This is a genomic window from Rahnella sp. RcJ3 (genome assembly GCF_009498575.1).
Taxonomy (GTDB): Bacteria; Pseudomonadota; Gammaproteobacteria; order Enterobacterales; family Enterobacteriaceae; genus Rahnella; species Rahnella aceris.
This window is the reverse complement of the sequence record NZ_QSNX01000012.1, coordinates 115,179-172,849: the sequence shown is the minus strand read 5'-3', so window position 1 is coordinate 172,849 and position 57,671 is coordinate 115,179. Positions and strand designations below refer to the sequence as shown.

Annotated in this window: 52 protein-coding genes, 2 tRNA genes and 1 other RNA gene (1 of these 55 only partly in view); 30 read left to right on the top strand and 25 right to left on the bottom strand. The window is 50.4% G+C overall.

Annotated elements, in window-relative coordinates:
* The first annotated feature begins 39 nt into the window (after positions 1-39).
* Positions 40-1,551, top strand: a complete 1,512-nt coding sequence (dtpA, locus tag DXU84_RS17010; protein ID WP_013576060.1) for a dipeptide/tripeptide permease DtpA — start codon at positions 40-42, stop codon at positions 1,549-1,551.
* A gap of 130 nt (positions 1,552-1,681) precedes the next feature.
* Positions 1,682-2,236, top strand: a complete 555-nt coding sequence (locus DXU84_RS17005; RefSeq protein ID WP_037035265.1) for a serine acetyltransferase — start codon at positions 1,682-1,684, stop codon at positions 2,234-2,236.
* A gap of 93 nt (positions 2,237-2,329) precedes the next feature.
* Here the strand turns inward: DXU84_RS17005 and DXU84_RS17000 are convergent, their stop codons facing one another.
* Complete coding sequence (locus DXU84_RS17000) at positions 2,330-4,225, bottom strand: diguanylate cyclase domain-containing protein (protein WP_013576062.1); 1,896 nt, start codon at positions 4,223-4,225, stop codon at positions 2,330-2,332.
* A 164-nt stretch (positions 4,226-4,389) separates the two neighbouring features.
* A complete protein-coding gene (locus tag DXU84_RS16995; protein WP_013576063.1) occupies positions 4,390-5,421 on the bottom strand; it encodes a helix-turn-helix domain-containing protein in 1,032 nt (343 codons plus the stop codon).
* A gap of 308 nt (positions 5,422-5,729) precedes the next feature.
* On the opposite strand from DXU84_RS16995, the gene DXU84_RS16990 reads away from it, so the two are divergent.
* The 4 genes from DXU84_RS16990 to gstA all read left to right on the top strand — a co-directional run bounded on the left by DXU84_RS16990 (position 5,730) and on the right by gstA (position 10,001).
* A complete protein-coding gene (locus DXU84_RS16990) occupies positions 5,730-5,999 on the top strand; it encodes a hypothetical protein (RefSeq protein WP_153376269.1) in 270 nt (89 codons plus the stop codon).
* A 558-nt stretch (positions 6,000-6,557) separates the two neighbouring features.
* Entirely contained in the window at positions 6,558-8,231 is a 1,674-nt protein-coding gene (locus DXU84_RS16985; RefSeq protein WP_013576065.1) for a bifunctional diguanylate cyclase/phosphodiesterase, read from the top strand.
* Between the two features lie 124 nt (positions 8,232-8,355).
* The gene (gene dapA / locus DXU84_RS16980) at positions 8,356-9,222 is read left to right on the top strand and encodes a 4-hydroxy-tetrahydrodipicolinate synthase (protein ID WP_013576066.1); all 867 of its coding nucleotides are present in this window, start codon (positions 8,356-8,358) and stop codon (positions 9,220-9,222) included.
* Positions 9,223-9,395: 173 nt separating this feature from the next.
* A complete protein-coding gene (gene gstA, locus DXU84_RS16975; protein WP_013576067.1) occupies positions 9,396-10,001 on the top strand; it encodes a glutathione transferase GstA in 606 nt (201 codons plus the stop codon).
* A 92-nt stretch (positions 10,002-10,093) separates the two neighbouring features.
* Here the strand turns inward: gstA and pdxY are convergent, their stop codons facing one another.
* The 5 genes from pdxY to anmK form a co-directional block, all read right to left on the bottom strand.
* A complete protein-coding gene (pdxY, locus tag DXU84_RS16970; protein ID WP_013576068.1) occupies positions 10,094-10,954 on the bottom strand; it encodes a pyridoxal kinase PdxY in 861 nt (286 codons plus the stop codon).
* Positions 10,955-11,057: 103 nt separating this feature from the next.
* The gene (tyrS, locus tag DXU84_RS16965; protein WP_013576069.1) at positions 11,058-12,332 is read right to left on the bottom strand and encodes a tyrosine--tRNA ligase; all 1,275 of its coding nucleotides are present in this window, start codon (positions 12,330-12,332) and stop codon (positions 11,058-11,060) included.
* 162 nt (positions 12,333-12,494) lie between these two features.
* Entirely contained in the window at positions 12,495-13,160 is a 666-nt protein-coding gene (gene pdxH, locus DXU84_RS16960) for a pyridoxamine 5'-phosphate oxidase (RefSeq protein ID WP_013576070.1), read from the bottom strand.
* A gap of 127 nt (positions 13,161-13,287) precedes the next feature.
* On the bottom strand, positions 13,288-13,599 hold the full coding sequence (locus tag DXU84_RS16955; RefSeq protein ID WP_013576071.1) for an MliC family protein: 312 nt from the start codon (positions 13,597-13,599) through the stop codon (positions 13,288-13,290).
* Positions 13,600-13,683: 84 nt separating this feature from the next.
* Positions 13,684-14,802 (bottom strand): anhydro-N-acetylmuramic acid kinase, encoded by a 1,119-nt coding sequence (anmK, locus tag DXU84_RS16950; RefSeq protein ID WP_015690121.1) that lies wholly within the window; start codon positions 14,800-14,802, stop codon positions 13,684-13,686.
* A gap of 397 nt (positions 14,803-15,199) precedes the next feature.
* On the opposite strand from anmK, the gene DXU84_RS16945 reads away from it, so the two are divergent.
* On the top strand, positions 15,200-15,670 hold the full coding sequence (locus DXU84_RS16945; RefSeq protein WP_013576073.1) for a glycine zipper 2TM domain-containing protein: 471 nt from the start codon (positions 15,200-15,202) through the stop codon (positions 15,668-15,670).
* Positions 15,671-15,783: 113 nt separating this feature from the next.
* Here the strand turns inward: DXU84_RS16945 and slyA are convergent, their stop codons facing one another.
* Positions 15,784-16,218 carry a transcriptional regulator SlyA gene (gene slyA, locus DXU84_RS16940; RefSeq protein WP_013576074.1) on the bottom strand — a complete coding sequence of 145 codons (435 nt, stop codon included), beginning with the start codon at positions 16,216-16,218 and terminating at the stop codon, positions 15,784-15,786.
* Positions 16,219-16,412: 194 nt separating this feature from the next.
* Here slyA and DXU84_RS16935 point away from each other — a divergent pair, with 194 nt between their 5' ends.
* From DXU84_RS16935 to DXU84_RS16925, 3 genes are read left to right on the top strand one after another with little or no spacing between them, the layout of a single operon-like run.
* Positions 16,413-16,637, top strand: coding sequence for a DUF1656 domain-containing protein (locus DXU84_RS16935; protein WP_015690122.1), 225 nt, complete (start codon positions 16,413-16,415; stop codon positions 16,635-16,637).
* 1 nt (position 16,638) lies between these two features.
* Positions 16,639-17,496, top strand: a complete 858-nt coding sequence (locus DXU84_RS16930; protein WP_013576076.1) for an HlyD family secretion protein — start codon at positions 16,639-16,641, stop codon at positions 17,494-17,496.
* A 9-nt stretch (positions 17,497-17,505) separates the two neighbouring features.
* A complete protein-coding gene (locus DXU84_RS16925; protein WP_370461796.1) occupies positions 17,506-19,557 on the top strand; it encodes an FUSC family protein in 2,052 nt (683 codons plus the stop codon).
* A 5-nt stretch (positions 19,558-19,562) separates the two neighbouring features.
* Here the strand turns inward: DXU84_RS16925 and DXU84_RS16920 are convergent, their stop codons facing one another.
* On the bottom strand, positions 19,563-20,459 hold the full coding sequence (locus DXU84_RS16920) for an aldo/keto reductase family oxidoreductase (protein WP_153376267.1): 897 nt from the start codon (positions 20,457-20,459) through the stop codon (positions 19,563-19,565).
* A gap of 129 nt (positions 20,460-20,588) precedes the next feature.
* On the bottom strand, positions 20,589-20,828 hold the full coding sequence (locus tag DXU84_RS16915) for a DUF1289 domain-containing protein (protein ID WP_013576079.1): 240 nt from the start codon (positions 20,826-20,828) through the stop codon (positions 20,589-20,591).
* Positions 20,829-21,234: 406 nt separating this feature from the next.
* Between DXU84_RS16915 and DXU84_RS16910 the strand changes: the two genes are divergently transcribed.
* From DXU84_RS16910 to rnt, 3 genes are all read left to right on the top strand, one after another.
* Complete coding sequence (locus DXU84_RS16910; protein WP_370461799.1) at positions 21,235-22,332, top strand: alkene reductase; 1,098 nt, start codon at positions 21,235-21,237, stop codon at positions 22,330-22,332.
* A 161-nt stretch (positions 22,333-22,493) separates the two neighbouring features.
* Entirely contained in the window at positions 22,494-22,901 is a 408-nt protein-coding gene (gene gloA, locus DXU84_RS16905; protein WP_013576081.1) for a lactoylglutathione lyase, read from the top strand.
* Between the two features lie 92 nt (positions 22,902-22,993).
* Complete coding sequence (gene rnt / locus DXU84_RS16900) at positions 22,994-23,710, top strand: ribonuclease T (RefSeq protein WP_013576082.1); 717 nt, start codon at positions 22,994-22,996, stop codon at positions 23,708-23,710.
* A gap of 75 nt (positions 23,711-23,785) precedes the next feature.
* Here rnt and DXU84_RS16895 read toward each other — a convergent pair whose 3' ends face one another.
* Together DXU84_RS16895 and DXU84_RS25335 are read right to left on the bottom strand one after the other, a co-directional pair.
* Positions 23,786-24,145, bottom strand: coding sequence for a Grx4 family monothiol glutaredoxin (locus DXU84_RS16895; protein WP_013576083.1), 360 nt, complete (start codon positions 24,143-24,145; stop codon positions 23,786-23,788).
* Positions 24,126-24,254, bottom strand: coding sequence for a hypothetical protein (locus DXU84_RS25335; protein WP_255347866.1), 129 nt, complete (start codon positions 24,252-24,254; stop codon positions 24,126-24,128). Before DXU84_RS25335 ends, DXU84_RS16895 begins: the two co-directional genes overlap by 20 nt.
* Before the next feature lie 353 nt (positions 24,255-24,607).
* Between DXU84_RS25335 and DXU84_RS16890 the strand changes: the two genes are divergently transcribed.
* Positions 24,608-25,507, top strand: coding sequence for a C40 family peptidase (locus DXU84_RS16890; RefSeq protein ID WP_112152179.1), 900 nt, complete (start codon positions 24,608-24,610; stop codon positions 25,505-25,507).
* A gap of 165 nt (positions 25,508-25,672) precedes the next feature.
* On the opposite strand, the gene DXU84_RS25330 is transcribed toward DXU84_RS16890, so the two are convergent.
* Positions 25,673-25,762, bottom strand: coding sequence for a YnhF family membrane protein (locus DXU84_RS25330; RefSeq protein WP_122095584.1), 90 nt, complete (start codon positions 25,760-25,762; stop codon positions 25,673-25,675).
* Between the two features lie 334 nt (positions 25,763-26,096).
* Here DXU84_RS25330 and purR point away from each other — a divergent pair, with 334 nt between their 5' ends.
* Positions 26,097-27,122 (top strand): HTH-type transcriptional repressor PurR, encoded by a 1,026-nt coding sequence (gene purR / locus DXU84_RS16880; protein ID WP_013576086.1) that lies wholly within the window; start codon positions 26,097-26,099, stop codon positions 27,120-27,122.
* A 36-nt stretch (positions 27,123-27,158) separates the two neighbouring features.
* Here purR and punR read toward each other — a convergent pair whose 3' ends face one another.
* Complete coding sequence (gene punR, locus DXU84_RS16875) at positions 27,159-28,064, bottom strand: DNA-binding transcriptional activator PunR (RefSeq protein ID WP_013576087.1); 906 nt, start codon at positions 28,062-28,064, stop codon at positions 27,159-27,161.
* A 136-nt stretch (positions 28,065-28,200) separates the two neighbouring features.
* On the opposite strand from punR, the gene punC reads away from it, so the two are divergent.
* Together punC and cfa are read left to right on the top strand one after the other, a co-directional pair.
* Positions 28,201-29,412 carry a purine nucleoside transporter PunC gene (gene punC, locus DXU84_RS16870; protein ID WP_153376263.1) on the top strand — a complete coding sequence of 404 codons (1,212 nt, stop codon included), beginning with the start codon at positions 28,201-28,203 and terminating at the stop codon, positions 29,410-29,412.
* Positions 29,413-29,772: 360 nt separating this feature from the next.
* Positions 29,773-30,924 (top strand): cyclopropane fatty acyl phospholipid synthase, encoded by a 1,152-nt coding sequence (gene cfa / locus DXU84_RS16865; RefSeq protein ID WP_013576089.1) that lies wholly within the window; start codon positions 29,773-29,775, stop codon positions 30,922-30,924.
* Positions 30,925-31,002: 78 nt separating this feature from the next.
* Here the strand turns inward: cfa and DXU84_RS16860 are convergent, their stop codons facing one another.
* Positions 31,003-31,656, bottom strand: a complete 654-nt coding sequence (locus DXU84_RS16860; RefSeq protein ID WP_013576090.1) for a riboflavin synthase — start codon at positions 31,654-31,656, stop codon at positions 31,003-31,005.
* A gap of 254 nt (positions 31,657-31,910) precedes the next feature.
* Here DXU84_RS16860 and DXU84_RS16855 point away from each other — a divergent pair, with 254 nt between their 5' ends.
* The 5 genes from DXU84_RS16855 (at position 31,911) to DXU84_RS16835 (ending at position 36,178) form a co-directional block, all read left to right on the top strand.
* Positions 31,911-33,284: an MATE family efflux transporter gene (locus DXU84_RS16855; RefSeq protein ID WP_013576091.1), complete on the top strand. Its 1,374-nt coding sequence runs from the start codon at positions 31,911-31,913 to the stop codon at positions 33,282-33,284.
* A gap of 221 nt (positions 33,285-33,505) precedes the next feature.
* Positions 33,506-33,582 (top strand) — tRNA-Val (locus DXU84_RS16850).
* Between the two features lie 29 nt (positions 33,583-33,611).
* Positions 33,612-33,688 (top strand) — tRNA-Val (locus DXU84_RS16845).
* Positions 33,689-34,235: 547 nt separating this feature from the next.
* A complete protein-coding gene (gene pykF, locus DXU84_RS16840) occupies positions 34,236-35,648 on the top strand; it encodes a pyruvate kinase PykF (protein WP_037035301.1) in 1,413 nt (470 codons plus the stop codon).
* A gap of 293 nt (positions 35,649-35,941) precedes the next feature.
* Entirely contained in the window at positions 35,942-36,178 is a 237-nt protein-coding gene (locus DXU84_RS16835; protein WP_013576093.1) for a major outer membrane lipoprotein, read from the top strand.
* Positions 36,179-36,392: 214 nt separating this feature from the next.
* On the opposite strand, the gene DXU84_RS16830 is transcribed toward DXU84_RS16835, so the two are convergent.
* From DXU84_RS16830 to sufA, 7 genes are all read right to left on the bottom strand, one after another.
* The gene (locus tag DXU84_RS16830; RefSeq protein WP_013576095.1) at positions 36,393-37,406 is read right to left on the bottom strand and encodes a L,D-transpeptidase family protein; all 1,014 of its coding nucleotides are present in this window, start codon (positions 37,404-37,406) and stop codon (positions 36,393-36,395) included.
* A 261-nt stretch (positions 37,407-37,667) separates the two neighbouring features.
* Complete coding sequence (sufE, locus tag DXU84_RS16825; RefSeq protein ID WP_112152177.1) at positions 37,668-38,081, bottom strand: cysteine desulfuration protein SufE; 414 nt, start codon at positions 38,079-38,081, stop codon at positions 37,668-37,670.
* Positions 38,082-38,109: 28 nt separating this feature from the next.
* On the bottom strand, positions 38,110-39,330 hold the full coding sequence (gene sufS, locus DXU84_RS16820) for a cysteine desulfurase SufS (RefSeq protein WP_112197126.1): 1,221 nt from the start codon (positions 39,328-39,330) through the stop codon (positions 38,110-38,112).
* Positions 39,330-40,631: a Fe-S cluster assembly protein SufD gene (gene sufD / locus DXU84_RS16815; protein WP_013576098.1), complete on the bottom strand. Its 1,302-nt coding sequence runs from the start codon at positions 40,629-40,631 to the stop codon at positions 39,330-39,332. Before sufD ends, sufS begins: the two co-directional genes overlap by 1 nt.
* Positions 40,606-41,352: a Fe-S cluster assembly ATPase SufC gene (gene sufC, locus DXU84_RS16810; protein ID WP_013576099.1), complete on the bottom strand. Its 747-nt coding sequence runs from the start codon at positions 41,350-41,352 to the stop codon at positions 40,606-40,608. Before sufC ends, sufD begins: the two co-directional genes overlap by 26 nt.
* A gap of 123 nt (positions 41,353-41,475) precedes the next feature.
* A complete protein-coding gene (gene sufB / locus DXU84_RS16805) occupies positions 41,476-42,999 on the bottom strand; it encodes a Fe-S cluster assembly protein SufB (protein ID WP_112152176.1) in 1,524 nt (507 codons plus the stop codon).
* 46 nt (positions 43,000-43,045) lie between these two features.
* On the bottom strand, positions 43,046-43,417 hold the full coding sequence (sufA, locus tag DXU84_RS16800; RefSeq protein ID WP_013576101.1) for a Fe-S cluster assembly scaffold SufA: 372 nt from the start codon (positions 43,415-43,417) through the stop codon (positions 43,046-43,048).
* Between the two features lie 456 nt (positions 43,418-43,873).
* Here sufA and DXU84_RS16795 point away from each other — a divergent pair, with 456 nt between their 5' ends.
* The gene (locus tag DXU84_RS16795; protein WP_013576102.1) at positions 43,874-44,278 is read left to right on the top strand and encodes a hypothetical protein; all 405 of its coding nucleotides are present in this window, start codon (positions 43,874-43,876) and stop codon (positions 44,276-44,278) included.
* Between the two features lie 116 nt (positions 44,279-44,394).
* Here DXU84_RS16795 and DXU84_RS16790 read toward each other — a convergent pair whose 3' ends face one another.
* Together DXU84_RS16790 and DXU84_RS16785 are read right to left on the bottom strand one after the other, a co-directional pair.
* Positions 44,395-44,814, bottom strand: coding sequence for a hotdog fold thioesterase (locus tag DXU84_RS16790; protein ID WP_013576103.1), 420 nt, complete (start codon positions 44,812-44,814; stop codon positions 44,395-44,397).
* Positions 44,815-44,829: 15 nt separating this feature from the next.
* A complete protein-coding gene (locus DXU84_RS16785) occupies positions 44,830-47,886 on the bottom strand; it encodes an FAD-binding and (Fe-S)-binding domain-containing protein (protein WP_013576104.1) in 3,057 nt (1,018 codons plus the stop codon).
* Between the two features lie 327 nt (positions 47,887-48,213).
* Between DXU84_RS16785 and ydiK the strand changes: the two genes are divergently transcribed.
* Together ydiK and rprA are read left to right on the top strand one after the other, a co-directional pair.
* Positions 48,214-49,311, top strand: a complete 1,098-nt coding sequence (gene ydiK / locus DXU84_RS16780) for an AI-2E family transporter YdiK (RefSeq protein ID WP_013576106.1) — start codon at positions 48,214-48,216, stop codon at positions 49,309-49,311.
* A gap of 187 nt (positions 49,312-49,498) precedes the next feature.
* Positions 49,499-49,609: antisense sRNA RprA (gene rprA, locus DXU84_RS16775), an RNA gene on the top strand.
* Between the two features lie 137 nt (positions 49,610-49,746).
* On the opposite strand, the gene ppsA is transcribed toward rprA, so the two are convergent.
* Positions 49,747-52,122: a phosphoenolpyruvate synthase gene (ppsA, locus tag DXU84_RS16770; protein ID WP_153376259.1), complete on the bottom strand. Its 2,376-nt coding sequence runs from the start codon at positions 52,120-52,122 to the stop codon at positions 49,747-49,749.
* Between the two features lie 508 nt (positions 52,123-52,630).
* Between ppsA and DXU84_RS16765 the strand changes: the two genes are divergently transcribed.
* The 5 genes from DXU84_RS16765 to DXU84_RS16745 form a co-directional block, all read left to right on the top strand.
* Positions 52,631-53,452 carry a pyruvate, water dikinase regulatory protein gene (locus DXU84_RS16765; protein WP_013576108.1) on the top strand — a complete coding sequence of 274 codons (822 nt, stop codon included), beginning with the start codon at positions 52,631-52,633 and terminating at the stop codon, positions 53,450-53,452.
* Between the two features lie 129 nt (positions 53,453-53,581).
* On the top strand, positions 53,582-54,628 hold the full coding sequence (locus DXU84_RS16760) for a 3-deoxy-7-phosphoheptulonate synthase (RefSeq protein WP_013576109.1): 1,047 nt from the start codon (positions 53,582-53,584) through the stop codon (positions 54,626-54,628).
* 349 nt (positions 54,629-54,977) lie between these two features.
* Positions 54,978-56,015, top strand: a complete 1,038-nt coding sequence (locus tag DXU84_RS16755) for a hemin-degrading factor (RefSeq protein ID WP_013576110.1) — start codon at positions 54,978-54,980, stop codon at positions 56,013-56,015.
* Positions 56,012-56,842, top strand: a complete 831-nt coding sequence (locus DXU84_RS16750) for a hemin ABC transporter substrate-binding protein (RefSeq protein ID WP_013576111.1) — start codon at positions 56,012-56,014, stop codon at positions 56,840-56,842. Before DXU84_RS16755 ends, DXU84_RS16750 begins: the two co-directional genes overlap by 4 nt.
* Positions 56,839-57,671, top strand: partial view of an iron ABC transporter permease gene (locus tag DXU84_RS16745; RefSeq protein ID WP_013576112.1) — the 5' portion only. Its footprint extends 196 nt past the window's final position; only the first 833 of its 1,029 coding nucleotides appear in the window; the start codon lies at positions 56,839-56,841; its stop codon lies beyond the right edge, outside the window. The genes DXU84_RS16750 and DXU84_RS16745 overlap by 4 nt, the downstream gene beginning before the upstream one ends.

Sequence of the window (57,671 nt, the reverse complement as noted above, 5' to 3'; positions counted from 1 at the left end):
TCCGCCACATACGGCCGGAAGGAATAAACAGAGGTACGAGTGTCAACTGCAAACAAAACACCAAACAATGAAAGCGTGAGTCTTAACGCCTTCAAACAGCCAAAAGCGTTTTACCTGATCTTCTCCATCGAATTGTGGGAACGTTTCGGTTACTACGGCCTGCAAGGGATCATGGCGGTTTACCTGGTCAAAATGCTTGGCCTGAGTGAAGCCGACTCCATCACCCTGTTCTCATCATTCAGTGCGCTGGTCTATGGCTTCGTCGCTATCGGCGGCTGGCTGGGCGATAAAGTGCTGGGTTCAAAACGCGTGATCGTGCTTGGCGCGATTGTGCTGGCGCTGGGTTACTCATTCGTTGCCTATTCCGGCCATGAAATTTTCTGGGTTTATCTGGGTATGGCGACTATCGCCGTCGGTAGCGGCTTGTTTAAAGCAAATCCATCCTCACTGCTTTCTACCTGCTACGAAAAAGATGACCCGCGTCTTGATGGCGCATTCACCATGTATTACATGTCGGTGAACATCGGTTCGTTCTTCTCCATGCTGGCAACACCATGGCTGGCCGCGAAGTACGGCTGGAGTGTCGCGTTCTCCCTGAGCGTTGTGGGTATGCTGATCACCATCGTGAACTTCCTGTTCTGCCGCAAATGGGTCAAACGTCAGGGGTCAAAACCAGACTTCGCGCCGCTGCAGTTCAAAAAACTGCTGATGGTGCTGGTCGGTGTTGTCGCGCTGGTGTTCCTGTCAAGCTGGTTACTGCATAACCAAACCATCGCACGTATGGTTCTGGGTGTGGTTTCCGTCGGTATCATTATTGTGTTTGCGAAAGAAACGTTCTCAATGAAAGGCATCGCCCGCCGGAAGATGATTGTGGCGTTCCTGCTGATGATGGAAGCGGTGGTGTTCTTCGTGCTGTACAGCCAGATGCCAACGTCGCTGAACTTCTTCGCTATCCACAACGTAGGCCACGATTTGCTGGGTATCAGCTTCCAGCCTGAGCAGTTCCAGGCGCTGAATCCATTCTGGATCATGGTTGCCAGCCCGGTTCTGGCGGCAGTCTACACCAAGGTCGGTGACCGTATGCCAATGCCGCACAAGTTTGCGATGGGTATGGTGCTGTGTTCCGGTGCGTTCCTGGTGCTGCCGTGGGGCGCGAGTCTGGCGAATGAGCAAGGCATTGTGTCAGTAAACTGGCTGGTACTGAGCTACGCGCTGCAGAGTATCGGCGAACTGATGATTTCCGGTCTGGGTCTGGCGATGGTTGCTCAACTGGTTCCGCAGCGTCTGATGGGCTTCATCATGGGTGCCTGGTTCCTGACCACCGCAGCCGCTGCAATTATCGCGGGTTACGTGGCCAATCTGACTGCCGTGCCTGCTGACATTGATGACGCGCATGCTTCACTGGCAATTTATAGCCACGTGTTCCTGCAGATTGGTATTGCAACCGCTGTGATTGCTGTGCTGATGCTGGTCACTGCATCTAAACTGCACCGCATGACGCTGGATCGTGAAACTGATGAGAAACAACCTGAACTGGCTTCTGCTCAGTAAACGCGCAAGCGTCTGATGAGGTCTGACGAACGCCTCCTCCGGGAGGCGTTTTTTTATGGCTGAAATTTGGGATAAGTATTCATTGTGTTAGGATTACGTAAGCGAGACTTACGAAAACGGAACCATCCTGATGCACGAAAATCACAGTCAATATAAGCAATTAACCCGCTATTTATCCGCCGATATTCTTAAGAACAAAAAGGATTTCTCCTGGCGACGGATAATCATCAGATGCATAAAACAACCCCAGCACCGGTACATTTTCTGGTGGCGTATCGCAAGCTACTTATACGCGACGGACAGCCATTTCTGCAAAGCCCGCGCCCGTAAGATTAACTACTCGTTAATAAGAAAGTATGGCATCGAGATCATGCTGGGAACGCAGATCGGAGAAGGCATCAGGCTTCCTCATCTCACCGGTATCGTCATCAATCCTCATTGCATGATTGGGAAGAATGTCCGGATCCGGCAAAACACCACCATCGGCATTAAAGTGGATGAGGGGAAAAGACGTATAATCATTGGCGATAATGTGGATATTGGCGCCAATTGCTGCATTATCGGCAATGACATTACTATCGGCCACAATGTCACCATTGGTGCGATGTCGTTCATCAATAAGAACATCCCGGACAATGCCGTGTGTTATAACGAAAAAAGCAGCAAGATAATCATCAAAACGTAAGAAACGCCTGCCGTCAGCGAACAGCGTTTATCGCCTCAGGAATGTTTCATTTACTCGGTGTCCGGCCTGTATCGGTTTTTTATCCTAAATTTTTCATCCTAAATAATACCGGCCTTTTCCACTTTGTTTCGCGCGGTACATCGCGGCATCAGCCCGCGCCAGCAGCGCATCCGGCAGCAATGACTGGCGCGCGCGACCAATCGCCACGCCGATGCTGGCAGACAGCGCCACCGGGACACCTGCGATACACTCGATGGAATGCAGAGCACTCATCAGGCTGATGCAAATACGGCTGACGTCACTCTCAGTATTCATCAGCCCGCTCAACAAAACGGTAAACTCATCTCCCGCCAGACGCGCCACAATATCTTGTGAACGCAGATTTTCACGTAAGGTATAACCAAAAAACTTCAGGATTAAATCGCCGAATTCGTGCCCGTAGGTGTCGTTGTACGCTTTAAAATTATCAATATCCAAAAAGAGCAATGCGATATCTCTATCTGCTTTTTCTTGTTTTCCGGCGGCATGAATCAGTGACTGCTGGAACGCGCGCCGGTTTGGTAATCCGGTCAGTGCGTCATGATTTGCTTCAAATTCCAGCTGAGCCTGTAACGCTTTAATTTCACTGATATCGGTTGAAAGGCCGTAATAACCATTGCGAATATCGTCGCAGGGGATAAGCGTGGTATGCAAAACACCGCCTTTGGCATGATGGGAGTGATCCGACAATTCGATTTCGTAACTTACTGTCATTCCCTGCAAAGCCTGGCGAATATAGGGCTTAATTTTCTGATAGCTGTCATCTCCAACCACATCCCTGACCTGCTTCCCGCTGACCTGTGTCTCTTCGACGCCATACCAGTTGGCGTGAAAATGATTCACAAAAGTGTATTGTTCATTCGCATCAACATGGCAAATCAGCGCGGGAATGTTATCGGTGATGGCTCTGAGGCGGTTTTTGCTTTCCGTCAGTTCCCGTTCCCGGGTCAGACGCTGGGCGATTTCCTGATGAAGCTGATCCATCGCCACCTGCAACTCATAAGTCCGGTCGGCCACACGGCGTTCCAGATCCCCCTGCAGTGAATACAATGCCTGTTCGATATGTTTACGCTCAGTAATATCGCTGATGACAACAATGTAGTGATGGGCTTCACCAGCCACATTACGCACGAGTGAGGCCGTCAGAGTCACCCACAGCGTGCTGCCGTTCGCCCGCTGTAAAAGTTTCTCTATGCAGAAACTGTTTATTTCACCGGAGAGCAAACGGGGAATCAGCACATTTTCGGCATAAAGATCATCGGAATGGGTCACGTCATGCAGCAAACAGGCGCGCAGCTGATATTCGGCATAACCCAGCATATTGCACACCTGCGGATTGATGCGCAGCCAGCGCCAGTCGAGTCCGACTAAGGAGAAGCCGACGGCAGCGTGAGCAAATGTCTGTTCAAATAAAGCCTCAGTTTTCGCCAGATTATCTTCTACCCGCGCCGTGTACTGCCGGTTTTCAAGGTGAAAAATATAACTTTGTACCAGCGCCGTCATATCCAGCAAAGTCTGCTGTTCCTCCTCACACCAGTCCCTCGGGCGATCATCAATCAGGCATAACGCGCCCAGCGCCACACCCTCTTTTGAATGCAAGGCACAGCCGGCATAAAACACGATGTGAGGCGCGCCGGTCACCAGCGGATTATCGTGGAAGCGCAAATCGAGCCGGGCATCCCTGACAATCAGCGGACCGGGCTCGAGAATAGTATGACCGCAAAAGGAGGTATCACGGCAAGACTGATGAATATCAATGCCGGTGTGAGAAAGGAACCACTGGCGGTCCGCGTCAATCAATGAAACAACGACAGCCTTAGCCTGAAACTGCCGGGCGACCATCCGGGTAATACGGTCGATCTCCTCAATTCCGGGGGAATCCAGGATCCCCAGAGAAGCCAGTATGGCAAGACGAGCCTGTTCATCAACTGCCGGTTGAGGGACTAACATAATGCGCTCTCAATGATTACTGATGACTATTTCACCAAGTCTACTGTGTTTGGCCGGGAAAACGGCTCTGATTCCGCCTCGCAGAGGCAAAATCAGAATAATGACAGATCAGGAAATGCGTGAATGGTTAACACTTTTCGTACAAAAATGGGGCAATCAATGCATTAAAGCGAAGTCACCCAATTCACATGAGTGGCATCCGCCTGCCCCGATTGCTCAGCATCACGGCGGAATTTCTCCCGCATCTCAGAAGGCGTGGTGCCGTAGAATTCATGGAAATAGCGACGTAAAGCGCTGGGTTCCAGGCCACACTGTCTCGCAATGGCGGCCAGACTTTGATCCGACATCGAAGAGGTTCGCAGGAGGCGCTTCGCCAGCAGTAAGCGCCGGCTGCGAATGAATTGCGCGATGCCGCCAAGCGGTTCAAACAGGCGATACAACCCTGAGCGCGAAATAGCAAAATCTTTGCACAGAATATCAATACTGATCGGCCTGCCGAGATGCTTTTCGATATACAGGCAAATGCGCTCAAGACGTGCACTTTGCTCAAACGGATGTTCCACCTTCTTCCCCGCCACCAGATGCAGTGTTTGCAGGAATACCGACGCCGCCCCCTCGCCAGTGCTCAGTACTTCCTGTTCGGTCATCTGATCAAACACCTGCACCATCGTCGCAAAATGATTGCGCAGAATGATGTTCACCGGTGAGGCTGCCGGAATACGCTTTCCGTGTAACGAGGCAATATCGACATTAAAATGCAGGCTGTGCTTGGGCATAATAATGTACTGATAAGAACCGAGACGCGGTTTCTGCTCACCCGGATACACATGGATTTTAATCGGCTGCGACATATCCTGGATCAGGATATCCCCCTGGCTCAGCATGAACCGCTCGCCGAAACACTGGCAGTCCATCCCCCCGATAATCACAATGAAAATGACGATATGATCGGGCATCGAAAACAGGTTGCCGTACTGGCGATTGATATCGTGCTCACTGACGGTCAGCACACCGCCAATCACGCGGCCGAAGTTGTAGCCGGTGACGCTCCAGTCAAATTCTTCCCTGTTGCGATCCGGCAGTTCAAGTTTAAAACCTGCGCTGGACATTCCGTCTTCCCATTCGTAAAAACGGGTGTCGAAATCCTGATAAATGTTCGCACTATCAACGATCTTTCGTGATGATGAATCGCTCATTTACTCACCGAGAATTAAGATAATTCCTAAAAAGATAATCCACCACGGCCTGATAAATCAATCCTCAGCAGTAATTGGTAATACTTTTTCATCATAAAAAACTATTTTTTAGTCAGCCTATAACGTTTAAAAGACTGTAAAATCAGTCAGTAAATCGCGCTATTCAACGAATAGCGCTGGCAGGTTGTTCGCGATAATAATTTCAGGATCAGTTAATATCGCGAATAATAACCCGCTTTGTTTCGGTTTACTCTCCTTCAAAAAAATCTACGTCAAATGATTGACTCCACTCATCCCGGGAGCGTGCGATGGTAAAAAGAAAGGTTCTGGAAGAGGGACGTCAGCTTAAAAGAATGAATGCCGAAACCCGCAGGCAGTCGCACATGCATAAGTGGTTCGCGATTGTGGCTGCTCTCGACTGTGTGCTGGTCATTTTTTATGATCAGGATATGCGCAATATCGTTTTCTCAGCGGGTGTCTGTGCAGTGTGCACTTACCTCTGGCTGAAAGGCCGTAAACAATCCCGCCGTTACCGCCGCGAATGGGATGAAAAATTTGGGACTAAAAAGCATCTCTGATACTTCATGTCAGGCTGTTCTTCTTCCGTCGCCTTAGCGTTTATAAAGAAATTCCTAAATATGATAAAAGTGTTTCTGTCCTGCACGGATCATCAGTCACAATAACAGTTCGCATACCCGCCACACTCTTTCACCGATTTGTTATCACAGTCCTGTTAAGCTAATTTCCCCAGGACCGTATCTGACGGCAGGTTATCTCCTGCTTCGGTTAGCTCTGAATTCGCAGAATAATATTCCGATGACGAACGATATCGGTATGGCATTCCGTGATGCCCAATCAGGATTCGGTCTCGCCCTTATTAATCCAGGCAGATCATGCTTTGTATCGGGCAAAATTCGCCGGTAAAAACCGCATTGAACTGAGTTGATCGTTATTCACCCGAATAATATATCGAATACCTTACTTAGGGCGTGATAACCGATTGAATTTTAAAATTTAAAAACAACGGTAATATTCTCATCCGATTGTGAGTAATAATTGCAAAAACAATCTGATGAGTTTACTGGCTAACAAACTGTGCCACATCACACTCATTTTCTGCTCGGGGTATTTAACTCATGCTTACAGATATTGCGATATGCCAGGCAGTTCTTGATGCTCTTCCCGAAGCGACAGTCCTTAAAGATAATGAGCGTAAACTGGTATTCCTTAATCAGAAAGCCAGCGAATTTTATGGACGTCCACGGGAAGAATTGATTGGTCAGGATGTTTCTTTTTTCACAGATCCTGAACAATCTGCCCGGCAGCGTGAGCGCGATATTGAAGTTCTGGAAACCGGAGAGAAAACGGTCAACGAAGAAACGCTGGTTGACCCGTCAGGTAAGCGACGCAATGTGCTGGTACGTAAATCCCGCGTCACGCTGGAGACACGGCATTTCATTCTGACCTCTATTATGGATATTTCGCTTTTGCGCAGTTCAGAAGCGCAGATCCGCTACCTTGCCCGTCATGACGTATTAACCGGCTTGCCGAACCGGACGGCATTGAGTGAAGAACTTAGCCAGATTGCCGCCCGGCGCATGTATCGCCCTGACCCCTGCGCCCTCTTCTTGTTGAATCTCAACGATTTCAATTACATCAACGACACATACGGCTATCAGGCGGGCGATGCCATTCTCTGCGAATTCGGCCAGCGTCTGCGTAATGAAGTCGGCAACAGCGGAACAGTTTCGCGCATCGGCGGCGATGAATTCTCGATTATCCTGCGCAATAATCCGACCAGTGAAATGGCCAATAATCTGGCGCTGGAAATACTGGTGATGATGCGCCAGCCGTTTACGCTGACGCGGGCTAATCCGATGATTACGATTTCATTCGGCATCGTGATGTTTGGTGCAGAGAATATTACCGCCGGCGAGATCATGCGCCGCGGGAATACGGCGCTGCTGGAAGCCAAGCAGCGCGGCAAAAATATGTTCTCGTTTTATTCTGAATTGCTCGATGCCAGCAGCGTCAGTAAACGCATTATGGTGAAAGCGCTGGCGGAATCACTGGCCAAAGAAGGTGACCTGACCTGTGTTTATCAGCCTATTTTACGCAGCCACGATGAGAAAGTCGTTTGCGTTGAAGCGCTGGCACGCTGGAACCACGGCGTGCTCGGACAAGTCTCGCCGGTACAATTTATCGCCCTGGCCGAAGAGACCGGACTGGTTATTCAGCTCGGTGAAATTGTTCTGCGGCAGGCGTGTCGGGATATCAGGAATTTTGAACGGCTCAATCTGGCGATCAACGTTTCTGCTGTTCAACTCGGTGAACCGGATTTCGGACCGCGTATTCTGGCGGTTCTGGCAGAGGAAGATTTCCCGCCTTCACGGCTCGAACTTGAACTGACCGAAACCTCAGTGATGAACGCCAACGGGATCAGCCTCAGCCATCTCGCTAAATTACGTCAGGTCGGGGTTAAAATTTCGCTCGACGATTTTGGTACCGGTTATTCCAGCCTCAGTTTGCTAAAAGATATCTCAGTAGACAGCGTGAAAATTGACCGTTCGTTTGTGCAGTACGTCACAGAAGTGAATGATACCGCCGCGATTGTTTCTGCCGTGTCTCAGCTTGGCAATAAAATGCATCTCAACGTCATTGCAGAAGGCGTTGAAAATCAGTTGCAAAAAACTTTCTTAGTATCAGCAGGTTGCTCGCACCTCCAGGGCTATCTGTTCTCGCGTCCCGTACCGGTAGAAGTGTTAAGCACGTTACTGAGCAATGAAATGAACATGTTATCCAGTACGTAAACCATCTATTTATAAGCACCATAGATAACTCAAAACACCTTATTAATTCATTCAATTGGCGCTCGTCCCTGTTTTACTGACATGATCCGAGGCTGATAAATCACGCCGTTTAAGGAACTACATCATGTCATCGTTTTCAGGTATCTGGGTCCCGCTGGTCACGCCTTTTCATCAGGGTGAGATCGACTTTACTGCACTGAAATCATTGTGCACCCGGCTGCTCAAACGGGGCATTGACGGCGTCGTCGTCTGTGGTACGACCGGTGAAGCCCCGATGCTCACCAAAGAAGAACAACTGCAGGTTCTGGATGCTGTGCTGGAAGTGGTACCGGGTCATCAGGTGATCATGGGGCTGTCAGGCACGCATATGCCGGTTATCCGTGAAATGCAGGATGCGATTTTACACCGTCCTGTTGCCGGTTTGCTGATCCCCGCGCCTTACTACATCCGCCCTTCTCAGGCCGCACTGGTCGCCTGGTTTACGGAAATTGCAGATCACGCCACAGTGCCGGTGGTGCTTTACAATATTCCTTATCGTACTGGCGTACAGATGGAGCTGGACACATTCCGCCAGCTGGCAAAACATCCGCGCATTACCGCCGTAAAAGATTGCGGAGGCAGCATAGACCTGACGCTTTCACTGATTGCTGACGGCGAACTCGACGTACTGTGTGGCGAAGACGTGCAGATATTTTCAACCCTGAGCCTGGGCGGTAAAGGGGCGATTGCTGCCTCGTCGCATATTTTCACGGAAGAGTTTGTTCAACTGATTAAACAGTTCAAAGAGCAGGATATCGTTGCCGCGCGTAAAACCTTCTTTGGCTTATTGCCAATGATTCGCCTGATGTTTTCTGCCCCGAACCCGGCGGCCATTAAGTTCGCGTTATCGCTGGACGGCTTGATGGATAACGAGCTGCGTTCTCCTATGCTGCCCGCGCCTGAAAACGTTGAACTGGCCGTGCGTGGCCTCCTGAACCAGCACTCGCGCTGAGGGCGTATGTTTGATCAGAATATGAGTAACCGGACGCACTGTCACAATTAAAACACTGACTTTTGCTCCCGCCAGTTCTAGGATAGAAGCAGTTTTTATATAGCCCTATCGCCACCCTGTGAAACGGTAATGTCTCGCGGGGTCCGGCGGGTTGCTCATCCAATGGAGTGTTTATGAAACTGTATTATAAACCCGGAGCCTGTTCCCTTTCCCCTCATATCATCCTGCGTGAAGCGGGTCTGGACTTCAGCATTGAGAAGGTTGATCTGGCGACCAAGAAAACAGAAACCGGTGATGACTTCCTCGCAGTGAACCCCAAGGGGCAGATCCCTACGCTGTTACTCAATGATGGCAGTATTCTGACCGAAGGCGTGGCTATCGTGCAGTATCTGGCAGACCAGAAACCAGACCGTCAGCTGATGCCGGAACAAGGCACGCTGGCCCGTTATCACGCGCTGGAATGGCTGAACTACATTGCAACTGAGCTGCATAAAGGTTTCTCGCCATTGTTTAATCCGAAAGCCCCCGAAGAGTTCAAGACATTAACCCGCGAAGCACTGAGCAAAAAATTTGCTTACGTGAATACCGCCCTCAAAGACAATCATTTCCTGCTGGGTACGCGTTTCAGCGTGGCAGATGCTTACCTGTTTACCGTGATGGGTTGGGCGAAGGCACTGAAATTTGATCTGAGCGCACTGACGGAACTGAACGCCTACCTTGACCGCGTTGCCGCACGCCCGGCTGTTGATGCGGCTCTGTCGGCTGAAGGTCTGAAATAACCGCTTTCGTGGTGTGATCGCCAACAAAAACGCCCCGGCAGCTACAGCGCGGGGCGTTTTTTTATTCAGGAAAAGAGGTATTCAGGCAGTGATTACAGTTTTACCGCCGGGAAATGATGCTCAGGTTTGACCATTTTGTCCTGCGCTGCCACGATTTGCAGCTCGTATTCACCCATCGCATGCGTCGCCAGCATGACTTCATAAACTGCAGCGGTCACGTGCTCAAGCGCTTTATCCAGTGCTTCACCCTTGAGCAAATTCACCAGCAATAAACCGCTGGTCAGGTCACCCACGCCAACCGGCTGACGGACACCGAAATCAACCAGCGGACGGTCGATGTGCCACGCTTCACTCGCAGTAACCAACAGCATTTCAAAGCGGTCACTGTGATAACCAGCGCGGCTCAGGTGCTTCACCAGCACAATTTTCGGGCCTTTGCTGATCAGCTCCCGCGCAGTGACGACGGCTTCTTCAACGCTTGCCACGGCGTGACCGCTCAGCAGTTCAAGCTCCAGCAGATTCGGCGCGATAATGTCACAGTTAACCAACGCCTGGTTGCAATGGAACTCAGCAACGCCCGGCGCCACGATACAGCCTTTTTCAGGATGTCCCATGACCGGATCGCAAAAATACCAGGCATCGGGATTCGCAGCTTTCACCCGACGAACAATCTCCAGAATACTTTGCCCTTGCTCCGGCGAACCGATATAGCCACTCAGCACCGCGTCGCAATCCTTCAGACGGTCAATTTCCGCAATTCCCTGCGCAATTTCAGTCAGATGTGCTGCAGGCATCACGCAGCCGGTCCAGTGTCCGTACTGAGTGTGATTGGAAAACTGAACAGTATTTAGCGGCCAAACGTTTGCGCCCATACGACGCATAGGGAATTCCGCCGCGCTGTTACCCGCGTGTCCAAAAACTGTGTGTGACTGGATAGAAAGAATGCTTTTCATGAAGAATTTCCGATTGCAACGTCATCGGGGAGATGGCGGGATTACTGATATCAGGGAACAAAAACGGGAGACCTTGCAGCCCCCCGTCCTACCGGCCTAAAACTTATGCCCAGAGCAACAGCGTATAGTTCTTTTTACCGCGACGCAGCAAGGTATAACGGCCAAACAGACGATCACTGTCAGCGAAGCTGTATTCTGTATCCGTCTGTTTTTCGCCATTTACAGAAACCGCGTTAGAGGAAATCATGGTACGCGCCTGGCCTTTCGACGGTGCCATACCGGCGATAACCAGCGCCTGTTGCAGATCCGTATCACGAGGCACTTCAAACAGTTCCAGGCCATCCTGCGCAAGCTGGCCGAAATCGACCTCTGTCATCTCGCTCAGGGAACCGGAGAACAGGCTCTGCGTAATGCGTTTTGCGGCCGCCAGACCTTCTGCACCATGAACCATACCGGTGACTTCCTCAGCCAGAACGTACTGTGCGCGTGGCGCTTTACCGCTGGTTTTGTCTTCTTCTTCCAGCGCATTGATGTCTTCAATGCTCATGAAGGTGAAGAATTTCAGGAAGCGGTAAACGTCAGCATCCGCCGTGTTGATCCAGAACTGGTAGAATTTGTACGGGCTGGTTTTCTTCGGATCCAGCCAGACTGCGCCACCTTCCGTTTTACCAAACTTAGTGCCGTCAGATTTGGTGATCAACGGAACGGTCAGGCCAAACACCTGTTTCTGATGCAGACGACGGGTCAGATCGATACCTGACGTAATGTTACCCCACTGGTCCGAACCGCCGATTTGCAGCTCAACTTTGTGCAGATCGTAGAGGGAGGCAAAATCGTAACCCTGCAACAGGTTGTAAGAGAATTCAGTGAAGGAGATACCACTGTCATCACGGTTCAGACGCTGTTTCACCGCTTCTTTATTGATCATCTGGTTAACAGAGAAGTGCTTACCGATATCACGCAGGAAAGTCAGCACGTTCATGCTGCCGAACCAGTCATAGTTATTGGCGGTGATAGCGCTGTTTTCGCCACAGCTGAAATCCAGGAACGGCGAAACCTGCTGGCGGATTTTCTCAACCCATTCATTCACGGTTTCATTGGTGTTCAGCTTGCGCTCCGTGGCTTTAAAGCTCGGGTCGCCGATAAGACCGGTTGCGCCACCCACCAGAGCCACTGGCTTGTGCCCGTTCAGCTGAAAGCGTTTCAGGCAAAGCAAAGGCACCAGATGTCCCAAATGCAAGCTGTCTGCGGTAGGATCGAAACCGCAATAGAGTGCAATTGGCCCTTGCGCCAGTCGCTCTGCTAACGCTTCTTCATCCGTCACCTGGGCAATGAGGCCCCGCTCTTGCAATTGTTTAATCAGGTTGCTGCTCGCCATCAAAGACTCCGTTTGTTTGTACTCAGAAATATGTACTGAATGTGTGCAGATTCATGTCTGACATCATGCCGTGCATGTGCCTTTTCTCTCACCTTTACGGGGAACGACATAGAATAAAGCGCCCGTCGTCCGAGCGCTAGGAAATCGCGTATTTTTTCGTGGTCAGGGGGCGAGGCGGTCTATTTTCCAGCCAGTTTGAGGCTCTGCTTCGTCACGCTGGTAAATGAACCGATCGTGCAGACGATGTTCACCGCCCTGCCAGAACTCCATCGAATCCACTTTGACGCGGAAACCGCCCCAGAAACTTGGCAGCGGCACTTCGCCATTGCTGAATTTCTGTTTCAGTTCGAGGAATTTGCTTTCGAGCACGCCGCGTGCCGAAATTCGGCTGGACTGCTGCGAAACCCATGCGCCGATCTGGCTATCTTTCGGGCGGCTGGTGAAGTATTTCATGACTTCCAGCGTAGAGAGACGTTCTGCCTGACCGAGCACAATCACCTGCCGGTCCAGCATGTGCCACGGAAACAACAGGCTGATGCGTGAGTTGTTTGCCAGTTGCTGCGCCTTGCGACTCCCCAGATTGGTGTAAAACACCAGCCCCTTTTCGTCGTAGTGCTTAAGCAGCACAATGCGCTGGAAAGGCTGTCCGCGCTCATCAACCGTCGCCACCACCATCGCCGTCGGGTCAGCCAGACGGGCGTCACAGGCCTGTTTCAGCCAGTGTTCAAACAAAGGCAGCGGCTCAGGGGTTAAATCAGCACGACGCAGCCCGCCACGGGTGTATTCGCGGCGCGAGTCCGCAATATCAAACTCTTTGTTATCAGACATATGGATTAAGTTGCGTATCTAAGGAAGGTAAGCGCATTGTGCACCCGCCGCGTCAGGATCTCAATGTTCCTGACGCGGCGCGGAGTAAACGCAGCCAGCGCATCTGCAACTCGAAGTATGAAAGGGGTTATTTTTGGACGCAGTCGTCGATAATGACGTTCTCACCACGCTGCACAAAGGCCTGATTACCTTTAGACCAAAACGTGTAATGGCCATCGCTGTATTGGGTGCCAGAAGCGGACTCAATCTGTTTCAGTTTCAGCTGTTCACCATCGAGAACCATACTGACCTGCTGCGCCGGTTTATCCAGCGTGATCGTCAGCGGTAAGGTCCCGCACTGGTAGTGTAATTCTTCTGTCGGACTTTCGGTCTGGTGGCTGAACTGGCTGCATCCTGCCAGTGTGAATCCTGCTAACGTAGCGATAATCGCCTTTTTCATTCGGTGCTCCCTGATGGTCTTCAATTATCTCTTTTATGTACCACGCCCGCAGGCGCAGCACATTGAGATAAAACCGAGAACGCATCAGGAACGGGTTGAAACAACCGGATAAATTGCGCCGAGCAGAGTTTCACGACTTGCACCGGTAACCGACGGCAAATTGCCCGGCTGACCGGATAACGTGCGGAATGCCAGCCAGGCAAACGCCAGTGCTTCCATGTCATCACCGCTGATACCGCAGGCATCCGTGGTGCAAACTTCCGTGCCCGGCAACATGGCTGAGAGTCGCGCCATCAGTAACGGATTGCGCGCCCCGCCGCCACACACCATCAGCCGGTCGCATCCGCCAGCCAGTTGCACTTGCTCGGCGATGCTTACTGCGGTCAGTTCAGCCAGCGTCGCCTGCACATCCGGCGGGGAGATTTCAGGAGCACGCGCCAGTTGCTTTTCCAGCCACGCCATATTGAAATATTCACGCCCGGTACTTTTCGGTGCAGGTTCGGCAAAGTAAGGATCAGACAGCATCTGCTGGAGCAAACGTAAGTTCACCCGCCCCTGATTTGCCCATTCAGCCCCTTTATCATATGGCTGTGCCAGATGACGCCAGACCCACGCATCCATCAACATATTTCCCGGACCGGTATCGTAACCACGCACCGGCTGGCCCGGCAGCAGCATTGAAAGATTCGCGATGCCGCCAATATTGAGGATCATACGGCGCTCGGCCGGATCAGCCAGCAATGCCTGATGGAAAGCAGGCACCAGCGGCGCGCCCTGCCCGCCCCATGCCATATCCCGGCGACGGAAATCGCCCACGGTGGTAATGCCGGTCATGGCCGCAATGCGGTTGTTATCACCCAGCTGCATAGAAAATGTCGTGTCACCTTTCGGCTGGTGCCAGACAGTTTGCCCGTGGCAGCCAATGGCGGTCACTTCGTCAGGGGAGATATTGGCATTTTTCAACAAACCTAATACGGCCTCACCGAACAAAATACCCAGCTGAGTATCAAGCGTCCCGACCTGTTCAAGCGTCACCTGTTGGCCCTGACACATCCCGAGGATCGCATTTTTCAAAGCCAGAGGAATAGGATGTGAATAGCTGGCTTGCTGCGCGACCATGTGCTCATCAATGGCGGCCAGTACGACATCAACACCGTCGAGACTGGTGCCGGACATCACACCGATATAGCGACCTGACTTCATAGATAACATCCTTAACTCTCCAGGAAACTCGTCAGAAAAAGTAATCACCACAGAGTAATCGGTATTTGAAGGGCAACGCCATGAGTTACTGATTTTTTATTACATGGTGTGATGACTTCGTGTTTTTCTTGTTACGTTTTTTATTCCTGAAAATAGCCGTGTTGTAAAAACCACCAATAACAACATCGGATACCCGTATTTTTGATTGCGCACTTTGCTGTCTAAAACGTAAACCTGCGTTTATTATTAGTTGAGCACGCCTTCTGTATACTAGGTGGAAGTGAAACAAGTATGTTATATGACACCTTCGACACTGATGTTGAACTTGTGCACTGTTTTTTCTCTGTTGGTGCCGCTACTCTCAAACGTATGCAGCAGCATAATAAAGGAGCTATTTATGATTAAGCGTTTACTCGTCGTCGCCCTTGCCGGTGTTTCCCTTGCTGGCTGCGTCAGCGATAACTCTCTGTCTGGCGATGTTTACTCCGCATCCCAGGCGAAGCAAATTCAGCAAGTGACCTACGGCACCATCGTGTCTACCCGTGCAGTACAAATCCAGGGCGGAGATGATGCAAACATCGTCGGCGCACTTGGTGGTGCGGTATTGGGTGGTTTCCTGGGGAATACCGTCGGTGGGGGTACCGGACGTAGTCTGGCAACCGCTGCAGGTGCAGTCGCAGGTGGCGTTGCAGGTCAGGGTGTGCAAAGTTCGCTTAACCGTTCAAACGGCGTAGAACTGCAAATTCGTCGTGATGACGGTACAACCATTCAGGTGGTTCAGAAAGTCGGAGCAACCAAATTCAGCGTCGGCCAGCGTGTGAGCATGGCCAGCAGCGGTAGCACAATTACTGTGTCCCCTGGCGCCTGATTTTCCCGGTCTCAACGCAAAAAACCGAAGCCAGTGGCTTCGGTTTTTTTTTATGGGTAATTCTTTTCTGTCGGATCAAAAGCAACGCTGTGTGACGTAATAAAAGTCGATTTTTATGATTTGCTTTGCAGGGAAGCAATATTTTTTTCCAGCCGGGACAACATCCCGCCCAGTTGTTCGATTTCAGAAGAAGACATGCCGGACAAAATCTCTTTACGCGTGCAATCAATAACTGATTCCATTTCATTAATGATCGGTGCGGCTTCTTCAGTCAGCTTGATGCGCTTAGCACGGCGATCGCTCGCACAAGTCTGACGGGTGATCAGCTTCTTTTCTTCCAGTTGATCAAGCGTACGAACCAGAGACGGTTGCTCAATCCCGATGGCTTTCGCCAGCTGAATCTGAGACTGCTCCGGAGGTAACATATTGATATTATGAAGTGTTACCCAATGTGTTTGCGTGAGTTCCAACGGTTTTAACCGATCGTCAATCAACGCACGCCAGGCACGAACTAATCGTGCTAGATCTGACCCCAGATTCGATTCCAATTATCCCCTCCTTATAATTAGCATGCTAAGATAACTCCCCAGAGTTTAGCTTAGTTTTAGGAACATTAATCGAGAAATTACAATTCTATATATAATAGTAGGTACGATTGCATCCGGAAGCAGAGTCTCTGCTTCCAAAGTTAAGCTTGTTTATAACACAATCACTGGCAGAGATTAATATTGTGAATGCGCAAATGTTTCACTCAGGCTTCCCGCTACCGGATCTGGTCCTGGGTGCCTCACTTTATTTCCCCCCGATGTTCAAAGCATTTTTACTGGGATTCGTATTCTGGCTTTTGATACATCGCGTGCTGCGTGATTGGATTTATTCCGGTGAAGTCTGGCATCCCACCCTGATGGATTTATCTCTTTTTGTGATCTCTATTTGTGCCGCACTGATGCTTATGGTGAACCTCTGAAATGAAATTTAAGACACTCAAATATTTCTCTACCGTGCTGGTTTTCGCGGTCGCAATTTGTGCAGGCTGGTGGATGTGGAATTATTATATGCAATCGCCCTGGACCCGGGACGGCAAAGTGCGCGCCGAGATTGTCAATATCACGCCGGAAGTTTCGGGGCGCATTATTGAAATAAATATCCATGATAACCAGTTTGTTAAAAGCGGAGACCCGCTTTTCAGTCTGGATCCGGTGCCTTTTAAAATCGCTGTTGATAATGCCGAAGCTGCGGTAGCGAAAGCCGCGGCTGATTTAGCCAAAGCCAGTCACGAAGCCCGGCGCCGCAGAGGGCTGGGTACCAATGTTATTTCCGCCGAATCCCTCGATGAATCCAATATCAGCGCCAAAGCTATGCAGGCGGCCTATCAGGCGGCACAGGCATCATTAGAACAGGCCAAATGGAATCTAAGTAAAACCACAATTGTTGCGCCGACTGATGGTTATATCACCAATCTGCAAACTCGCCGTGGAAACTATGCCACGTCCGGGACACCGCTGGTCGGGCTGGTGGATATTCATTCTTTCTACATTCTGGGATATTTCGAAGAAACCAAACTCAAAAATATTCGCGAAGGCAACATGGCGGATATCACACTATTTAACGGCAATATTCCGTTGCAGGGTCGGGTCGAAAGTATTGGCCGGGCTATTTATGACCAGAGCCTCGATGCCCCGGAAGATTTGCTGATGAATGTGAAACCCAATGTGCCGTGGGTACGTCTGGCCCAGCGCGTGCCGGTGCGTATTCAGCTTGAGAATGTGCCGGAACACGTGGTGCTGGTTGCCGGAACCACCTGCACAATCGCAATCCGTAATTAAGGTGGCGCAGTGAATCTTTCCTGGCTCGAATGGAAAAATACTCCGTGGGGAAAGGCCAGTTGGGGACAATGGCGCTACGCCCTGCGCAATTCCATCGCGATGATACTGGCGCTTTATATCGCTTTTGAATTTCAGATGGACGAGCCTTACTGGGCCCTGACCTCGGCAGCGGTGGTGAGTTTCCCCACCGTCGGCGGCGTTATCAGTAAAAGTATCGGGCGAATTATGGGCAGCCTGCTGGGTGCCGTGGGCGCGGTGTTTATTGCCGGACATTGTCTGAATGAGCCCTGGCTCTTCACTTTTGCCATTGCCGCATGGCTGGGGATTTGTACCTACGTCTCCAACCATTATCAGAACAACGTCTCTTATGCGTTTGCCCTGGCAGGTTACACGGCGGCAATCATTGCGTTCTCCACCGTAGACGTCACCGATGCGACACAGATTTTTGATATCGCACAGGCGCGTGTCGGCGAAGTCATCACCGGTATTTTGTGCGGTGGTTTTATGATGATGGTGCTGCCCAGTACGTCCGACAGTGATGCCCTGCTCACCTCGCTGCGCAAAATGCATACCCGGTTGCTGGAACATGCGCAATTGTTGTGGCGTACGGAAATTTCAGATCAGATCAGAACGTCGCACGAAGGATTGATCGGCCAGATCCTGACCATGAATCTTCTGCGTATCCAGGCATTCTGGAGCCATTACCGCCTGCGTCGCCAAAATAATGTCGTTAATTATTTACTGCATCAGCAATTACGCATGACCAGCTACATTTCCAGCCTGCGCCGGATGCTGCTGAACTGGCCCAATCCCCCGGAAAACTTACAAGAGGTACTGGTCGTTTTGCTTGATGAACTGCGTAAGCCGGACACGGATAAATTCAAGCTGTCCAGAATTCTGCTGCATATTCAGCCACAGGATACGTCTGATTTCCGCCATCAGGCTTTCTGGCACCGTTTACGCGATTTTTGCTGGCTATATCTTCGCAGTGAACGTTGGTTGCAGCGGGTGGAAAATGCCAACGCAGCCAAAGCCGACACTCTCCAGCCACCGAAAATCAGCCATCTTGCCCAGCACACCGATACCCTTGAGGCCGCGTACAACGGGCTGCGGACATTTTTGTGTATTGTGATCGGTTGCGCCTTCTGGATGACGACGCAGTGGGATTCAGGTGCCGGTGCGGTGGCACTGACGGCTGTCAGTTGCGTGCTTTATTCTTCCACGGCCTCGCCGATCAGCAGTATCACGCTGTTAATAAAATCATTGGGGTTACTGTTTGTCGGCTGTTTCCTGCTGAAATTTGGGCTGATGGTCCAAATCGACAATTTCTGGGTGTTCTGCGCTTTCTTCCTGCCGATGTTAGTAACGATGCAGATGATGAAACTACAATACAAAAGTTACGCCGGTTTATGGGGGCAAATGATTGTGTTTATGGGATCTTTTTTAGCCGTCACGAATCCGCCGGATTACGACTATCAGTCTTTTATGAATGACGGCGTAGCGAAAATTGCCGGTGTGATGTTGGCCGGAATTGCCTTTCAGGTGTTAAGGCCCAGCTCTGATAAGCGCAAAAGCCGTCGCATTATCCGCGCCCTGCGTCGTGATTTTATGGATCAGCTTAGCCGTAACCCCTCGCTGAGCCATTTCCAGTTTGAATCCCTGATTTATCACCGGATGAATCAGCTCAATCAAAGTAAAGATCACCTCTCCCGAACCTGGTTATTACGCTGGGGTGTGGTGCTGCTTAATTGCAGCCATATTGTCTGGCAGTTACGCGAATGGGAAACCCGCTCGGATCCGCTGTCTGCGGTGCGGGATGTGTGTATTCATTGTCTGAAAGGGGTAATGACGGAGCGCGGCGTCAGCCATGAAAATCTGGACGCCACGTTGATTGAGTTAATGCGGATGAGCAATTCACTGGCTCACCATCCGGAACCTGCAGCGCGTGAACTGGCAGGCGTGATCTGGCGTTTATACTGCTCGCTGTCACAATTGCAGCAGGCCATCTCAACAGAAGATGGCCCGGCGGATCCCGCGGTCAGCGCCACAAAACCCGCGTGAAAACATTAAGGTACATCAAATCCTAATGCGGCTTTACGAATGCGGAACCATTGCTGACGGGTCATTTCCAGAGACAATGACTTCAGCGCTGACTGCACGCGCCCGATTTTGCCCGAGCCGATAATCGGCAACGGCTGAGACGGCAGCCGCGTGACCCAGGCGTAGACCACCTGTTCAATAGTGTCTGCGCCAATTTCATTCGCCACAGTCTGAAGTTCATCACGCAGCGGCTGGAATTCTGTATCGCTGAACAGACGACCGCCCCCCAGACAGGACCACGCCATCGGTTTGATACGCAGTTGCTGGCAAAGATCCAACGTGCCGTCAAGAATGGCGGGCTGATGAATGGGGGAAATTTCTAGCTGATTGGTCACCAGCGAAAATGGCAGACGCGATTGCAACAAGCTGAACTGTGCCGGGGTGAAGTTGGACACACCGAAATGTTTTACTTTGCCGCATTTATGCAACCGCGTGAACGCCTCAGCGACTTCATCGGCATCCATCAGCGGATCCGGGCGGTGGATCAGCAATAAATCCAGATAATCGGTACGCAGATTGCGCAGTGATTGCTCCGCACGATCCACAATGTACTGCGTATCCGTAATGTAATGACCGATTTTGTTGTCGGGATCTGCCGTGGTGGCGATGCCGCATTTACTGACCAGTTGCATTTTTTCGCGCAAAGAGGGGTTAAGACGCAACGCCTCACCAAATGCCGCTTCACACTGATAGCCGCCATAAATATCTGCATGATCGACTGTCGTAATGCCCATTTCAATGTGCTGTTCCATGAACGCCAGAACCTGTTGCGGCGTCATGTTCCATTCCATCAGCCGCCAGTAACCACAAATCAGCGTTGAAAATACCGGCCCTTGCGGAGAAATCGGGGTGTGTGCTTCCATTGTGAATCCCTTATATTTTCGATTTTCGACCCACAGAATACACAACGCCCGTGGTGCTGTATTGATGCGACGAGCAAGAATTGTCAGGAAGCGGACCGCCGTCACGATGGCGATAAATGACAGGTGAAATCAGAACAACTCCGGTTGCTGCGGCAAGGGTTCGTCCGGCTGTTTTCCTGCACGTTGCTGGCGCAGCAGGCGTTGCTGACATAACCGCAGCACATGGCGTTTTTCTGTGTCAGTCATTTTTATCCAGCCGAAACGCTCCTCGCGACTGCGCAGGCAGCCACGGCAATAACCGCGTTCATCTGCCTGACAAATGCCACGGCATGGACTGGGGATGTCAAAAAATTCGAGCTGCTGAGCCACACACCCTCCGCAAATAACGGTGAACATTTATTCAAGACGCTTTCCTGCTATCCCGCAAGGTAATTTACGTCTTGTGTTTCATTCTTCAAATATCTGCAACACAGATCTGCTACCGTCCGTTTAGCCGTTTTCACCTGTCGGAAAATGGCCCTACTGTTTCGCAAGCCCTCACCAAGAAAACAGAGGTTTGCCCTCACCTCAGCCGGCACCCGCCGGCTCTTTTTCAATCTTTTTTGCCCTTAAAGTATGGATGCAAACCTGAAATCAGGATGCGTTTGGTGAAAAAGCACCGTGCGCGTAGTCACAAACAGGTCAGATGCGATAGAAAGGTGGCATTAAGAAAGGGTCGTTTGACGTGAAAGTTATCCATGAACGTCTTACCGATCAGTCCATTAACGTCGGAGTTATTGAAATGACCAAGCTTTTCACCCCCATTGTTGTCGGTAAAAACACGTTGTCTAACCGTGTCTTTATGGCACCGCTTACCCGTCTGCGCAGCATCGAACCGGGTGACATCCCTACAACGCTCATGGGCGAATATTACGCACAGCGCCACAGTTCTGGCCTGATCATTACTGAAGCCACTCAGGTTTCATTCCAGGCGAAAGGGTATGCCGGCGCACCTGGCCTGCATACGCCGGAACAAGTCGCTGCATGGAAAAAAATCGTGGACGGCGTACATCAGAAAGACGGGCGCATTGCGGTTCAGCTGTGGCACACCGGACGTATCTCGCATAACAGCGTTCAGCCTGACAACCAGACACCGGTCGCGCCTTCGGCCGTCAACCCGAACACGCGGACCAGCTTGCGTGATGAGCAAGGTCACGCCATTCGTGTCGATTGCCCGACACCGCGCGCCTTAGCGCTCAGCGAAATTCCGGGGATCGTGAATGATTTCCGTCATGCTGCCGCCTGCTCCGCCGAAGCTGGTTTCGATTACATCGAACTGCATGCCGCGCACGGCTATCTGCTGCATCAGTTTATGTCTCCGGCGTCCAACCTGCGTGAAGATGAATACGGCGGCAGCATTGAAAACCGTACCCGTCTGACGCTGGAAGTGGTTGATGCTGCCATCGGGGCTATTGGCGCTGAACGTGTGGGCATCCGCATTTCGCCAATGGGTCCCTTCAACGGGCTGGATAACGGCGAAGATCAGGAACAGGCGGCTATCTACCTGCTCGATGAACTGAACAAGCGCAAACTCGCTTACCTGCATATCTCCGAACCGGACTGGGCTGGCGGCAAACCTTACTCCACAGAATTCCGGGCGGTGATCCGTGCGCATTATCAGGGTGTGATTGTGGGGGCTGGTGCTTACACCGCAGAAAAAGGCGAAGAACTGATCGAAAAAGGTTATATCGATGCCGTGGCATTTGGCCGCAGCTATATCGCGAACCCTGATCTGGTTGAGCGCCTGAAATCTCATGCGCCTCTCAACGAACCCAAACCGGAAACTTTCTACGGCGGCGGTGCGCAAGGCTATACCGATTATCCGACACTGTAATAATTAAAAAGAGTGATTCACTTCTTGCAGCAGAAGAGGCCCTCCTTCTGCTGTTTTTTTTGGTCAGTCATTCAACAAGCCGTCGCCGTAATACAGACAAAACGGCGGCTATCAGTTAGGCTTGACCCGTTAACTCTCATCCTGCAAATAAAGAGGAACCTATGCGTTTACTCCACACCATGCTTCGCGTTGGCGATCTGCAACGTGCTATCAGCTTCTATACCGATGTTTTAGGTATGCGTTTGCTGCGTACCAGCGAAAACACTGAATATAAATACTCTCTGGCTTTCGTCGGTTATACCGAAGAAAGTGAAGGTGCAGTGATCGAACTGACCTATAACTGGGGCGTCGACAGCTATGACATCGGCACGGCTTACGGTCATATCGCATTGGGCGTTGATAACGTCGCGCAAACCTGTGATGACATCCGTAATGCAGGCGGGAAAGTGACCCGTGAAGCCGGCCCGGTCAAAGGCGGATCTACCATTATCGCGTTTGTAGAAGATCCGGACGGCTATAAAATCGAGCTGATCGAATCCAAACACGCAGGTCAGGGGCTGGGGAATTAATCTTCCCCGAACACTGGCAGGGGCGCAATCGCGCCCTTTTTTATTGACCCATTTTTGCCACAACCCTGCAAGTGGCGGCAAAATTTGCCATAATGCGTGCTGAATTCGATGAAGATAAGAAACTAATGGCCGAGAATAGTGACATTAACGCCCTGAGAGGCCGTTTTCGTGGTTTTTATCCCGTGGTTATCGACGTAGAAACCGCCGGATTTAATGCCAAAACCGATGCGCTGCTGGAAATTGCAGCCATCACCCTGAAGATGGATGAGGACGGCTGGCTGCAAAGCGATGAGACCGTGCATTTCCACGTCGAGCCCTTTGAAGGCGCGATACTGGTGCCGGAAGCCCTGGCGTTTAACGGTATCGATCCGACCAATCCGTTACGCGGTGCAGTCAGTGAATATGAAGCCCTGCACGAGATTTTCAAAGTCATCCGTAAAGGGATGAAAGAGCAAAACTGTAACCGCGCGATCATCGTGGCGCACAACGCCAATTTTGATCACAGCTTCCTGATGGCAGCGGCTGAACGTGCCGGACTGAAACGTAATCCGTTCCACCCTTTTGCCACGTTTGATACCGCCGCATTAAGCGGGCTGGTGCTTGGGCAAACGGTGCTGGCAAAAGCCTGTATCAGCGCGGGCATCGTCTTTGACAGCAGCCAGGCACATTCTGCGTTGTATGACACCGAGCGCACAGCCGAGTTGTTCTGCGAGCTGGTCAACCGCTGGAAACGCTTAGGAGGCTGGCCTCTGGCGCTTTCAGACGAAGAAGTCGAAGACGAAACAGCATCGGAAGAAAATCAGCAATAACAACTTTTGCACCGAACTGAAGACAAAAAAAGAGCGACATCATGTCGCTCTTTTTACTTTCCGGCCGAAAAACCGTTAGTCTTCTGTCGTATTACTCTCTTCAGAAGATTTGTATTTCTCAGCGGTTTCTTTGATCAACTGCTGCAGTTCACCGCGCTGGAACATCTCAACCACGATGTCGCAGCCGCCAACCAGTTCACCGTCAACCCACAGTTGCGGGAACGTTGGCCAGTTAGCAAATTTTGGCATCTCAGCACGGATGTCCGGGTTCTGCAGGATATCCACGTAAGCGAAACGCTCGCCACAGGCTGAAAGCGCCTGAACAGCCTGAGCGGAGAAACCGCAGCTTGGCAGTTTTGGCGAACCTTTCATGTACAGCAGAATCGGGTTTTCAGAAACTTGCTTCTGAATTTTTTCAATTGTTGGAGTGGTCATTTCTTGCTTCCTCAAGCCGGTACAGGCTGTCACGATCATTACTCTTCACGCGCAGCATAAAGAGACGGTGCGCAATCACAATACCTTCTATTGTAACGATGGCAGCCATCAGATAAAAACGCCATTTTTTGTGGGGTCTTTCTCAATACTGGCATTTTGTTTAACAATCTTTAATGTGTGCGCTCAGGCTCACATCTTTAAACATTCATTGAGAATAACATTTTTGGCGTTCACCGATAACGCCAGATTTGCAAAATTCCATTCTTTAACTCAAATATTAACACCATGAAAAGTGGTTATTTTTTTGACTAAAAATGGCGGTTATTTCGACATAAAAAAAGCCATTAACTTTTTCTCACAATATGATCTAGAATCGAGTCAATTCGTGCTTTTTTGTCAGGTTCTTTTAGGCAATACTCTGACATCCCTGATGTTTAACCTACCACTCATGGTAACGAAGCTATGCGCTTACTGTTCACGCTTTTTGTGCTGCTCTTTACCCAGCTATTTCTGAATATGGCACATGCATCGCCGCAGACACGTGTTTCTGCCGATCAGCGTAAAAGCCATGTTAATCAGGCTGCACCTGAAGAACGGCGAAAGCGAAAAACGGTGGCCGCGAAAACCAGTAAAAAAACTAAAATCGCGCCAGTGACAGAACAAAAAATTCAGGACAAGAATTCGAAGAAGAAAGTTAAAAGTACCGAACTGGCTAAACGAAAGACCACGACGGAGAAAAGTGTCAAAACGACCCGGGCCGAAAGTAAAAAAGAAAAGACACTGAAGACCACGCGGGCCGAAAGCAAAACAGAGAAACACGCCAAAACCCGTTCACTCGCGAAAAACAGCACGGAAAGGGTCAGTAAAAAAGAAGCGTATGGCCGGCACCGTAAAGGTAAAAAGCCCGAAGAAGACAGCAAACCGATTACGCTAAGTGCAACGCATAAAAAACGCTATCAGCATGCCCAGCAAACGGCGATGACCAAACTGATGCATCAGGTAGGAAAACCATATCGCTGGGGCGGAACCTCGCCGAATACCGGTTTTGATTGCAGCGGCTTAGTCTATTACGCCTACAAAGATTTGATCCGTATTAAAATGCCACGCACAGCGAATGAAATGTATCACCTGCGCGATGCGGCTCCGGTCAAACGCGGCGAACTTGAAAGCGGTGATCTGGTGTTCTTCAGAATCAATAACCGCGGCGCTGCAGACCATGTTGGTGTTTACGTGGGGAACGGCAAGTTTATTCAGTCTCCAAGAACGGGCGAAGACATTAAAATCACCTCTCTCGGCGACGATTACTGGCAAGATCATTATGTGGGTGCACGCCGGGTAATGACGCCGAAAACGATCCGATAATAAACAATTCGTTAAGTCTGAAGTTTCGCTAATCAGCCATTGAATAGCATTTAACGAAGAGTTTCTGCAGGGAAGAGTATCGGCGGTAACGGCCACTGCGTAAAATTGAAAAGGGCGATTCCTGTAACAGGAATCGCCCTTTTTTATAGCGGTTCACTTACTGAATCAGTTCATCACCGCAGTGAAGCTGAAAGCGATAATCATAAGCAAAGCGCATACCGTGGTGATCAACGATAATTTCAGGTTGCTGTCCATCAAACCCCCCTTTCGGATCAAATTGTGGCATTTTTTAAGCCACACTAATTGTGTGCCAACGCATTTTCGCATAATTAACATTTAAAATCTTGTGCTGAATGACAATGTATCCCTGAGAATTTTACTTCCACTTTCCTGCATTATAAGAGAAAATTGTCGGTTAACACGCCTGTGTGCCGGTTGATTTCACCCGAGAGCATTTCACGCCTCATTCTGAAGAATCCACCCAACGATTTCACTGCCCTTTTAGAAGCCAGCAGTGAGATCCACGCAAGCAAACGATTAACATAATGCTAACGTGCTGAAACACGTGAGTTCAGGAGTCATTGTTTACATGGCAACGATTAAAGATGTCGCAAAGCGCGCTGGCGTTTCCACTACAACCGTGTCGCACGTCATCAATAAAACACGTTTCGTCGCCGAAGAAACCAAAGAAGCGGTTCTCCTTGCAATCAAAGAGTTACATTACTCGCCGAGTGCTGTAGCCCGCAGTCTGAAGGTCAATAACACCAAAACGATCGGTCTGCTTGCCACCTCCAGCGAAGCGCCCTATTTTGCCGAAGTGATTGAAGCCGTAGAAAACAGCTGCTTCTCCAAAGGCTATACGCTGATTTTGTGTAACTCGCATAATAATCTGGAAAAACAACAAGCCTACCTGCAAATGCTGGCGCAAAAACGCGTCGATGGCTTGCTGGTGATGTGCGCGGAATATCCTGATGAGTTGCTCAATATGCTCGAGGAGCACCGTTCGATCCCAATGGTGGTCATGGACTGGGGCGAAGCGCGTAAGAACTTCACCGACAGCATTATTGATAATGCTTTCGAAGGGGGTTACATGGCCGGGCGTTATCTGATTGAACGCGGTCATCGTGATATTGGGGTGATCCCGGGCCAACTGGCACGTAATACCGGCGGTGGCCGCTTCCAGGGTTTTGTGAAAGCACTGACTGAAGCCAATATTCCGCTGCGTGACGAATGGGTGGTTCAGGGCGATTTCGAGCCGGAATCGGGCTATCAGGCGATGCATAAAATTCTGATGCAGAAGCACCGCCCGACTGCCGTATTTTGTGGCGGCGATGTGATGGCAATGGGCGCAATCTGTGCCGCAGACGAACTGGGCCTGCGCGTTCCTCAGGATATTTCCGTGATCGGTTACGACAATGTGCGTAACGCCCGTTACTTCTCCCCCGCGCTGACAACCGTGCATCAGCCGAAAGAACGTCTGGGTGAAATGGCCTTTACCATGTTGCTGGACAGAATTGTCAGTAAGCGTGAAGAGTCTCAGACCATTGAGGTGCATCCGAAACTGGTCGAACGCCGTTCCGTAGCCGATGGTCCGTACCGCGATTACCGCCGTTAACAGATATCGAACGCCTGCAGATGCAGGCGTTTTTTTCTAATCACGCAGCCATTCCTGATTCATGGTTTCTGTATCGCCCATATATTCCAGCAACCAGGCCAGCGAGGGTGACGGATTGCTTTGATCCCACGTCAGGCAACACGGGCTGTCGGGAAACGTATTTTCCAGCGTCAGCACCTGCAACTTTTTCTGTTCTATCCACGGCGTGACGCGATGAACCGGCATCATACCCACGCATAAGCCTTCGGTCAGGCATTCCAGCGCACAGGTCCAGTCTGGCACGACCAGCCGCCGCTGGTTATCAAGCGTCCATGTATCCCGCTTAGGCAATGTCCGGGAGGTGTCTTCCAGACAGAGTGCAGGATAAGGCCGCAACTCATCATCATTCAGCGCGCCGGATAACTGAGCCAGCGGATGTTGCGGGCTGACGACGCAATGCCAGTCCATAAATCCCATGTCACGAAAACTGAAGCCCCCGCCAACCGGTATCGCGCGTGTAGCACCGATCGCCACGTCTGCCCGCCCGTCAACCAGCGCATCCCAGACACCATTAAACACTTCTGAGTGAATAATGAGTTCGGTGTCCGCAAAATGGCGGTAGAAATCGAGCACCAGACGCCGTGTCCGTGCGGGTTTTACAATCCGGTCAACCGCCACACGTAATTCGCCGCGCCAGCCGTTCGCCACCTGCTGACACTGCCGGCGCGTGGCTATCATTTTTTTTGTCAGAATCCGCGCTTCATCGACAAAAACCTTTCCCGCAGGCGTCAGTACCACGTCACGATGGCGACGTTCAAACAACGGCACGGCCAGCCACTGCTCAAGCTGACGGACGGTATAGCTGATAGCAGAAGGTACGCGGTGCAAATCTTGCGCTGCCGCACTAAAACTACCTGTTCTTGCCACGGCATCTACCACTTCAAGGGCGTATTCTGACCACATAATTCAGCCTTCAATATTTTTGATAGCAGAGTGCAAATATTAGCGTTTCACAAGCCTGTTATCAAAGCGTTAAACTCCGCCTCCGGTATGTAATCTGCATCACATCATCTGCAATAAATAAATTAATGAGACGATAATGAAACCCTCCTTTGGATTTATGCTCTATCTCGCGGGACTGAGCATGCTGGGCTTTTTAGCCACTGATATGTATCTGCCTGCGTTCAGCGCCATGCAAACCAGTCTGATGACCAGCCCCGGGATGATCAGCGCAAGTCTGAGCATTTTTCTCGGCGGATTTGCTCTCGGTCAGTTGTTATGGGGGCCGTTGTCAGACAGGATCGGCCGTAAACCGGTATTGCTTCTTGGTCTGACACTGTTTGCGGTCGGTTGTCTGGGCGTTATCTGGGTTGAGAATGTACGCGCCCTTCTGGCCCTGCGCTTCTTACAGGCGATGGGCGTTTGTGCCGCCGCAGTCACCTGGCAGGCAATCGTTGTTGACCGTTTCTCTGCCGATGTGGCGAAAAAAACCTTCGCCAGCATTATGCCGTTAGTGGCTCTTTCTCCGGCACTGGCACCATTACTTGGTGCGTGGGTACTCAATCATTTTGACTGGGAAGCCATTTTTGCTCTGCTGACCGCAGTCGCCGTCGTCCTGGTGCTGACGACGCTGACTCTGCGTGAGAATAAACCGGCAAAACAAGCGAAGGCTGATAAAACAGGGTTTGCGACGTTACTGAAATCGCCTGTTTACAGCGGGAATGTCATGATTTATGCCGCCTGTTCAGCCGGATTCTTTGCGTGGTTAACGGGTTCACCGTTTATCCTGAGCGACATGGGTTATTCACCCGGTGCCATCGGGCTGAGCTATGTCCCGCAGACTATTGCTTTCCTGCTTGGTGGTTTTGGTTGCCGTGTTGTGATCAGCAAGCTGGACGGTAATAAAATTCTGCCATGGTTACTGGCGGGTTACGGCGTCAGTATGGTGACTTTGTTCTGTGTTGCCATGTTCACGGATGCCGGGCTGATTAGCCTGCTGATCCCTTTCTGTCTGATGGCTTTGGTGAATGGTGCAACCTACCCAATTGTTGTCGCAAATGCATTAATGCCGTTTCCTGCTAATACAGGCAAGGCGGCAGCATTGCAAAATACGCTGCAGCTCGGGTTGTGCTTCCTTGCCAGCTTGCTGGTTTCCGCATTTATTGTGCATCCGCTCATGGCGACAGTCACGATCATGCTGTCTACACTATTGTTGGTAGTTTTGGGTCGCTGGCTCTCTTTGCGGCATGAAATCACGCAAGACAATGGACAGAAATCAGAGCAGGAAACTCAGACAAGGCATGCTAATTAATAGTGATAATACCCTGATGCAACAGTCACTTAACGGGCATTTTCATTCATCACGATTAACTATTGAGAATGCCTGCCAGCGAGCCTATACTCAACAAAACCAAATAAAATAGCACTTTTACAAAACTTTTATCACATACTTAAGCCAGACGCGCGGACAGTGTCACACTTATTTTTTTGTACTTTTTCAAGGATGATTTTCCTGCACGTCTTACGGCGCGCAGGCGTTCTTCTTAATTTCCTCTGTTGGTGTCGAATATCGGGCGAGGCGCTAGTCGTCTGTTCTCATAAAGACCTGCAAAAATAGCCTTTGCTTTTCCCGGCAGGTTAATAAGTCAGAAGAGAAAGTGATGGAGAAGCTATGAGTTCATCGTGTATAGAAGATCAAAGCATTCAGGACAATCAGTGGTACCGGATCGCCAGTGAAATGCTGGCGATGGCAGATATTCAGGTAAACGGTAATCGTCCTTTCGACCTTAAAGTAAAAAACACTGACTTCTTTAAGCGTGTTTTACAGGAAGGTTCTCTGGGCCTCGGTGAAAGTTATATGGACGGTTGGTGGGAATGCGACCGTCTGGATATCTTTTTCCAGCGCGTTATTCGTGCCGGTTTGGAAAGTAAACTCCCCCACCATTTTAAAGATACTTTACGTGTCGCCGCAGCACGCCTGACCAATCTGCAATCCCGCAAACGGGCGTGGATTGTTGGCAAAGAGCATTATGATCTGGGGAATGATTTATTTACTCTGATGCTCGACCCGTACATGCAATATTCCTGCGGCTACTGGAAAGAGGCCACTACGCTTGAAGAAGCACAGGAAGCAAAACTCAAAATGATCTGTGACAAGCTGCAATTAAAACCGGGACAGCGCTTGCTGGATATCGGTTGCGGCTGGGGTGGATTATCAGAGTTTGCGGCAAGAAATTATGGCGTGAGCGTTGTGGGTGTCACGATTTCTGCTGAACAACAAAAACTGGCTCAAAAACGCTGTGAAGGGCTGGATGTCACAATCCTGCTGCAGGATTACCGTGACCTTAATGATCAGTTTGACCGCATTGTTTCTGTCGGAATGTTTGAGCATGTGGGTCCGAAAAATTATCAGACCTATTTTAATGTCGCCAAACGCAATATCAAACCTGACGGCATTTTCCTGCTGCACACCATCGGTTCTAATAAAACAGACCTTAATGTCGATCCGTGGATTGATAAATACATCTTCCCCAACGGTTGCCTGCCGTCGGTTCAACAAATTGCACAAACCAGTGAGTCATTATTTGTAATGGAAGACTGGCACAATATCGGCGCTGATTATGACCGCACGCTGATGGCGTGGAATGAACGCTTCCAGAAACACTGGCCGGAACTGGCGGAAAAATACGGTGAACGTTTCCACCGCATGTTCACCTACTACCTGAATGCCTGCGCCGGTGCTTTCCGCGCCCGGGACATTCAGTTGTGGCAAGTCGTCTTTAGCCCGCAAGGCGTTGATGGCGGAATGCGCGTACCACGCTGATGGTTGTATGCGTTAGCTAATAAAAAACCGGACACTGAATGTCCGGTTTTTTTATGTCAATAAAGGGTCTGAGATAACTTATTCGGCTTTATCGATCATCGCCTGTGCCGTAGCGATCGCCGCTTCACGACTGGCTAATACGCGTTCGACCGTATCGACAATCGCCTGAGTTTGCGGATCGATTTCGATATTAATTTTGTCGCCCAGACGTTTCGTGCCCAGCGTTGTGCGTTGCAAGGTTTCCGGAATTAAATGTACACAGAAACGGGTGCGGGTCACTTCACCGATGGTGAGACTAATACCGTCGATCCCGATATAACCTTTATGTAATACATATTTCATCAAATCTTCATGCGGCATACGGAACCAGATCTGACGGTTATTTTCTGACGTCAGGATTTTTGCCACTTCCGCCGTACAAATAATATGACCAGACATTAAATGTCCGCCAATTTCATCATTAAAACGCGCTGCACGTTCCAGATTAACTGAGTCGCCCTCTTTCAGTTCGCCCAGATTTGTCAGGCGCAGGGTTTCTTTCATCAGATCAAAACTCACCAGGTCACCGTTCACTTCAGTCACCGTCAGGCAGCAACCGTTGTGTGATACCGATGCGCCGAGTTGCAGGTTATCCAGCATATCTTCAGGTAAACGAACAACATGGGTACGGAAATTGGGTTTCTCGTCGATCGATACGACCGTGCCGGTTCCCTGTACAATTCCGGTAAACATAGCCTTTTCCTCAATGTTTGAATCTGTTGTATTAAAACGTCACTCCGTTCAGTTTGCCGCAGAATTAATTGAAAGCCAAATCTCTGCAAGAAGAAATAGCACCGTCTGCTTCAATTCCATTATTTAACCAGCTATTAACAGCTTTGTTTGCTTAAAAATACCGACAATGTACAATCTTCGGACTATTTCTCTCTGTTTAATGCCATCTGTTGTGGCGTTTTTTATTCAATATAATCAAGAAAAAAGGTGTATCTGTGCAGAAGTACCTTGCAGAAGCGCGGGTTTTGTTAGCGCTTGCCATCCCGGTCATCCTTGCGCAAATAGCCCAGACATCCATGGGCGTTGTGGACACAATAATGGCGGGATCGGTCAGTGCCACGGACATGGCTGCCGTCGCTGTCGGCACCTCAATCTGGTTGCCGGCGATTTTATTCGGACACGGTTTACTCTTGTCACTGACACCAACCATCGCGCATTTAAATGGAGCCGGGCGTCGCGATAAAATTGGTCATCAGGTTCAGCAAGGATTCTGGCTGGCGTCGGGGGTTTCGGTGCTGATCATCGCGGTGCTGTCACAGTGCGACCATATTCTTAGCCTGATGCATAATATTGATCCCGAACTGAAAGCAAAAGCCGTCGGCTATCTGCATGCCATTATGTGGGGCGCTCCGGGCTATTTATTCTTCCAGGTGCTGCGTGACCAATGTGAAGGTTTGTCAAAAACCAAGCCAGGCATGGTGTTCGGCTTTATCGGTCTGCTGGTGAACATTCCCGTGAATTACATTTTTATTTACGGCAAGTTCGGTGCGCCCGCGCTCGGTGGCGTCGGCTGTGGTGTCGCCACGGGGACCGTATATTGGGTCATGTTCTTCATCATGCGGATTTACGTACGTCGCAATCGTGCCCTGCGCGATACTCAGCCGCATTCGCGGTTTGCGAAACCCGACTGGCCGACATTGCGCCGTCTGATCCAGCTCGGTATGCCAATCGCACTGGCATTATTTTTCGAAGTGACACTGTTTGCGATCGTTGCCCTGCTCGTCTCCCCACTTGGGATCGTGGCTGTCGCCAGTCACCAGATTGCGCTCAACGTCGGTTCCCTGATGTTCGTCATCCCGCTGTCTTTAGGTGTCGCCGCCACGATTCGTGTGGGTTCGCGGCTGGGGGAATCGTCGGTTGAAGGCGCGAAGATTGCGGCTTATACCAGTATAGGAACGGGAATTATGATGGCCTGTTGCACCAGTCTGACGGCCATCATTTTCCGCGAGCACATTGCCTCCCTTTATAATGACAGCCCGGAAGTCGTCACTCTGGCTTCCCATCTTCTGATCTTTGCTGCGCTGTTTCAGATTTCAGATGCGATTCAGGTTATCGGTAGCGGCATTTTGCGGGGCTATAAAGACACTCGTTCCATCTTCTATATTACGTTTGTCGCTTACTGGGTGCTGGGCCTGCCGGTAGGGTACGCTCTCGGACTGACCGATATTCTGGTTCCGCAGATGGGCCCCAGCGGTTTCTGGTGCGGATTTATTCTGGGGCTGACCTTCGCAGCGCTGATGATGACATTGCGGATGCGCTGGTTACAGAAGCAACCGTCTTACACCATTTTGCAAAAAGCGGGCCGTTAATCCCCCCGGCTTCATCCGCGTGCTGTGAATATCTGTTCCGGCGCGCGGATTTTTCAGCTATTGCGCTGGCTGTTATGTCTAAAAAAACAACGCAATGCACATAAGCTCGGCAGTCACGCACAATATGACAGGAAAATGTCTTTTTTCCCTTGCCAGTATTCAGAGAGGTCGTTAATATTCGTCCCCGTCGCCAACACTGGCTGATGAAAAAGAAAAACGATGCGTCCGTAGCTCAGTTGGTTAGAGCACCACCTTGACATGGTGGGGGTCGGTGGTTCGAGTCCACTCGGACGCACCATCTTTCTTAGCAGTACCGTTGCATATTGTGCGTCCGTAGCTCAGTTGGTTAGAGCACCACCTTGACATGGTGGGGGTCGGTGGTTCGAGTCCACTCGGACGCACCAAAGCAACTTCCTGAACTCTCCCTTGTGCATCAAACTCCCTGGAACGACCTGAACCTCTCTGCTGGCTTTTATTTTCCCTGATAAATTTACGTTAAGTCATCCGTTTGTATTTTTTAAGATTATTTCCCGTATGTATCATTTTTGACACTTGCGTGAACAAACCGTTATCACTTCTGCTTTCACCCCTGCCCGCATTGGGTAATTTCAAAACAACGTTCCGAAATCTGCCCTAAGCTTGCGCCGCATCACGTTTTTTATTTGGTTTCCCAACCTGTTCCCCTCTATAATACGCATCGTCTCTTCGATTGAATGGTTTCAGCCCCTTGATCTGTCGATATCGCACTTACAAAAGCATCACCACTCCAGTAGCGATGATAAATCGCACAAATCGCTATGCTTTGGCTGAACTTACTACACCATTCCTTTCACAGTCTTCTACGCTTAGTAATGATTTGCTTCAACCAGGCACCACCTCAATTCCGCGCGGGCAGCGATGCTGTCAGGCAAACACTTTTCCAATCCATCACAACTTGTAGATAAAATCGTCATGAAAAAGACCAAAATTGTTTGTACCATCGGACCGAAAACTGAATCCGAAGAAATGCTGACCAAGCTGCTTGATGCAGGCATGAACGTTATGCGTCTGAACTTCTCTCACGGTGATTATGAAGAGCACGGTCAGCGCATTCAAAATATCCGCAACGTGATGGCGAAGACCGGTCACAAAGCGGCAATTCTGCTGGACACCAAAGGTCCTGAAATCCGCACCATGAAACTGGAAGGCGGCAAAGACGCTTCTCTGGTTGCGGGTCAGACTTACACTTTCACCACGGATCAAAGCGTTATCGGTAACACCGAACGTGTTGCGGTTACCTATCAGGGTTTTGCTGCTGACTTGAAAATCGGCAACACCATTCTGGTCGATGACGGCCTGATTGGTATGGAAGTGACCAACGTCACCGAAACCGACGTGACCTGTAAAGTGCTGAACAACGGCGACCTGGGCGAAAACAAAGGCGTTAACCTGCCAGGTGTTTCTATCGCACTGCCAGCGCTGGCTGAAAAAGACAAACGTGACCTGATCTTCGGTTGCGAGCAAGGCGTTGACTTCGTCGCGGCTTCTTTCATCCGTAAACGTTCTGACGTTCTGGAAATCCGCGAACACCTGAAAGCACACGGTGGCGAACACATCCAGATCATCTCCAAAATCGAAAACCAGGAAGGCCTGAACAACTTCGACGAAATCCTCGAAGCGTCAGACGGCATCATGGTTGCCCGTGGTGACCTGGGTGTTGAAATCCCGGTTGAAGAAGTTATCTTCGCGCAGAAGATGATGATTGAGAAATGTAACCGTGCACGCAAAGTGGTTATCACCGCTACACAAATGCTCGATTCCATGATCAAAAACCCACGCCCTACCCGTGCAGAAGCTGGCGACGTAGCTAACGCCATTATCGACGGTACCGACGCAGTGATGCTGTCTGGCGAAAGTGCGAAAGGTAAATACCCGCTGGAAGCTGTAACTATCATGGCTACCATCTGTGACCGTACTGACCGCGTAATGCAAAGCCGTATTGATGGTCAGAACGAAAACCGCAAGCTGCGTATCACAGAAGCGGTTTGCCGTGGTGCTGTTGAAACTGCAGAGAAACTGGACGCGCCACTGATCGTCGTTGCCACCAGCGGCGGTAAATCAGCAAAAGCCGTGCGTAAATACTTCCCGCATGCGACTATCCTTGCCCTGACCACTAATGAAATCACCGCACGTCAGTTGATCCTGACCAAAGGTGTGGTGACTCAACTGGTGAAAGAGATTGCTTCTACTGACGACTTCTACCGTATCGGTAAAGAAGCGGCGATTGAAAGCGGTCTGGCACAGAAAGGTGATATCGTAGTGATGGTTTCTGGCGCACTGGTACAGAGCGGTACAACCAATACTTCATCGGTGCATGTTGTTTAATTAAAAACGTGACCAAGAGCATTAATGAACGCCGCGAAATGTGGCGTTTATTTATTCAAAAAGTATCTTCTTTCATAAAAAGTGCTAAATGCAGTAGCTGCAAAATTGGGATAAGTCCCATGGAATACGGCTGTTTTCGCTGCAATTTTTAACTTTTTCGTAAAAAAAGATGTTTCTTTGAGCGAACGATCAAAATATAGCGTCTACCGGCAAAAAATTATTCTCATTAGAAAATAGTTTGTGTAATACTTGTAACGCTACATGGAGATTAACTTAATCTAGAGGGTTTTATAATGAATCGCACTAAACTGGTACTGGGCGCTGTAATCCTGGCTTCAACTATGCTGGCTGGTTGTTCAAGCAATGCTAAAATCGACCAACTGTCTTCAGACGTTTCTACTCTGAACTCTAAAGTTGACCAACTGAGCAACGACGTGAACGCAATCCGTTCTGACGTTCAAGCAGCTAAAGACGATGCAGCTCGCGCTAACCAACGTCTGGATAACCAAGCTCACGCTTACAAGAAGTAATATTTACTTCTCTAGTTCAATGGCGCACTCAGTGCGCCATTTTTTTTACCTGCAATTTCATTATGTTTTTTTTCTCCCTCGCCTTCAGGTCTTTGAATCATCACTAAATCCCCCATTTAAAACGCTCTCAATCACTCACGTGAATGTCAGACATAAAAAAGGGACCATGATGGCCCCTGAAGTTTAAATCGTTTCTGATGTGTTTCTGCGACGTTTACTGCGTACTGGCTGTATTGACTGCCGGTTCGCCCGAAGTCGCTGTTTGCGGCTGATTGATAGCCGGTGGTGTATCCCCCGCTTTATCGCCAACGCTGACAACAACCGGCATACCCGCACGACGTTTAATCGCTTCTTTTACCATCTCAGCGTTAGTCTCATCATGCTTAATAAATTTCTTCATTGCTGCAGTCAGAGGAATTGGTTTGGTCTGCGGGTCATCTTTCTCCGTGTGAGACAACGGCTGATGCACCTCGATATAGCGTTTACCGTCCGGTTCGATATCAAACTTGATTGGCTGATTCACGATTTGTACGCGTGTCCCTTTAGGCACCGAGTTAAACAGCGCTTCGATATCGTCGGGACGCAGACGGATACAACCGGAGCTCACGCGCATACCAATGCCGAAGTTCGCATTGGTGCCGTGGATCAGATACTGTCCTGTTCCTGCAGACAGACGCATCGCAAACAAGCCCATCGGATTATCCGGCCCGGCTGGCACCATGCCCGGCAATGTGATCCCCTCTTTCAGATAAGCTTTACGGATATTGGCAGTGGGCGTCCAGGTAGGATTGGGGATCTTCTGGCTGACTGATGTCACCATCTCCGGTGTGTTACGCCCTAACTGGCCGATACCAATCGGATAGACAATGACTTTGTCCTCGCCTTTCGGATAGTAGTAAAGACGCATTTCAGCCAGATTGACTACGATACCTTCACGTTTGGTATCCGGTAACAGCATCTGCGAAGGAATGGTCAGCACAGTTCCGGCTTTTGGCAAATAAGGGTCAGTTCCCGGATTCGCTTCCAGCATCGCAATCAGGCCAATCTGGTATTTGGCTGCCACGTCTTCCAGCGGCTTACCGTCGTTGGGCACAACATACGTTGTATTTTCGCCAATCAGGCGGCTATTATCCGGCGGCAATGGATATTCTGCTGCACTTGCGGTCATGGAATGCGTTGCCATTATTGTGCCAACTAACATTGCCAGAAGGGGTAATGCGCGTCTCATACTCAGTCCTTTTTCGGCCTGCGCTCAGCGAATCTGAGGCAAGACAATTATCTTGTCTGGTAATATTAGCAGCACAGAATTTCATGGCAATCAAACCACTGTAAATCAGAAAGTTACCTTACAGAAGTCAGAATAAAAAGCAGGAGGATAGTGGGTTGAAAAATCAGGAGTAAAAGGAGATATACGCAGAGAAAGAAGTCATCTGCCTTGCTCATTAGCAGATAATTCCTAATGAGCAAGGCAGTACAGCAGCGAGCGGTATTAAGACAACTCTGCGGCTTTAGCGCGAATAGAGCGAATCATCGCTTCCAGCCCTTGCGAGCGTGAAGGTGTCAGATGCTGACTCAGTTCAAGTTCAGTGAAAAACGGACGTACATCCAGTTCCACCACATCACGAGGCGTTAAACCCTGATACAGGCTGAAGACAATCGCGACCAGACCTTTAACAATGGCTGCATCACTGTCACCTTCGAAGGTCAGTGCACCATTTTCATCAGTGCGCATCACAATCCATACCTGACTCTGGCAGCCGGAAATCAGGTTTTGATCCTGACGGTGTTCTTCCGGTAAAGCCGGTAACTGGCCACCCAGCTCAATCACGTACAGATATTTTTCTTCCCAATTCGGGCATCGGGAAAAATTTCTGACTAACTTGTTTCTATCTGGCAAAGCCATAAAGACATCCTGATCTGGGCTGTCAGGATTAACCCAACAACCGGTGAATACGTTGCAGTCCAGCGACCAAACGGTCGACTTCTTCACGTGTATTGTACATCGCAAGCGACGCGCGGCACATAGCCGGAACACCGTAGAAGGACATTAATGGCATCGCACAGTGGTGACCGGTGCGGATGGCAATACCGTATTGGTCAAGGAAACTGCCTACGTCGTACGCATGGTGTTTGCCGAGATTGAACGCAATAACCCCAGCTCGGGTGGCAGGGCCGTAGATCTGAATATCAGGCACCTGCGCCATCGCGTTGAGCGCATAGCTCATCAGTTCCTGTTCATAAGCATGGATATTTTCCAGACCCAGCTCAGTCACGTATTCCATTGCCGCACCCAGCCCCATAATTCCGCCGGTGTTAGGTGTGCCCGCTTCAAACCGCCACGGCGCCGCCGCGAATGTCGTGCCTTCGGTCAGACTGACATGTTTGATCATTGAGCCGCCACCTTCCCACGGAGGCATCTGATCCAGCAACGCCTTGCGGCCGTACAGAATACCAATACCGGTCGGCCCGTAAAGTTTATGTCCGGACCAGACATAGAAATCACAGCCCAGCGCCTGCACGTCAACCGCATGATGCATGACCGCCTGCGCGCCATCGACCAGGACGGTCAGACCAGCAGCCTTAGCCTGAGGGATGATTTTTTCGATCGGGTTAACAGTGCCCAATACATTGGAAACATGCGCCAGCGTCAGTAATTTTGTGCGTGGCGTGATCAGCGATTCAAGCTGTGACAAATCCAGCTCACCTTCGGGTGTCAGGTGCCAGACATCGATATGAAGATCACGTTCTTTCGCCAGCATCTGCCATGGCACGATGTTCGCGTGGTGTTCCATTTCAGTCAGAATAATGTGGTCGCCGGCGTGTAAAAACTCACGTCCCCAGGTATTGGCGACCAGGTTAATGGCTTCCGTGGAACCTTTGACGAAGACGATTTCTTCCGCCGATGCGGCATTCATGAAATGGGCGGCCTGAGTGCGGACGTTTTCCATCTGCTCAGTCGCTTCCGCGCTCATGGTGTGAATACCACGGTGAACCGCAGCATAACCTTGTTCGAAGAAAGACATTTCTCGTTGAATAACCTGATGCGGTTTCTGCGCGCTGGCCGCGCTGTCAAGGTAGGCCAGCGGCTGGCCGTTAACTTCACGGCTCAGCACAGGGAAATCGCTACGTACTCTTTCCAGTGGAAAACTCATTACTTACCTCGATTTAGTCTGCCTGCAATACGGGCAATGACGACTTCACGCAGGGTTTCATTCTTAATGGCTTCCGTCAGTTCGGCAGCAAAAGCGAAGATGATCATTTGCTGAGCATCCTGCCCGCTGATCCCACGGGTACGCAGATAGAAAAGCTGTTCGTCGTCGATACGACCCACTGTCGCACCGTGGCTGCACTTAACGTCATCGGCATAAATTTCCAGCTGAGGTTTGGTATCAACCTCAGTGTGTTTGCCCAGCAACAAGTTGTTGTTGGTCATTTTGCCATCAGTTTTCAGTGCGTGCTGGGCCACTTTAATCATGCCGTTGAAAATCGCTTTAGCGCGATCGTTCACGATCACTTTGTGCAACTGTTTGCTGTTGCAATAGCCTTTATTATGTTCCAGATACGTCCGGGTATCGGCAATCTCAGAATCAACCGGCAGAACCAGACTGTTGATATCCAGATTGCTGTTTTCGCCGTTAAGCTGCGCGCTGGTGTTATTTCGGGTCAGGCCCGCACCCAGCAGGAAACTGTGGCTGGAAACACGTGCATCGCGCCCGATGACCAGATCATTATGCGAGAAGTGGAAACTGGCCTGGCTTTCAAAGGCCAGTTTGTAATGCGTGAAATCTGCATTATCGCCCACATTTATCGTCATACGTGCACCGGTGAAATGTCCCTGGTCGTTCAGACTCAGGTAATGCTCGATAACTTCTGCATTCGCACCATTCTCAATCGCCAGGTGATAACGATGATGAACGGTATTCATTTCGCGCGACTGGTCACGACCACTGCTCAGATGGAGCAGATACAGCGGTTTCTCAGCGTGCTTGCCTACAGGCAAACGCACAGAGAAAGAATCCTGCGCCAGACTTTCAGTCAGATGCAAAAACACCTCTGACTGAATCGGATCCGGTAACGTTTGTTGCGCGGAAGGGCTCAGTTTTTCGATTTCAAACGCACCGGTATCGCTGTCGCTCAGGCTCGCATCAAAACGGCCATCCACGAAAACCAGACGGTAGCACTCCAGTGGCAGCGCAAGAGATTTGATTTTCTCAACCGTCAGCGCCTGCTGCTGAGGAGCAAAGAACTGATTGCCCAGCAGTGAAGAAACCGGCGTGTATTTCCAGTCTTCCAGTTTGGCATGCGGAAAACCGAGGCGCAGCACCTGTTGCCAGTGAGCATGCGCGTGGGGGGATTGCTCACCGCCACGGCTTTCAAAAAGACGGTAAAGTTGCTGCATGGCGTGCGAACTGCCCGCCGCAGGGACATTACTCTTCGTCGGTAAGCCAGCCATAACCTTGCTCCTCTAACTGTTTAACCAAGGTGAAATCGCCGGATTTAACAATGCGGCCCTGATACAGAACGTGCACGTAGTCAGGCTTGATGTAGTCGAGGATACGCTGGTAGTGGGTGACAATAACGAATGAACGTTTGCCGTCACGCAGTGTGTTGACACCATCAGAAACAATCTTCAGCGCATCAATGTCCAGACCGGAGTCGGTTTCATCAAGGATGCACAGGTTTGGTTCAAGCGCTGCCATTTGCAGAATGTCGTTACGCTTTTTCTCGCCACCGGAGAAACCTACATTCACTGAACGGGTGAGCAAATCGGCAGGCATCTTGAGCATCGCGATTTTCTCTTCGATGAAATCTGCGAAGTCAAAACGATCCATCGGCTCCTGCCCGCGGTATTTACGCACCGCATTCACTGCTGTTTGCAGGAAGAAATGGTTGGTCACACCAGGGATTTCTACCGGATACTGGAAAGCCATGAATACGCCTTCGCCAGCACGATCTTCCGGCGCGAGTTCCAGCAAATCTTTACCGTTGAAGATGACGGAACCGTCAGTGACTTCGTAATCTTCACGGCCAGCCAGTGTCGCGGAGAGCGTACTTTTACCTGAGCCGTTCGGGCCCATGATGGCGTGTACTTCACCCGGTTTGATCTCCAGATCAAGTCCTTTCAGAATTTCCTTTTCTTCGACACGGACCTTCAAATTCTTAATGCTTAACATACGTATCCTTGAGTTTGCGCCTGGGCGCTCATAATTCTGTTTTATGCTGTGACTTTGAGAACTCACACCTGCACGTCGCACACATCACACCATGCTGCGACGGCAGGGAAAACGTACGGCGAATTAACCGACGCTGTGTTCAAGGCTGATCGCCAGCAGTTTCTGTGCTTCGACAGCAAACTCCAGCGGCAGCTCGGAAAAGACATCTTTACAGAAACCATTCACAATCATGGAAATAGCGTCATCTTCGCTGATACCACGTTGCAGACAGTAGAACAGCTGGTCATCGCCGATTTTTGACGTCGTGGCTTCATGTTCCAGCTGAGCCGTATTATTGCGCACTTCAACATACGGGAACGTATGCGCGGCACTGTCGGCGCCAATCAGCATCGAGTCACACTGCGTAAAGTTACGGGCATTTTCTGCACTTGGCAGGATCTTCACCAGACCGCGATAGCTGTTCTGGCTGTGACCGGCGGAAATCCCTTTGGAAATAATGGTCGACTTGGTATTTTTACCAATGTGGATCATCTTGGTACCGGTATCCGCCTGCTGTTTACCACTGGTCAGCGCAACCGAGAAGAATTCACCGATTGAGTTATCACCTTTAAGAATAACGCTTGGGTATTTCCAGGTGATAGCTGAGCCGGTTTCAGACTGCGTCCAGGACATCTTCGAGCCAGCGCCTTCGCACAATGCACGTTTAGTCACGAAGTTCAGAATACCGCCGCTGCTGTCTTTGCTGCCGGAGAACCAGTTCTGCACGGTGGAATATTTCACTTCCGCGTCTTTGTGCAGGATGACTTCAACCACCGCTGCGTGCAGCTGGTAGGTATCACGTACCGGCGCGGAGCAGCCTTCGATGTAACTGACATAACTGCCTTCGTCAGCAATCAGGATCGTACGTTCGAATTGACCGGTTTTCGCTGCATTGATACGGAAGTAAGTCGACAGTTCCATCGGACAACGCACGCCTTTAGGCACGTAAACAAAAGTACCATCCGAGGCCACTGCCGCATTCAGCGCCGCAAAGAAGTTATCCTGCGCAGGTACGACGGTACCCAGGTATTTGCGCACCAGATCAGGGTATTCATGAATTGCCTCACCAAATGAGCAGAAAATGACGCCCGATTCAGCCAGCTTATCGCGATACGTTGTGGAGACAGATACGGAGTCAAAAATCGCATCAACGGCGACTTCTTTGCCTTCACGAACCGGAACGCCCAGCTGTTCGAAAGCCTTTTCAACTTCGCTGGTCAGATAATTATTCGCTTCGCCCGCAGGAACACCGAGGGACTCGCCGCCCGATTGCTGCGTCGCCCCCGGTTGTGAGCCACAGCTATCATCGCAGCTGCCACAAGATGGCGCGGAATAATAGCTGTAATCCTGGTAATCCAGAGGCGTGTAATACGCCTTCAGCCAGTGTGGCTCTTCCATTTTCAACCAGGCATGATAAGCCTGCAGACGGAACTCCAGCATCCACTCAGGCTCGTTGCGTTTAGCGGAAATCGCACGCACCACATCTTCGTTGATGCCTGATGCTAATTCATCGGTTGCCAGCTGGGTAAAGAACCCTTCCTTGTAATTCGTCCCCTCGCCGACCCAAGACTGCACATCATCTGGAATTTCTACGTTGCTTCGTGACATGTTGGTTACATCGCTTTGTTTACAATAATCTTAGAAACAGAAAGTTTTAAACACCGAAACTTTCGCCACACCCGCAGGCATGCTGAGCTTTAGGATTATTGAATTTAAATATCTGATTCAGTCCTTCGCGGACAAAATCTACCTCGGTTCCGTCGATGAAAGGCATGGCCTTCAGCGGAACAAACAGCAAAGCGCCGTCATGTTCAAACACCAGGTCATCGCTGGCCGGTTGTTTGGTTAAATCCAAAACGTAGCCAAAGCCAGCACAGCCCGATTGTTTCACGGAAAGCTGGAGACCTTTGACTTCGGGATCCTGAGCCACCAGAGTATTAATCTGTTTCGCTGCAGAATCTGTCAGGCTAACGCCTTGCCATACGTTGTCGTCTAAAGAGAAAGAGCCGACAGTTTCAGTTTGCATCTGTCTTACCTCATAATTTTACGGTCATAGACAAGACCTATTGTCTCTATTCTAGTGATAACATTAATCACTTCAACCTCTTGTTTTAAGAGGGTATAGCGATTACACACGAGGAAAGACACTCAATGTGCACCGTCTTTACATCTGGCCACTGGCGGGTCTTGAACACCGCGACCATCAACTGATTGAATAAATTGTCAATTTTTTGTTAAAAATTGAAATAAACCTTATAAAAGGTAAGGTTTAATAGCTTTCATTGTGTCTATTATAAAACATTCATCGGAAATGCCTATTTATGAATTCGCCATATTTGAAGAATTAAAGCTCTTTTTGCTTACTGGCTTAATTACACAAAAATAAAAAAACCGGATGAAAACGTTGATCCAGCGATTTTTTGCCAATATGATGTTCATTATTTGATAATGATTATCATTCAGATAACCCGGAATACTGAGAATGACTCAATCGGTAAATGCGTGGTTGCAAGGCAAGATCGACGAATATAAATCGAGTGTCCGCGATGCCACCGTGGATTTTTATATGGCGGATGCCGCCTTACGACGCCCGGATGCACATCTTTGCCAGCTCAAACGCTTCAACAGCATCTGTCTGGATATGGCCAATCTGTGCCTGCAAAACGGGGATGATCACAGTTATCTTCATGCGTTATGCAAATTACATAACCGCCTGATCCTGGAAATCAACAGCGTGGTTCGGTGTGAACTCTTCCGTGTTCAGAGTTACCATTTCGCACGGCACACGTTAAAACTCATTTGTCAGTATTATGCCATGATGGGCATCTGGGAAAAAGCAACGGCATTTCAAACTGACTTTGCCAAACGCGTTCCGTTCCAGCTTTGATGTGCTTTCAACAGGTTACTTCCCTTTACTAAGTCAAATAAAAAAGCGGACACATTCATCATGCATCCGCCTGTCCACTTTCTGACTGTATGATCAGTGTTGATTAACAGCCTGTATTAATGTTCGATTACCATGGTCGTCAACCGCGATACGCAGCACAGATTCCCTTTCTGATCAAAAATCTCAATCTGCCACACCTGACTGCGGCGGCCGGTGCGCAATGCGCGGCAAACACCGCGCACATGCCCTTCCCGTGCAGACTGCATATGGCTGGCATTAATTTCCACGCCCACTACAGTTTGATTTCCTTCGCAGCATAAATAACCCGCCATTGATCCCATCGTTTCGGCCAGAACAACAGATGCGCCGCCGTGCAGTAAACCAAAAGGCTGTGTTGTGCGTACATCTACCGGCATGGTCGCTTCGAGGAAATCCTCACCCAACTGCGTGAACTCAATCCCCACATGGCCCACCATACATCCTTGACTGCGCTGATTCAGGGCTTCAAGCGTGGTACTCCGTTTCCAGAATGACATAATACTTCCTTATTGTTAGGGGATGATTTCCAGCAGTGCCTGTAACGGATGGCGAACACCGTTTCCTTCGATTCGTTTTACCTGGCTGCGGCAGGAATAACCGGTTGCCAGACAGCGCTGGCGTGGCAACCGTTGCAAAGAGGTATGCCAGGAAAGCTCATAAATTCCCAGTGAGTTTTCGAGATTCTTGGTTTCATGACCGTACGTCCCTGCCATTCCGCAACACCCGACACTGACGTTTTCCAGCTTCGCACCGTAGCGGGCAAAGATGTCGCCCCACTGTTTGCCGCTGTTGGGCAAGGCGGTGCTTTCCGTACAATGTCCGAACAGATACCAGGACTCGCCACTTTGTTGTTGTGCCGGACGCTCAGCCAGCCAGCTGTCAAGCCATTCATGCACAAGCTGGACCTGGAACGATCCGCGTGTGTCACCGAGAATTTCTTTATATTCATCGCGATAACACAGTACCAGCGCAGGATCGACCCCCACCATCGGCATTCCCAATTGCGATACACGGTTAAGGAACAGCGACGTTTTCTTCGCTGTTTTGGCAAAGCGGGTCAGGAAACCTTTTATGTGCTGCGCTTTGCCATTAGGTGAGAAAGGCAACAGAACAGGTTTAAGGCCCAGTTTTTCAATCAGACGGATAAAATCAGCAACGACCTGCGCGTCATAAAAACTGGTAAACGGATCCTGCACGACCAGCACGTATTCACCACGCCGGGCAGGCGGAATGGCTTCCAGTTGTTCAAGCGTCATCTTACTGGCGCGATGCCCTGATAACTGCTCGCGCAGTGTCGGAGAAGACAGCAAAGGCAAATCAACCATGCCGATATTTTTCCGGCTCATCTCGCGCAACCAGGGTTGCCTGAGGAAGAAGTTGAACACCTTGGGGGCTTTGGCCATCAGGGGGGCATAGCTTTCAACACTCGCAACAAAATGGTCGCGTGCCGGGCGCAGATAACGCGTGTGATAAAGCTGCAGGAAACGTGAGCGGAACCCCGGCACATCAATTTTTATCGGGCACTGCGTCGAGCAGGCTTTGCAGGCCAGACAGCCGGACATTGCCTCTTTCACTTCATGGGAGAAATCATATTCGCCTTTATTGGCATGCCAGGTGTTACGCGTACGTTCGATCAGGCTGCGGAAACTCATGCCTTTCTCCGGCAGCGCATTCTCAAGCGCCAGCGGATCTACACCTTGTTCTGACAATAAACGCAACCATTCGCGAACCAGACCCGCGCGACCTTTTGGCGAGTGGATACGGCTGCCGGTAATTTTCATTGACGGACACATCGGGCTTTTCACATCAAAGTTAAAGCACAGGCCGTTACCGTTACATTCCATCGCACCGCGGAATGACTGACGGACTTCCAGCGGAATACGGCGATCCAAGGTTCCGCGTTTTGGCGCATCGACTTTCATCATCGGTTCATCGCACTCAAGCGGCGCGCAGATCTTACCGGGATTCAGGCGGTTATCCGGATCGAATACGGTTTTGATCCGGCGCAGTTCATGGAACAGTGCTTCGCCAAAGAATGCCGGACTGTATTCTGCACGGAACCCCTTTCCGTGCTCTCCCCATAGCAAACCACCATATTTAGCGGTCAGGGCTACGACTTCATCGGAGATTTGTTTGAGCAATATCTCCTGTTGCGGGTCACACATGTCCAGCGCGGGACGCACATGCAATACACCCGCATCGACATGCCCGAACATGCCATAACTGAGATGATGACTGTCGAGCAGCGCACGGAATTCGACAATATAATCCGCCAGATGCTGGGGAGGCACACAGGTGTCCTCCGCAAACGGCAACGGTTTAGCCTGCCCTTTGGCATTACCCAGCAGACCGACGGCTTTCTTGCGCATATTATAAATACGCTCGATACCAGCCAGATCAGCGCAAATCTGGTAGCCAATCACACCGCCTTCTTTATCACTTATCAGGCTATCAAGGCGTTCGCACAACGCACTGACCTGAGTTTCAATCAGGTCTGCATCATCTCCGGCGAACTCAACAATGTTCAGTCCCTGCATGTCTTTGCCTTCAACGTCGGTGATGTAATCACGAACGCTGTGCCAGACAATGTCTTCTCGCGCCAGATTCAGTACTTTGGAATCGACGGTTTCAACCGATAGCGCCTTCGCCTCCACCATAAAAGGCGCATTACGTAACGCTGAATTAAAGGAGTCGTATTTGATATTGACCAGACGACGCACTTTGGGGATCGGCGTGATATTCAGACGCGCCTCGGTGATAAAGGCCAGCGAGCCTTCTGAACCGGTCAGAATGCGTGTCAGGTTGAAGGTTTGCAGATCGTCACTCAGCACATGGCGCAGGTCGTAACCTGTGAGGAAACGATTAAGTTTCGGGAATTTTTCAATCACCAGCGCGCGGTTATCACGACAACTGTCCAGCACGGTGCGGTAAATCCGTCCAATGACCGAATCCTCTTCACCCAGCTTATCGGCCAGCGCCGTCGGAATAGCGGTGGTATCCAGCATGTCGCCACCGAGAACAATCGCACGGACACCGAGAACGTGGTCAGACGTTTTGCCATAAACCAGCGAGCCCTGACCGGAGGCATCGGTGTTAATCATGCCCCCCAGCGTCGCACGGTTACTGGTTGATAACTCGGGAGAGAAGAAAAAGCCAAACGGGCGCAGATAATCATTGAGCTGATCTTTGATCACCCCGGCTTCGACCTTGACCCACCCTTGTTCCACGTTGATATCCAGAATGCGGTTCATATGACGGGACATATCAACCACAATGCCGCGGTTCAGTGACTGACCGTTGGTACCGGTACCGCCACCGCGCGGAGTAAACACGAGTGTTTTAAAACGTTCCTGCCCCGCAAGGCGGGCAATCAATGCAACGTCTGACGTTGCGATGGGGAATAAGACCGCATCCGGCAGCAACTGATAGACGCTGTTGTCCGTCGCCATCGTCAGCCTGTCGGCATAAGTTGTTGTGACATCACCCGTGAAACCGTTGCTTTTTAATGCTTCCAAAAAATCGAGCACCAGCTGGATGACACCCGGTGCCTGAGAAATCTGTGGGATCATTGAATTATGACTCTGTCTTTGTTGTATGCCTGGCGGGCCCGAGGCGACCTGCCGGATCTGCCGGGCAGATCCACCCTGTTCTTTATCCAGAATAAAAACTAACATACTTCGTTTTTAAGCGCTCCGTCTGGTTCACCTTTGTTGCAGATGTTTCATGACGTACCGCAAAAAGCACGTACGGCAACAACGCCTTGCAACTAATTATGTGGCGGGCTATCCAAAAGCCGTCGTATGTTCCATGCTTATTTTTAGCCCCCTGTTTATGAATATAGTGCTTGGAGGCACAGGGTTTGTGCCTTACTTCGTTTATCACATTGAGAAACATGAATGAATCTCCCAATTAAACGTTATGACTTGCCCCAGATTATGTTTGGGGTGCTATTTATTGCCCTGATGACCGTTGCCAGCATCTGGATTGTACAGCCCTTTATTCTCGGGTTTGTCTGGGCCGGGATGGTAGTCATTGCCACATGGCCATTAATGATCAAGCTCCAGCGCCTTCTCTGGGGACGCCGTTTTCTGGCCGTCATTATCATGACGCTGTTGTTGATCTTATTATTCGTCTTGCCTATCGCCTTGCTGGTCAGCAGCGCCGTGGAAAATGGTGCGCCGCTGGTCGAAATTGCGAGCCATCCTTCATCGTTACATATGCCTGATTTTCAGTGGCTGAACGCGATCCCGCTGGTGGGTAATAAGCTTTACAACGGCTGGCATGCCCTGATCAATGGCGGCGGGAACGCGCTGATGAGCAAAGTGCAGCCCTACGTCGGACAAACAGCAGCCTGGTTTGTGACGCAGGCAGGTCATCTGGGCCGTTTCATTGTCCACTGTGCGCTGATGTTATTGTTCAGTGCCCTGCTTTATAGCCGTGGAGAAAATGTTGCCATGGGTATCCGCCATTTCGCGGTGCGACTGGCAGCAGAACGTGGTGATGCAGCCGTTATTCTTGCCGGTCAGGCAATCCGTGCCGTGGCGTTAGGTGTCGTTGTTACCGCCATTGTTCAGTCAGTTCTGGGTGGGATCGGACTGGCCATCGCTGGCATTCCTTATGCCACCGTGCTGACCGTCGTGATGTTCGTGTGCTGCGTCGCGCAAATCGGTCCGTTACTGGTTCTGATACCGGCCATCATCTGGCTGTACTGGTCCGGCGACAATACCTGGGGCACCGTTCTGCTGGTATGGAGTTGCGTGGTTGGTTCCCTGGATAACGTGCTTCGCCCGGTTCTTATCCGCATGGGTGCGGATTTACCGATGCTGCTTATCTTGTCCGGTGTTATTGGTGGTTTATTTGCTTTTGGCATGATTGGCCTGTTTATCGGACCGGTCGTGCTGGCTGTCTCATATCGTCTGATTTCGCTTTGGGTCAATGAGGCTCCTGAGCCTGACATGGAACCTGAAGAAGCACTAAAAGCGCTGGATGAATAATTTCGTTGCGTTTTAACTGACCACCGGCGCTGCCCCTGATAATTCAACCGGGCAGCGCTTTTTTTATTCCTGCTTCCTTCCTGAATGACTCACACTAAAAACACTTCTTCTCATCAATTAGCATGAGAATAATATCTATTAGGAGAATTCTTACAGACTAAATACCTTGAGAAACTTAGTATTATTAACAGTTCGGATTTCAACCCACTGATTTATATACAAGCTTCCCCCTGAGCTGGTATACCCCAAATTGCTGTGTGTAGTCTTTGCCTGTCTGCTATGACGGGCTTTTTTTTTTATTTCTTTTCCTCACCGTTCTATTTATTCCGTAACCCGCTAACCGTTATTTTTATTCCCGTAACTTCCATCCCGGTAAAAAAGAAAAAGGCCGCCACCCGAAAGTGACAGCCTTAGCGTCAGTCATTAGTCATTTATTTACTTTTCAGCTAACGCTAACCAGGTCTGGACAACGGTATCCGGGTTGAGTGACAAACTGTCGATTCCTTCTTCCATCAGCCATTGCGCGAAGTCCTGATGATCTGATGGCCCCTGCCCGCAAATACCGACATATTTCCCCTGCTTCTTAGCGGCTTTGATTGCCATCGACAAAAGGGCTTTAACGGCTTCGTTTCGTTCATCAAAGAGTTCAGAAACCACGCCGGAATCACGATCCAGCCCCAGCGCAAGCTGCGTCATGTCATTAGACCCAATAGAGAATCCGTCGAAGTGCTCAAGGAACTGATCTGCAAGCAATGCATTTGACGGTATTTCACACATCATAATCACTTTCAGGCCATTTTCGCCCCGTTTCAGCCCCTGACTCGCCAGCTCTTTAACGACAGCTTCAGCCTGTGCCACGGTACGAACAAACGGGATCATCACTTCAACGTTAGTCAGCCCCATATCATTGCGCACGCGCTTCATGGCCTCACATTCCAGCGCGAAACAATCCCGGAAGCTGTCAGAGACATAACGACCCGCACCACGGAAGCCCAGCATCGGGTTTTCTTCGTGAGGCTCGTATTTTTCGCCGCCGACCAGATTGGCGTATTCATTCGATTTAAAATCGGACAAACGCACAATCACCCGTTTCGGCCAGAATGCAGCGCCGAGCGTCGCGATCCCTTCCGTCAGACGAGCCACATAATATTCACGCGGGCTGTCATAGCCCTGGATCATCTTATTGATGGTTTCCTGCAACTCCGCCGGCTGCTGATCAAACTCCAGTAATGCTTTGGGATGAACACCAATCATACGGTTAATAATGAATTCTAAACGCGCCAGCCCGACACCTTCATTCGGCAGACAGGCAAAGTCGAATGCGCGGTCAGGGTTACCGATATTCATCATGATCTTCAGCGGTAATTTTGGCAGCTCATCAATTTCAGAGCTCTGCACGGTGAAGTCCAGCTCATCCTGATAGACGTAACCGGTATCGCCTTCAGAACAGGAAACCGTCACTTTCTGGTTTTCTGTCAGTTTTTCAGTGGCATCACCACAACCGACTACCGCAGGAATACCCAATTCACGCGCAATGATGGCTGCGTGACAGGTACGCCCGCCGCGGTTGGTGACAATCGCCGATGCCTTTTTCATGATCGGCTCCCAGTCAGGGTCCGTCATGTCAGTTACCAGAATATCACCTGCCTTAACGTGGTGCATTTCGCTGATACTATGAATGATTTTTACCGGCCCGGCCCCAATGCGATGGCCGATAGCGCGGCCTTCAACCAACACTTTACTGCTGCCATTTAGCTGATAGCGTTCCATCACCTGACCGTTTGAACGAACTGTCTCCGGACGTGCCTGCACGATATAAAGGTTGCCGTTATGGCCATCTTTCGCCCATTCGATATCCATCGGACGACCATAGTGTTTTTCAATCAATAATGCCTGACGTGCCAGTGCCTGCACTTCGTCGTCCGTCAGGGAGAAACGGGTGCTCTGTTCAGCCGGCACATCTTCAATCTGAACCTGTTTGCCATGTTCCTGGCTCGGAGCATATACCATGCGAATTTTCTTCGAGCCCATCGTACGGCGGACAATAGAAGGCTTATTCTTTTCCAGCGTAGGTTTATGTACGTAAAACTCATCAGGGTTAACCGCCCCCTGAACGACCATTTCACCCAGACCATAAGCTGAGGTGATAAAGACCACCTGATCAAAACCCGACTCGGTATCAATGGTGAACATCACGCCTGCAGAAGCGAGATCAGAACGCACCATGCGCTGCACACCCGCAGACAGCGCCACGCCACGATGGTCGTAGCCCTGATGCACACGATAAGAAATGGCACGGTCATTAAATAAGGAAGCGTAAACATGTTTCACGGCGGTCAGTACAGCATCAAATCCCTGAACATTCAGGAAGGTTTCCTGCTGTCCGGCAAATGATGCGTCCGGCATGTCTTCGGCAGTTGCGGAAGAACGCACAGCGAATGACGCATCAGGCTCACCGTCGGAAAGCTGCTGATAGGCCTCGCGGATGGATTTCTCAAGTTCAGGCTGGAATGGCGTCTCAATGATCCACTCGCGGATTTGCATGCCCGCCTGAGTTAATTGCCCGATATCGTCAACATCCGTTTTATCCAGCAACTCATGAATACGGTGGTTGACACCGCTCTGATCGAGAAAATCATTGAATGCCTGAGAAGTCGTTGCAAAACCATTTGGAACTGAAACACCCAGATCAGACAAATTGGTGATCATTTCCCCGAGGGATGCGTTCTTGCCCCCGACTTTATCAACGTCCTTCATACCCAGTTGGTTGTACCAGATAACATTGCGTAAATCGGGATCGAGATGAGCCATGAAACAATCCTTTCTTATTTATTTACAGTAAAAGTCAGTAGGCGTGCAAACCGGTTGTCTAGTCATTGTCAGCGACGCTTTTTCTGTCATTTAACAACGCTGTCATTTTGAGATTAGCATAATGATCCATAAGAGATGGACAGGTGAATCGATCCAGCAAATCAAACTATTTTTGTTTAGGAAAATTCCACAGCAGCAAAATTACTTACGCGATGGAAATCAACAATATTCCTTATGAATCATGGAGAAGTTGCCTTTAGTTTCGAAACTAAATTAATGCTAACAGAGCTGCTGAAGCTCTGCTGAAGCAAATCAAAAAGCTGCGAGAAATCGTGGAAAATTTAAAATACCATTTCATTTATTACAGTCATTTTGCGCACTGTCTCGCAGCAATAAGCAGAACATTGCTGGCTGGAACGAATACGCTTTTTATTTCCTGAAATTATGGTTATTACTAAATAAGCGATAAGTTGAAGATAAATGAAGTGCGATAACTCAGGAGCAGTTTGTGGACAGATGCGTGTTTTACATTTCGGACGGTACCGCGATTACAGCAGAAGTTTTAGGCCATGCTGTGCTTTCACAATTTCCGGTAAATGCCACAACCTATTCACTCCCCTTTGTTGAAAGTGAAGAGCGCGCCAAAGCTGTCTGCCGGCAAATTAATGAAATTTTTGAGAAAACCGGTGCCCGCCCACTGGTGTTTTATTCCATCATTTCACCCAACATCCGCGACATCATTAAAAACAGTGAAGGTTTCTGTCAGGATATTGTTCAGTCGCTGGTCGCCCCCTTACAGAATGAGCTGGGCGTAGATCCTACCCCAATTGCCAACCGGACGCATGGCCTGACAGCCAGCAACATCAGCAAATACGATGCGCGCATTGCCGCGATTGATTACACGCTGGCCCACGACGACGGGATTTCCCTGCGCAACCTCGATCAGGCGCAGGTGATTTTACTGGGGGTCTCGCGTTGCGGTAAAACGCCGACCAGCCTTTATCTGGCATTACAGTTTGGTATCCGCGCGGCTAACTACCCATTTACCGCCGACGATATGGACAATATCCAGTTACCTGCCGCGTTAAAACCGCATATGCATAAGCTATTTGGCCTGACGATTGACCCGGAACGACTGACGGCAATTCGCCAGGAACGCGTTGAAAACAGCCGCTATGCATCTTTGCGCCAGTGCCGGATGGAAGTCTCTGAGGTAGAAGCCTTATTCCGCAAAAATCAGATCCGTTACCTCAACAGTACAAATTATTCTGTTGAGGAGATTTCGGCGAAGATCATGGACAGCTTCGGCATGAGTCGCCGGATGTTCTGAATCCTTTTACTGATGTAGATGGCATATCCTGCCGCCAATGGTTGAATTCATCGGGTTTTGCGTTATTGTGATCGGCATCACTTCCCGGTATTCCTGCCGCAGCGAAGAAACAAATTTTTCGAGAACACGATGTCACAAACAGATGAACTGCGTACGACGCGCATCGACAGCCTGATTACGCCTCAGGCACTGGCAGACAAACTGCCAATTTCCCCGTCGGTCGCACAACACGTGATGGAATCACGTAAACGAATTGAAAAGATTATCAGCGGTGAAGATCAGCGGTTGCTGGTCGTTGTCGGCCCCTGCTCAATCCACGATATAGAAGCGGCTATTGATTACGCGGGCAAGCTCAGCGTATTGCGTGAAAAGTATCAGGATCGCCTGGAAATCGTCATGCGTACGTACTTTGAAAAGCCACGCACCGTTGTCGGCTGGAAAGGCCTGATTTCAGACCCTGAACTGAACGGTTCCTGCCGTGTGAATGACGGTATTGAGCTGGCACGTAAAGTATTACTGACCGTCAACCAACTAGGCATCCCGACAGCGACCGAATTCCTTGATATGGTGATCGGACAATATATTGCCGACTTGATCAGCTGGGGTGCCATCGGCGCTCGCACCACCGAAAGTCAGATCCACCGCGAAATGGCCTCGGCACTTTCCTGCCCTGTTGGTTTTAAAAATGGCACTGACGGAAATACCCGCATCGCCATCGATGCTATCCGTTCGTCGCGCACCAGTCATATGTTCCTGTCACCGGACAAAAAGGGTCAGATGACCATTTACCGTACCGCCGGCAACCCTTACGGCCATGTGATTATGCGTGGAGGTAAAAAACCGAATTATCATGCGGATGACCTCGAACAAGCCTGCCTGAATCTGGCGGAATTCGATTTGCCGCAGCGGCTGGTGGTCGATTTCAGTCATGGCAACTGCCAGAAACAGCACCGTCGTCAGCTTGAGGTAGCAGAAGATATTTGCCAGCAAATCATCAGCGGTTCAACTGCCATTGCGGGCATCATGGCGGAAAGTTTCCTGGTTGAAGGCACACAGCCCATCGTTCACGGCAAACCTCTGATTTACGGCAAATCGATTACCGACCCATGTCTGAGTTGGGAAGACACCGAGACATTACTCTCAATGCTTGCGCAGGCAACAAACAGCCGGTTCTGATCACTTTGCTGTAACCTTCTTAAGGGCAACTTTGGTTGCCCTTTTTTGTGTCAGTAGCAGGCCTGGGGGCGTGTAACCCTCTGTCTGTTCTGATGCTTCTCCGCGCATCCCCTCCTGCTTCCCCTCTTAAATTAAGGGGTTAACGCCACAGAATTACATTCCAGCGACAAAAATCTTCTTGATGTGTTTAGGTAATGATTTGATAATGATTATCAAATTGATATTAATTCCCATTACCACACGTGTATTAAACGTACTCTTGCCATAAATATTTTTACAAATCATTCACATAACATCGCAAGCTTTATCCGCCAAAGAGCGGGTGACTTTAGACAACGAGGAAACAGCAATGCATTCAGTTCACTATCAGGACTATTTACAGGCAAAAGAAGCTAATCCCGGTAAATATGCCCGCGATCTGGCGGGAATTTTACGGATAAGCGAAGCTGAGTTAACGGCTTTACGTGTTTCCCATGATGCTGCGCGTCTGGATGTTGATGCCCGTAGCTTGCTGGCTGCTCTGGAGAATGTCGGTGGCACCAAGTCAATCACCCGTAACAACTTTGCCGTACACGAGCAGGAAGGTCGCTATGAGAATCAGCATCTCAGCGGTCACGCCGGTCTGATCCTTAATCCACGCGCGCTGGACCTGCGTTTGTTCCTGCAACACTGGCTGCACATTTTCAGCCTGTCAGAAACCACGGCCCGCGGCGTTCGCCACAGCATTCAGTTCTTCGATGCGCACGGTGATGCCGTTCATAAAGTGTATAACACCGATGAAACTGACATGGCAGCATGGGACGCGCTGATTGCGCAGTACAAAAGTGACGTCAATCCTCCGCTGCAAATTGAAGTCGCCCCTGAAGTTCCGGCTCCGACTACAGCCGCCGACACCAGCACTCTCGATGCTGAATGGCGTGCAATGACCGACGTTCACCAGTTCTTCCAGTTGCTGAAACGTCACGATGTCACCCGCCAGCAAGCGTTTAAAGCTGTCGGGGATGATCTGGCATGGCGCGTCGATAACGGCTCGCTGACGCGTTTACTGAATATCGCCAAAGATGACCAAAACGAAATCATGATTTTTGTAGGCAACCGGGGTTGCGTGCAAATTTTCACCGGTCCGATTGAAAAGGTCATGCCGCACGGTGAATGGATTAACGTCTTCAACAAACAGTTCACCCTGCATCTGGTGGAAAGTGCTATCGCGGAAAGCTGGATCACACGTAAGCCGACCAAAGACGGTTTCGTGACCAGCCTGGAGTTATTTGCCGCTGATGGTACGCAGATCGCGCAACTTTACGGTCAGCGTAACGAAGGCAATCCTGAACAAACTCAGTGGCGGGAACAACTGGCGCAACTTAGCAATGAAGGTGTTGCAGCATGAACAAAACCTTGAAAATGGTGGCCGCTATTACAGCATTGCTGGCGACCCCGATGCTGTATGCCGCTGAAAAGCTTGTCAGTATTGGCGGTGACGTTACCGAAATTGTTTACGCACTCGGTGCGGGCAACGAAATGGTTGCCCGCGACAGTACCAGTTTGCGTCCGCAGGCAGTACTGGCTCTGCCGGACGTCGGCTATATGCGCCAGCTCAATACTGAAGGGATTTTGTCTATGCACCCGTCGCTGGTGCTGAGCAGCGAACTGGCAGAACCCTCACTGGTGTTAAAACAGCTTGAGCAGAACGGCGTAAAAGTGGTGCGTGTGCCGGGGACACCTTCTGCGGACATCGTCCCGGATAAAATCGAAGTAATTGCCGCAGCGCTGAACCGTCAGGCGGAAGGTGAAAAACTGATCGCGACCTATCGTTCGCAGATTTCTGCTATTCAACACGATGCCCTGCCGGTAAAAATGTTGTTTGTGATGAGCCACGGTGGCATGTCATCTATGGCAGCAGGTCAGAATACTGCGGCAGATGCGATGATTACGTCTGTCGGGGCGAAAAATGCCATGCAGGGATTCAGTCGTTACCGTCCGCTGTCACAGGAAGGGGTGATTGCCGGTGCGCCGGATATCCTGCTACTGACCGCTGACGGAGTTAAAACCCTGGGTGGAATGGATCAGGTGTGGAAACTGCCGGGTGTTGCTATGACGCCTGCGGGCAAAAATAAGCGTGTGCTGGTCATCGATGATATGTCCCTGCTGGGCTTTGGTTTGCAAACACCTGCGGTGATGGCACAACTTCGTCAGGCTGCGGAACAAGCAAAATGAGTAGCATGAGCCCTCCGGTGCCGTCAGGTCGCCGTTCGCCAGTTTGGGCGATGATTGGCCTTGGCGGCGCTCTGCTGGTGCTGGCCGTGATGGCCGCGAATACCGGCGCGATGTCACTGTCGTTAAGGACGTTACTCGCACGTCCATTTGGCGATAGTTTATGGCAGGTCTGGCTGACAATCCGCCTTCCCCGCGTGCTGCTGGCTGTGGTAGTCGGTTGCGCGCTGGCCAGTTCCGGTGCGGTTATGCAGGGATTGTTTCGCAACCCGCTGGCGGACCCCGGCCTGCTTGGGATCAGCAGCGGCGCGGCGCTTGCGGTTGCCCTGACTATAGTGATGCCACTGGCATTGCCACCCTTGCTGGCCCTGTACAGCCATATGATCAGCGCATTTGCTGGCAGTCTGGCCATTTCAGCCATCGTCTTTACACTGAGTCGTTTCGGCCATGGTGGGTTATCGCGCTTACTGCTTGCCGGTATTGCCATCAATGCACTGTGCGGTGCCGCTGTCGGCGTGCTGACCTACGTCAGTGATGACCAGCAGTTACGCCAGTTCTCTTTGTGGAGCATGGGCAGTCTCGGGCAGGCGCAATGGCCGACACTGGCTGTGGCCTCTTCGCTGATCCTGCCAGCCTGTGTTGCGGCCCTGTTCATGGCGCGGCGCCTGAATATCCTGCAATTAGGTGAAGAAGACGCGCACTATCTCGGTGTGAATGTCCGCCGCACGCAGTTGCAATTATTGCTGCTGAGCGCCCTGCTGGTCGGGGCTGCTGTCGCGGTTTCTGGTGTGATCGGTTTTATCGGTCTGGTGATCCCGCACCTGTTGCGGAT

Excerpts from the sequence above, each read along its gene's own strand:
- DXU84_RS17005 (WP_037035265.1), top strand. The coding sequence starts at position 1,682 with ATGCACGAAAATCACAGTCAATATAAGCAATTAACCCGCTATTTATCC.
- DXU84_RS17000 (WP_013576062.1), bottom strand. The coding sequence starts at position 4,225 with ATGTTAGTCCCTCAACCGGCAGTTGATGAACAGGCTCGTCTTGCCATA.
- DXU84_RS16995 (WP_013576063.1), bottom strand. The coding sequence starts at position 5,421 with ATGAGCGATTCATCATCACGAAAGATCGTTGATAGTGCGAACATTTAT.
- DXU84_RS16990 (WP_153376269.1), top strand. The coding sequence starts at position 5,730 with ATGGTAAAAAGAAAGGTTCTGGAAGAGGGACGTCAGCTTAAAAGAATG.
- DXU84_RS16985 (WP_013576065.1), top strand. The coding sequence starts at position 6,558 with ATGCTTACAGATATTGCGATATGCCAGGCAGTTCTTGATGCTCTTCCC.
- dapA (WP_013576066.1), top strand. The coding sequence starts at position 8,356 with ATGTCATCGTTTTCAGGTATCTGGGTCCCGCTGGTCACGCCTTTTCAT.
- gstA (WP_013576067.1), top strand. The coding sequence starts at position 9,396 with ATGAAACTGTATTATAAACCCGGAGCCTGTTCCCTTTCCCCTCATATC.
- pdxY (WP_013576068.1), bottom strand. The coding sequence starts at position 10,954 with ATGAAAAGCATTCTTTCTATCCAGTCACACACAGTTTTTGGACACGCG.
- tyrS (WP_013576069.1), bottom strand. The coding sequence starts at position 12,332 with ATGGCGAGCAGCAACCTGATTAAACAATTGCAAGAGCGGGGCCTCATT.
- pdxH (WP_013576070.1), bottom strand. The coding sequence starts at position 13,160 with ATGTCTGATAACAAAGAGTTTGATATTGCGGACTCGCGCCGCGAATAC.
- DXU84_RS16955 (WP_013576071.1), bottom strand. The coding sequence starts at position 13,599 with ATGAAAAAGGCGATTATCGCTACGTTAGCAGGATTCACACTGGCAGGA.
- anmK (WP_015690121.1), bottom strand. The coding sequence starts at position 14,802 with ATGAAGTCAGGTCGCTATATCGGTGTGATGTCCGGCACCAGTCTCGAC.
- DXU84_RS16945 (WP_013576073.1), top strand. The coding sequence starts at position 15,200 with ATGATTAAGCGTTTACTCGTCGTCGCCCTTGCCGGTGTTTCCCTTGCT.
- DXU84_RS16935 (WP_015690122.1), top strand. The coding sequence starts at position 16,413 with ATGTTTCACTCAGGCTTCCCGCTACCGGATCTGGTCCTGGGTGCCTCA.
- DXU84_RS16930 (WP_013576076.1), top strand. The coding sequence starts at position 16,639 with ATGAAATTTAAGACACTCAAATATTTCTCTACCGTGCTGGTTTTCGCG.
- DXU84_RS16920 (WP_153376267.1), bottom strand. The coding sequence starts at position 20,459 with ATGGAAGCACACACCCCGATTTCTCCGCAAGGGCCGGTATTTTCAACG.
- gloA (WP_013576081.1), top strand. The coding sequence starts at position 22,494 with ATGCGTTTACTCCACACCATGCTTCGCGTTGGCGATCTGCAACGTGCT.
- rnt (WP_013576082.1), top strand. The coding sequence starts at position 22,994 with ATGCGTGCTGAATTCGATGAAGATAAGAAACTAATGGCCGAGAATAGT.
- DXU84_RS16895 (WP_013576083.1), bottom strand. The coding sequence starts at position 24,145 with ATGACCACTCCAACAATTGAAAAAATTCAGAAGCAAGTTTCTGAAAAC.
- DXU84_RS25335 (WP_255347866.1), bottom strand. The coding sequence starts at position 24,254 with ATGGCTGCCATCGTTACAATAGAAGGTATTGTGATTGCGCACCGTCTC.
- DXU84_RS16890 (WP_112152179.1), top strand. The coding sequence starts at position 24,608 with ATGCGCTTACTGTTCACGCTTTTTGTGCTGCTCTTTACCCAGCTATTT.
- DXU84_RS25330 (WP_122095584.1), bottom strand. The coding sequence starts at position 25,762 with ATGGACAGCAACCTGAAATTATCGTTGATCACCACGGTATGCGCTTTG.
- purR (WP_013576086.1), top strand. The coding sequence starts at position 26,097 with ATGGCAACGATTAAAGATGTCGCAAAGCGCGCTGGCGTTTCCACTACA.
- punR (WP_013576087.1), bottom strand. The coding sequence starts at position 28,064 with ATGTGGTCAGAATACGCCCTTGAAGTGGTAGATGCCGTGGCAAGAACA.
- punC (WP_153376263.1), top strand. The coding sequence starts at position 28,201 with ATGAAACCCTCCTTTGGATTTATGCTCTATCTCGCGGGACTGAGCATG.
- cfa (WP_013576089.1), top strand. The coding sequence starts at position 29,773 with ATGAGTTCATCGTGTATAGAAGATCAAAGCATTCAGGACAATCAGTGG.
- DXU84_RS16860 (WP_013576090.1), bottom strand. The coding sequence starts at position 31,656 with ATGTTTACCGGAATTGTACAGGGAACCGGCACGGTCGTATCGATCGAC.
- pykF (WP_037035301.1), top strand. The coding sequence starts at position 34,236 with ATGAAAAAGACCAAAATTGTTTGTACCATCGGACCGAAAACTGAATCC.
- DXU84_RS16835 (WP_013576093.1), top strand. The coding sequence starts at position 35,942 with ATGAATCGCACTAAACTGGTACTGGGCGCTGTAATCCTGGCTTCAACT.
- DXU84_RS16830 (WP_013576095.1), bottom strand. The coding sequence starts at position 37,406 with ATGAGACGCGCATTACCCCTTCTGGCAATGTTAGTTGGCACAATAATG.
- sufE (WP_112152177.1), bottom strand. The coding sequence starts at position 38,081 with ATGGCTTTGCCAGATAGAAACAAGTTAGTCAGAAATTTTTCCCGATGC.
- sufS (WP_112197126.1), bottom strand. The coding sequence starts at position 39,330 with ATGAGTTTTCCACTGGAAAGAGTACGTAGCGATTTCCCTGTGCTGAGC.
- sufD (WP_013576098.1), bottom strand. The coding sequence starts at position 40,631 with ATGGCTGGCTTACCGACGAAGAGTAATGTCCCTGCGGCGGGCAGTTCG.
- sufC (WP_013576099.1), bottom strand. The coding sequence starts at position 41,352 with ATGTTAAGCATTAAGAATTTGAAGGTCCGTGTCGAAGAAAAGGAAATT.
- sufB (WP_112152176.1), bottom strand. The coding sequence starts at position 42,999 with ATGTCACGAAGCAACGTAGAAATTCCAGATGATGTGCAGTCTTGGGTC.
- sufA (WP_013576101.1), bottom strand. The coding sequence starts at position 43,417 with ATGCAAACTGAAACTGTCGGCTCTTTCTCTTTAGACGACAACGTATGG.
- DXU84_RS16795 (WP_013576102.1), top strand. The coding sequence starts at position 43,874 with ATGACTCAATCGGTAAATGCGTGGTTGCAAGGCAAGATCGACGAATAT.
- DXU84_RS16790 (WP_013576103.1), bottom strand. The coding sequence starts at position 44,814 with ATGTCATTCTGGAAACGGAGTACCACGCTTGAAGCCCTGAATCAGCGC.
- DXU84_RS16785 (WP_013576104.1), bottom strand. The coding sequence starts at position 47,886 with ATGATCCCACAGATTTCTCAGGCACCGGGTGTCATCCAGCTGGTGCTC.
- ydiK (WP_013576106.1), top strand. The coding sequence starts at position 48,214 with ATGAATCTCCCAATTAAACGTTATGACTTGCCCCAGATTATGTTTGGG.
- ppsA (WP_153376259.1), bottom strand. The coding sequence starts at position 52,122 with ATGGCTCATCTCGATCCCGATTTACGCAATGTTATCTGGTACAACCAA.
- DXU84_RS16760 (WP_013576109.1), top strand. The coding sequence starts at position 53,582 with ATGTCACAAACAGATGAACTGCGTACGACGCGCATCGACAGCCTGATT.
- DXU84_RS16755 (WP_013576110.1), top strand. The coding sequence starts at position 54,978 with ATGCATTCAGTTCACTATCAGGACTATTTACAGGCAAAAGAAGCTAAT.
- DXU84_RS16750 (WP_013576111.1), top strand. The coding sequence starts at position 56,012 with ATGAACAAAACCTTGAAAATGGTGGCCGCTATTACAGCATTGCTGGCG.